The sequence below is a fragment of the Rhizobium sp. C104 genome (genome assembly GCF_022354505.1).
GTDB lineage: Bacteria > Pseudomonadota > Alphaproteobacteria > Rhizobiales > Rhizobiaceae > Rhizobium > Rhizobium redzepovicii.
Genome location: NZ_CP092348.1, coordinates 4,040,878 through 4,094,817, shown reverse-complemented (window position 1 = coordinate 4,094,817; position 53,940 = coordinate 4,040,878). Strand labels below are relative to the sequence as shown.

Below are 53,940 nucleotides of genomic sequence, written 5' to 3'. Positions count from 1 at the left end.
GGCAAGGCCGGCAAAACCCGGTTCACGCAGCCGCAGCGGCACAGGCCCGGCATCCGCCGCGATCGGCACAAGGCGCGGATCGAGGCGAAGCAGCGCTTCGAGCCCTTGCCTGACGTCGTCTTCGTTGCGGATGATCTGCACATCGCCTCGCAGTGGTTCGAAACCTAAATCCATGGCAGAAGAAAGCATGACCACGAGCGAGCGTCAAAAACCTGTCTTTCGTTTTGCGCCGAGCCCCAACGGTGAGCTGCATCTCGGTCATGCCCTCTCGGCCCTCTTGAATCACGACATGGCGGAGGCCGAACATGGCCGCCTGCTGCTGCGCATCGAGGATATCGACCAGACGCGCTGCACGCCCGAGTTCGAGGCCGGCATCCTCAGGGAGCTCGACTGGCTTGGGGTCGGCTGGGAAAGCCCGGTGCGGCGGCAGTCGGAACATTTCCCCGAATATCGGGCGGCACTGCACGCACTGATCGAACGCGGCCTGGTCTATCCGGCCTTCCTGACGCGCGGCGAGGTGAAGACGCGCGTCACCGCCTATGAGGCCGCTGGCAAGTCCTGGCCGCGCGATCCCGACGGCACGCCACTTTACCCCGCAACCGATCGCGAGCGCCCGGAAGACGAACGGCAGGAGATGCTGACCTCGGGGAAGAAACATGCCTGGCGGCTCGATATGCGCAAGGCACTCGACCTGATCGGCGAGCTGCTGTTCTGGACGGAAACCGGCGACGGCAGATCGGGCGAGATCGCCGCCGAGCCGGAAGTCTGGGGCGATGTCATCCTGTCGCGCTCGGACGCTCCGTCGAGCTATCATCTTTCGGTGGTGGTCGACGATGCGCTCCAGGGTGTCACCCATGTGGTGCGCGGGCTCGACCTCTTCCCGGCCACCTCGGTGCACCGGCTGCTGCAGGTGCTGCTCGGCCTGCCGCAGCCGGTTTATCACCATCATCGTCTCATTCTCGACAATGCCGGCCGCAAGCTTTCGAAAAGCCAGGGCGACAGCGGGATTGGCGAGTTGCGCGCCAGCGGCATGTCAGGGGCCGACATTCGCCGCCTTGTCGGGCTCTGATGGCCTTTCGACACGCTCCCTGCCGACAATCGAAAGGGTGTGGGAGAACATCCGGAAGACGCGGAATTTGATCAGCGCCGCATTGATCTCGGCGCCGATGATGAAAATGACGCCGACCATATAGAGGAAGATCAGCACGATCATGACCGAGGCGAGACCGGCATAGGTTGCGGTGTAGTTGGCGAAGGTCGCGAGGTAATAGGCAAAGATCAGCGCTCCGGCAAGCCAGAGCAGCAGCGTCAGCAGCACGCCCGGAATGACGTCGAAGACCCGCCGTTTGCCGGCCGGCAGCCAGAGATGCATGACCAGCAGCCCGACGGTCAGCACGACAAGCGTGCCGTAAATGCGCCAGCTGAAGACGATGTCGAGCGTATCGGCAAACAGCGGAAACCAATTCCTGGCATAGTCGAGCGCCAGCGGTACGGCGACCAGCAGGATGCTGATCGCCGCAAAGATGATCACCGCGATCAGCACATAGCCGAGGCTGGCGAGGCGGGTGAAATACCACGGCCGCGTTTCCTGCACCCGGTAGGCGCGGTTGAGCGAGATGCGCAGCGCCTCGACGCCGTTCGAAGCAAAATAGGCAGCCGCCAGCACCGAGATCGTCAGCAGCCCGCCGCGCGGAATGGTCAGTACTTGCAGCACCTGGTCGGCGAGCGGCTTGGCGATCGCCTCGGGCCAGGTGTCGAAGATCAGATGGATGGCGGTCGAGGAAAACTGATCGGCGCCGAGGAAGCTTGCGAGCGCCGTGCCAAAGATCAGGAAGGGGAAAACCGCAAGCAGGCTCGACAGCGCCACATGGCTTGCCATGGCGAAGCCGTCATCCTCGACCATGTGACAGATCGCGTCGTAGACCACGTCGTAGATCGTGCGCAGCGCCTTCGGCATTCCGTCTCCGGCTTTCCAGATTGTATCCTCTGGCCGAATATGGGAAACGAGTCCCATTTTGTACAGGAATCATTCCATGGCGGCAGAGCGCAGCATCGTCGTGACTGGATGCTCGTCCGGTATAGGCGCTCATTGCGCGCGGGCGCTGAAAGCCGATGGCTGGCGCGTCTTCGCGACGGTGCGCAAACCGGAAGATCTGCCGGGCTTGGAAACCGACGGCATCGAAGCCTTCCTGATGGATTATGCCAGGCCCGAGACGATTTCCGAGCTGGTCGACACCGTCTTGCAACGTAGCGGCGGCCGCATCGACGCGCTCTTCAACAATGGCGCCTATGGCCAGCCGGGCGCCGTCGAGGATCTTTCGACGGCAGCGCTGCGCGCCCAGTTCGAGGCGAATTTCTTCGGCTGGCACGAATTGACGCGGCAGGTGATCCCGGCGATGCGCAAATGCGGTCAGGGTCGGATCGTGCAATGCTCGTCCATTCTCGGTGTCGTGCCCTATCGCTATCGCGGCGCCTATACCGCCTCCAAATTTGCGCTCGAAGGCCTCAGCATCACCCTGCGCATGGAACTGCAGGGCAGCGGCATCCATGTAAGTCTGATCGAGCCCGGCCCGATTGCCACCCGTTTCACCACCAACGCGCTCGCCAAGATCCACGAACATATCGACGTCGAGAACTCGCCGCACGCAGCCGACTATGTCAGGCAACTGGCAAGACTCGACGGATCCGGCCCGGTCAACCGCCACAAGCTTGGCCCGGAGGCGGTCTATTCCGTGTTGAAACACGCATTGAACTCGAAAAATCCGAGGCCACATTATCCTGTAACGACACCGGCCAAGCAGGGCATGTTCCTGAAGCGGCTGCTTCCGGCAGACCTCTTCTACCGCCTGATGCGCTGGACGGACTGAGAAAGCTGAATGCCATGTCCACCGTCACCTATATCCTCGCGATCATCGTCATGGGCTGCGTCGCCCTCGTCTTGATCCGCGGCCTCTTCAACATGATGAAGGGCGGCGACGCCAATCGCTCCAACAAGCTGATGCAGCTGCGCGTCCTCTTGCAGGCCATCGCCGTCTTCCTGATCATGCTAACACTCTGGTTCACCGGCGGCGGCCGGCCGACGTGAGAAGACCGTGGGGGCATTTTTGATGATGAACGCCGAAACATCCTCCCTCATTCCTGTGCTCGTAACAGGAATGAGGGAGGTGAGGTAAGCGGCTTGAGGAAACACCCCAACGCGGTGTGTGTCAGTATGACTGCGCGAGTTTGGCAACAATGCCAACCCCACTCTCCGTCATCCTCGGGCTTGACCCGAGGATCCATCCCCCTAGCCGCTGCTGGATGCGGTCTGGATGCCCGGGTCGAGCCCGAGCATGACGGAGGGTGGGGTGGTTCAACCCTCCCCCTATCAGGCGGTGCAACATGGTGAAACTCAACAAGATCTACACCAAAACCGGCGACGACGGCACGACCGGGCTGGTGTCCGGCCCGCGCCGGGCAAAGGACGATCTGCGCGTCGAGGCCTATGGCACGATCGACGAGGCCAATTCCGCGATCGGGCTGGCGCGGCTGCACACATCAGGCCTGCCCGAACTCGACGCTATGTTGATGTCGATCCAGAACGATCTCTTCGATCTCGGCGCCGATCTCGCCACCCCCGATACCGGCGAGCCACCGGCCTATGAGCCGCTGCGGATCGTCGAGGCGCAGGTCGCCCGCGTGGAGCGCGACATCGACCAGTTGAACGCCGGCCTGGAGCCCCTGACGTCCTTCGTCCTGCCGGGCGGCAGCCCGGCCGCCGCGCAGTTGCATCTGGCCCGCACGATCGCGCGCCGCGCCGAGCGTTTGATGGTGGCGCTTGCCCGCACCGACGGCGAGATCGTCAGCGAGCCGGCGAGGAAATATGTCAACCGGCTCTCCGATTTCCTCTTCGTCGCCGCACGTCATGCAAATGACCGCGGCCATGCGGATGTGCTTTGGGTTCCGGGAAAAAACAGATAGGCTTGCCGCGATCACGATTGCCGGGGGGCTTGATGTTCATACCTTTTCATGACGCCAACACGCTGAAATATATCAAGGTCCAGTGGGTGACGCTCTTACTGATCGCATTGAATGTCGCCGTCTGGCTTTTCACCAGCCTGGAGAGCGAGCAGGCAGCGCAGGCAACGACCGTCGGGCTCGGCTATATCCCGGCGATCGCCTTTGGCGACGCGGTGCTGGCCCAGGGGCTGGAAATCGTGCCGGAGCCGCTGACTTACCTCACCTATGCCTTCGTCCATTCCGGCTTCTGGCATCTGGCCTCCAACATGATCTTCCTCTGGGTCTTCGGCGACAATGTCGAGGATGCCATGGGACATCTGCGTTTCCTGATTTTCTATCTGCTGTGCGCGGCCGCCGGCGCGCTCTGCCACGGTCTGCTGAGCATGACGTCGCAAGCGCCGCTGGTCGGCGCCTCGGGGGCGATTTCCGGTGTGATTGCCGCCTATGTCTTGCTGCATCCGCGCGTCAAGGTCTGGGTTCTGGTCTTCTTCCGCGTGCCGCTGCCGCTGCCGGCCTTCGTGCCGCTGCTTTTGTGGATCGGCCAGCAATTCTTCATGCTGGCGGTCGCACCCGACGGCGACGTTTCCTGGGGCGCGCATGTCGGCGGCATTCTTGCCGGTGCCCTTTCGATCCTGGTGTTGCGCCGGCCGGGTGTGCCGCTCTTCGACCGAGAGATCGTCACGCCCCGGGCTGTGAGAAGCGATCCCGGCACCGGTCCGGCCATCACTGTCGACGCGGCCGGGCGCAAGGTTCAACGCCTTCCTTGGGGTCGACGCCGACAAGAATATTGACGTGAACGTAAACGTCCATATATTGCCCGGCAAATCGCCCGCCGCTAGCATGGAAGCGTTGTAATTGGAGGAAAAGCGCGTATCCATGTCGCCATTCGACAATCGAAATGGCGCGCGAGCGCGCATTTTCGCTGAAGCCAATTTCCCCTGAAGGAAGGACACCATGAAGATTCTCGTGCCCGTCAAGCGCGTCGTCGACTACAACGTGAAGATCCGAGTGAAGCCGGATGGTTCCGGTGTCGAGCTTGCCAATGTGAAGATGTCGATGAACCCGTTCGACGAGATCTCGGTGGAAGAGGCGCTGCGGCTGAAAGAAGCCGGCAAGGCCGGGGAAGTGGTGGTGGTGTCGATCGGCCCTGCCAAGGCCGAGGAGACGCTGCGCACGGCACTCGCCATGGGTGCCGACCGGGCGATCCTGGTCGAGACCGATGATGCGGTCGAACCACTGGCGGTCGCCAAGATCCTCAAGGGTGTCGCCGATGCCGAACAGCCGGGTCTGATCATCGTCGGCAAGCAGGCGATCGACGATGATAGCAACCAGACCGGCCAGATGCTGGCGGCACTGCTCGGTTCGGCCCAGGCGACCTTCGCCTCGAAGATCGAGATCGGCGACGGCAAGGCTGAGGTCACCCGCGAGGTCGACGGCGGCCTGCAGACGATCGAGATCAAGCTGCCGGCGGTGGTCACATCGGATCTGCGTCTCAACGAACCGCGTTATGCCTCGCTGCCGAACATCATGAAGGCGAAGAAGAAGCCGCTCGACAAGAAGAGCCCTGATGATTTCGGCGTCTCCACCACGCCGCGGCTGAAGGTGCTGAAGACCGAGGAACCCAGTGGCCGCAAGGCCGGCGTCAAGGTCAAGTCGGTCGCCGAACTGGTCGACAGACTGAAGAACGAAGCCGGCGTGCTTTAAGGCAGGAAGAGAGAACACCATCATGACCATTCTTCTTCTGGCCGACCATGACAATGTCAGCCTTTCCGACCAGACCGCCAAGGCGCTGACGGCAGCAAGCCAGATCGGCTCCGATATCCACATCCTCGTTGCCGGCAAGGGCGCCAAGGCTGCGGCCGATGCGGCTGCCAAACTCGCCGGCGTCTCCAAGGTGCTGCTGGCCGAAAGCGACGCGCTTGCCAACAATCTGGCCGAACCGCTTGCCGACCTGATCGTCTCGCTGGCCGGCTCCTATGACACCATCGTCTCTGCCGCCACCTCGGTCGGCAAGAACGTGCTGCCGCGCGTCGCTGCCCTGCTCGATGTCGCCCAGGTCTCGGAGATCATCGAGGTTGTCAGCCCCGACACCTTCAAGCGGCCGATCTATGCCGGCAATGCCATCCAGACGGTGCAGGCAAGCGATACCAGGAAGGTGATCACCGTGCGCACCGCCTCGTTTGCTTCCGCCACGGAAGGCGGGTCTGCCTCTGTCGAGGCGATCGCGGCGGTCTCCGATCCGGGTCTGTCGCGTTTCGTGAAGGATGCGCTGTCGGCCTCCGACCGTCCGGAGCTGACCTCGGCGAAGATCATCCTCTCCGGCGGCCGGGCACTTGGCTCTGCGGAAAAATTCAAGGAAGTCATCCTGCCGCTTGCCGACAAGCTCGGGGCTGCCGTCGGTGCATCCCGCGCGGCCGTCGATGCCGGTTATGCGCCGAACGACTGGCAGGTCGGCCAGACCGGCAAGGTCGTCGCCCCGCAGCTCTATATCGCCGCCGGCATCTCCGGGGCCATCCAGCATCTGGCCGGCATGAAGGACAGCAAGGTGATCGTCGCCATCAACAAGGACGAGGAGGCGCCGATCTTCCAGGTCGCCGACTACGGCCTCGTCGCCGATCTGTTCGAAGCCCTGCCGGAACTGGAAAAGGCGCTCTAATGCAGGTCGCGCAAAGACCGAAAGCGCGAGAAGCGAATCCGAAAGATCACGACGCGCTTCAAACGCCTCAAATGCTTTTCTTTCGCACTTGCGAATGACTGGAAAATTATCTTTTATCGGGCTACTACTGCTGCCGGGCGATCCTTCGTCCGGCAGCATTGCTAAAAAATGCGGCAGCGCGGGGGCAGATGCCGTGCGGGGGTTTGGAGATGAATGCGGTGTTGAAGAATATTGGTATTATCGGTGCCGGCCAGATGGGCTGCGGCATCGCGCATGTTTCGGCCGCCGCAGGTTACAGGGTTCACATCTACGATCTCTCACAGGATCGCATCGAGTCTGGCCTTGCCACCATCAACGGCAACCTGGCTCGTCTGGTGACGAACAGCAAGATGACCGAAGAGGAGCGCAAGTCGACCCTGTCGCTCATCACGGGCTCGTCCGATGTCAATGATCTCGCACCCTCCGATCTCGTCATCGAGGCCGCCACCGAGGATGAAACGGTCAAGCGCAAGATCTATGCGCAGGTTTGTCCAGTCCTGAAGCCGGAAGCGCTGCTTGCCACCAACACCTCTTCCCTTTCAATCACCCGGCTTGCTGCCGCCACCGACCGCCCCGAACGCTTCATGGGCATTCATTTCATGAACCCGGTGCCGGTGATGAAGCTGGTCGAACTGGTGCGCGGCATCGCCACCGATGAGAAGACCTTCTCGGCCGCCAAGGAATTCGTCGGCACGCTGGAAAAGACCATCACTGTCGCCGAGGATTTCCCGGCCTTCATCGTCAACCGCATCCTGCTGCCGATGATCAACGAGGCGATCTACACGCTCTATGAAGGCGTCGGCACGGTCGACGCCATCGACACGGCGATGAAACTCGGCGCCAACCATCCGATGGGACCGCTGCAGCTTGCCGATTTCATCGGCCTCGACACCTGCCTTTCGATTATGCAGGTGCTGCATGACGGCCTGGCGAACTCGAAATACCGCCCCTGCCCGCTACTGGTGAAATATGTCGAGGCCGGCTGGCTCGGGCGCAAGTCCGGCCGCGGCTTCTACGACTATCGCGGCGAAGTGCCGGTCCCGACACGGTAAGTAAGCAGGCATTATCAGAACGGGCGAATAGACCGGACGCCCGTGAAATGCTTTCCTTGCCGTGAATGGGAGGAAACGCCATGTCGACCGAAACACCGATGTTCCTGCTGCAATGCTGCGTCCTTATCGGAATTGCCGGCGTTTTCCTGATCAGAGGCGATGGCAACTCCTGACTGATATCCTTACGATCCGATCGCACCCTTGATGAGAGTCTTGGCGTCCTCGCTGTCCCAGGCGGCGGGTCCGTTCATGGCGGAGATCAGGCAGCCCTTGTCGTCGATCAGCAGCGTCACCGGCAGCCCCATGGCGAGCCCCTCTTTCTTCAGGCTGTTGAACACCGCAATCGTTTTGTCGCGATAGAGCTGCAGCGCATCGACGCCGGTCTCGGCCAGGAAGGTCTTCGGCTTGTCGTCGTCGCCGCTGTCGATATTGACGGGCACGACCTGGAACTTGTCGCTGCCCATCTCCTTTTCGAGCGCGTTCAGCGCCGGCATCTCCTCGCGGCAGGGAACGCACCATGTCGCCCAGAGATTGAGGAGCACGGTCTTGCCGGCAAAATGATCGAGCGTCAGCGGCTTGCCGTCCGGCCCGTTGAAGGAGACCGCCGTCAGCTTGCGCGGCTCATAGGCGGCGACCATGGCGGCCACCTGCCCCTTCATCAGCGGTGTAACGCTGGCGATGCGATCCCGGGCCAGCTTGCATTCGACAGACGCCGTCTCACCGCCGCCATTGCCAATCCCCGTCTCCTTCACGTATACCGCAGCCGCACCGGCAACGACGCCCGCGACGGCGGCTATCGCGATCCATTTCACGGATGGCAGCCCGAGGGATTTCTTTGTCGTCATTTCATTCTCCAGGACATGCATTCAAGGCGGGCACCTTCATGGCCGACACCACGGATACCAAATCTTCAAACCAGATGTGGGGCGGGCGTTTCGCCTCCGGCCCGGACGCGATCATGGAGGAGATAAATGCCTCGATCGGTTTCGACAAGAAGCTTTTCGCGCAGGACATCCGCGGTTCGATCGCCCACGCGACCATGCTCGCCCATCAGGGGATCATATCGGCCGAGGATAAGGACAAGATCGTTCACGGGCTAAACACGATCCTGTCAGAAATCGAGAGCGGCAATTTCGAATTTTCGCGCCGGCTCGAAGACATCCATATGAATATCGAAGCGCGTCTGGCGACGCTGATCGGACCGCCAGCCGGCCGGCTGCATACCGCCCGCTCGCGCAACGACCAGGTCGCGCTCGACTTCCGCCTCTGGGTGAAGGAAGAACTCGAGAAGACCGAGAAGATGCTGACCGGCCTGATCGCCGCCTTTCTCGACCGCGCCGAAGAGCATGCCGAAAGCGTCATGCCGGGCTTCACCCATCTGCAGGCCGCCCAGCCCGTGACCTTCGGCCATCACTGCATGGCCTACGTCGAAATGTTCGGCCGCGACCGCTCACGCGTGCGCCACGCCATCGAGCATCTGGACGAAAGCCCGATCGGCGCGGCGGCCCTTGCAGGCACCGGTTATCCGATCGACCGCCATATGACTGCCAAGGCGCTGGGCTTCCGCGAGCCGACCCGCAACTCCATCGATACGGTCTCCGACCGCGACTTCGCCATCGAGTTCCTGTCGATCGCCGCGATATCCGGCATGCACCTGTCGCGTCTCGCCGAAGAGATCGTCATCTGGTCGACCCCGCAATTCGGTTTCGTGCGCCTCTCCGATGCCTTCTCGACTGGCTCCTCGATCATGCCGCAGAAGAAGAACCCGGATGCGGCTGAGCTGGTGCGCGCCAAGACCGGCCGCATCAACGGTTCGCTGGTGGCGCTGCTGACGATCATGAAGGGCCTGCCGCTCGCCTATTCCAAGGACATGCAGGAAGACAAGGAACAGGTCTTCGACGCGGCCGAGAGCTTGGAACTGGCGATCGCCGCCATGACCGGTATGGTGCGCGACATGACCGTCAACACCGCGCGCATGAAGGCTGCGGCCGGCTCAGGCTTCTCGACGGCAACCGACCTTGCCGACTGGCTGGTGCGCGAAGCGGGCCTACCCTTCCGCGATGCCCATCACGTCACCGGCCGGGCCGTGGCGCTTGCCGAAAGCAAGGGCTGCGATCTTGCCGAACTGCCGCTCGCCGACCTGCAGGCGATCCATTCCGCGATCACCGACAAGGTCTACGACGTGCTGACTGTCGAAGCCTCGGTCGCCAGCCGCAAGAGCTTCGGCGGTACCGCACCCTCTGAGGTGCGCAAGCAGATCGCTTTCTGGCGCGCCCGCAACTGAGGAATATCACGCGGCGCAAGCCGCCGCGGCCTTGGCGCACAGGCGGAAAGACCGTCCAACAATCAGGGTGCACAAGGCGGATAAACTTCGCTATGACAATGTCCATCAGAATGCCGCCGAAGAGGATATCCATGCAGAAGAGCTTGCCGCATCTCATCCGCCTGACGGCGGTTCTCGCCGTCATCGGCCTTGCCGTTGCCGGATGCGGGCGCAAGGGCGATCTCGATCCGCCGAGTGCTGCGGCAACCAAGGAAGGTGACGTTTCCAAGCCGACAAAACAGCCGGGAACCGTCGATAAGCCCTTCCTTCTCGATCCCCTTCTTTAAGGCATAAGCCCGTGAACCATTTCGAGTACCGCGACGGCGTCCTGCATGCCGAAAACGTCCCCGTTCCCGAGATCGCCAAGGCGGTCGGCACGCCCTTCTACGTCTATTCCACCGCGACGCTGGAGCGCCATTACCGGGTCTTCTCCGAGGCCTTCGCCGATATGGACTCCATGGTCTGTTACGCGATGAAGGCGAATTCGAACCAGGCCGTGCTGAAGACACTTGGCCGCCTCGGCGCCGGCATCGACGTCGTCTCCGAAGGCGAGCTGCGCCGCGCGCTCGCCGCCGGCATCTCGGCCAGCCGCATCATGTTTTCAGGTGTCGGCAAGACGCCGCAGGAAATGGATTTCGCTCTCGAGGCAGGCATCTACTGCTTCAATGTCGAATCCGAGCCTGAGCTCGAAATCCTCAACCAGCGTGCCGTCAGCGCGGGCAAGAAAGCGCCGGTCTCCTTCCGCATCAATCCCGATGTCGATGCAAAAACACATTCGAAGATCTCGACCGGCAAGAAGGAAAACAAGTTCGGCATCTCCTGGGAGCGTGCCCGCGCCATCTATGCCCATGCCGCCAAGCTGCCGGGCATCGAGGTCACCGGCATCGACATGCATATCGGCAGCCAGATCACCGAGCTGCAGCCCTTCGACGACGCCTTCAAGCTGCTGCACGACCTTGTCGCGACGCTGCGCGCCGACGGCCACACGATCGACCATGTCGATATCGGCGGCGGCCTCGGAATTCCCTATAAGGACGACAACAATCCGCCGCCGCTGCCGGACGCTTATGCGGCGATCGTCAAGAACCAGCTGCGCGGCCTCAACTGCAAGATCATCACCGAGCCCGGCCGCCTGATCGTCGGCAATGCCGGCATCCTGGTGACCGAAGTCCTCTATGTGAAGGATGGCGGCGAGAAGACCTTCGTCATCGTCGACGGCGCGATGAACGATCTGATCCGCCCGACCCTCTACGAGGCCTATCATGAGATCCGCCCGGTGACGATTTCGGCGGCGAACGCCCCGCGCATCCGCGCCGACGTGGTCGGCCCCGTCTGCGAGACCGGCGATTACCTGGCACTCGACCGCGAGATGGCGACGCCGAAGCCCGGCGACCTGATCGCCGTCAGCACGGCCGGCGCCTATGGCGCGGTGCAGGCCGGCACCTATAACAGCCGGCTGCTGGTGCCCGAGGTTCTGGTCAAAGGCAGCGATTTCCATACGATTCGCCCGCGCAGAACCTATGCCGAACTGATCGGCCTCGACTCCGTTCCTGCCTGGCTCGACTGAAGCAGCCATCACTTTTGGCGAATAAACGTGAAAAGCCGGTATTGCCGGCCGCTCGCCCTCGCCTTCGCCACAAAGAGTGTTATCCTTGTCAGTCATGAGCGTATTGCCCTGCAATCGCCGGAAGCGCCCTCTGTTCCAGAACGCCAGATCGCGGAGACCGGACCGATGACAAGCCCCTCAAGGCAGAGGAAAGGTGCGTTTGCGCTCCGCCCCTCGCTTGCCCGGCTGGTGACGACAAAACGCCTGCTGGCGCGCGTGGTGCTGTTTTTCGAGCAGTTGCTTCCGCCCTTGATGTCGGTCCTGGCAGTCATCGCCTTTTACCTCGCAGCCTCTTGGTTCGGCCTCTTCCGCAGTGTGCCGGACTGGCTGCGCATCCTGCTGCTGATCGCCTTTGCCGCTGCTTTTCTCGTCTCACTGCTGCCCTTGCGCAATCTGCGCTGGCCGGGGGTCGCCGAAGCCGACCGCATGCTGGAAGAGCGCAACGGCCTGCCGCACCAGCCGGTGACCGTCCAGGAAGACGAGCCGGCCTTCGATACGCCCTTCGCCCGCGCGCTCTGGCGCGAGCACCAGACCCGCATGGCCGAAAAGATCGCAGCCCTCGATGCTGGACTGCCGCGGCCGGATATCGCCGCGCATGACCGTTTTGCCCTGCGCGCCGTGCCTGCGCTGCTGCTGGTCACCGCTTTCGCCTATTCGCTGTCGATCAACGGCGGCTCGCTCGGCGACGCGTTTCAGGCCGCGCCCGAACAGGTGGTCGTCGATCCGGCGGTGCGCATCGACGCCTGGGTGACCCCGCCCTCCTATACCGGCCGCGCCCCGGTCTACTTGACCGCTGACGGCAGCGAGCAGGCGCCGATTGGCATTCCGCAGTTCTCAGGCCTCACCGTTCGTGTCAGCGGCGGAAAGACCACCGAAAAGGTCGTGTTCCGCAAGGCGAACGGCCAGGCGCAGGATATCGCCGTGCAGGCGGATACCAAGCCGCGGCAGGCGGCGGCAGGCAGCGAACCGCCGAAGACGACGCCGGCCGGTGAAGCGCCCACCAGCCAGGCACTGGTCGCTCAGACGCATGTGATGAAGCTGGAAGAAAATGGCGCCCTCGAAGTCAACGGCCGCCGCTGGAGCTTCGATGTCCTCCCCGACAAGGCGCCGGAGATCGCCTTCGACGGGCTGCCGAAGCCCAGCGTCAACGGCGCGCTTGAAATCGGCTTTACCGTCAAGGACGATTACGGCGTTCAGGAAGCGCATGCGGAGATCGTCCCGGTCGACACCGATCCGACTGCGACGCCGCTCTATCCTTTGCCGGAATACCGGCTGGATATTCCCCGCCGCAACGCCCGCGACGCCAAGGGCGTGACCAGCCGCAACCTGACCGAACATCCGCTCGCCGGCAAGCGCGTGCGCGTGACGCTCGTCGCCAAGGATGGCGCCGGTCAGACCGGCCGCAGCCCGCCGCATGAGATGGTCCTGCCGTCGCGGCCCTTCAACGAGCCGCTTGCTGCGGCCGTCGCCGAGGAGCGGCAGGTTTTCGCGCTCGACACCCGCAAGATGCCGCAGGCAATCGCGCTGAACGAGGCGCTGACCATCCGTCCCGAGGAGACCATCCCCAAGCTCACCAATTATCTGCTGCTGGAATCCGCCTTGACGCGCATGAAGCTTGCAAGGGGCGAGGAGGCGCTGAAGGATACGGCTCAGTATCTCTGGGAGATCGCTCTCGGCATGGAGGACGGCGATCTTTCGCTTGCCGAGCGCAAGCTGCGCGAGGCCCAACAGAAACTTGCCGACGCATTGGACCGCAACGCGCCGGACGAGGAAATCAAGAAGCTGATGGATGAGCTGCGCAAGGCAATGCAGGACTACATGACCGAGCTTGCCCAACGCATGCAGAACGCGCCGATGCAGCCGAACCAGAACGCCCAGAACATCCTGCGCCAGCAGGATCTGGAACGGATGATGGACCAGATCGAAAATCTCGCCCGCTCTGGCAATCGCGACGCAGCCCAGCAGATGCTGTCGGAATTGCAGCGCATGATGAACAATCTGCAGGCCGGCAGGCCGCAGCGCGGCCAGCAGAGCCAGGAAAACAGCGAAGCCCGCAAGCAGATCGACAAGCTCGGCGAGATCCTGCGCGACCAGCAGAAGCTGATGGAACAGACCTTCCGTCTCGATCAGCAGCTCCGGGACCGCATGCAGCGCGGCGAACCCGACATGGGCGAAAACGATCCGCTGCTCGATGAGATGAACCCTGGCGAGAACGGCGAGCCGCAGGATCAGCAACAGGGCCAGCAAGGCAAGGACGGCCAGCAGCCCTCCGACCAGATGACCGCCGAGCAGTTGCGTGAGGCGCTGAAACAGCTGCGCGCCCAGCAGGATGCGCTCGGCAAGCAGCTCGGCGAATTGCAGAAGAGCCTCGGCGAGTTGGGCATGAAGCCCGGCCCCGGTTTCGGCCAGGCGCAACGCGAGATGGAGGGTGCAGGCCGTGAGCTTGGCCAGGGCCGCGGCCAGCCGGCCATCGAGGGCCAGGGCCGCGCGCTCGAAGCGCTTCGCCAGGGCGCCCGCGACATGATGAACCAGATGATGCAGGCCCAGCAGGGCCAGCAGGGCCAAGGTCCGAACGGTCAGGTCGGTCAGGGGGATCAGAACGGCCGTGATCCGCTCGGCCGTCCGCGTCGCGTCCAGGGGCCGGATTTCGGCGACGACGTGAAGGTGCCCGACGAGATCGACGTTCAGCGCGCCCGGGAAATCCTCGACGCGATCCGCGAAAAGCTCGGCAATAATCCGCCGCAGGAAATGGAACGGCGGTATCTCGAACGGTTGCTGGATATTCAGTAGGCCTTACGCCGCCGTATAATCGATCGGCGGCGTGTTAAACCTGTGTCACGTAAAAAATATGCATGACGCCGCCCGAAACCCATTCAGGCGTTTCGGCGGTATGCTTCTCAGGCGACGAGCGCCCGGGCGACTGCTTTGCGAATATCGGGAAGCGCGAAAGGTTTCGCGACGACGTCGATGATCTTTTCGGCAAGATCGTCGGCCCGTTCGCGCTGCTCGGCATAGCCGGTCATCAACAGGATCTTCAGGCCGGGAAAGGCGTCTTTTGCCTGGTGGGCGAGTTCGATGCCGTCCATTACGGGCATGCGGATATCTGAAAGCAGCAGATCGTAGGCCCCGTCCCTCAGCTTCTCCAGTCCCTCGGCGCCATCAGCCGCTTCATCGGTCTCGTGACCGTCGAGCCTGAGCGCCCGGGCTACGAAAGACCGCAGGGAGTCCTCGTCTTCCGTAATCAGAATTCTTGCCATATGTGCATTGCTCCGTCTTCAGCCCACGACGGAAATCACCAGACTTTCCTTTTCGATCGGTAAAGATGTCGAAGCGATGGACGGAATGGTTAACAACCCGTCTCGACAGCGCCAGCTCAGGCGTCGCCGGTGACCACGCCGACGAAGGGCAGTTCGCGAAAGGCGTAAGCCACATCCATGCCGTAGCCGACGACGAAATAGTCGGGGCATTCGAAGCCGACATAATCGGCCTCCAGCTTTTCCTTGCGCTTGACACGCTTGTCGAGCAGCACGGCAATGGTGACGTTGCGCGCACCGCGCTCGAACAGCAGTTCCTTGGCAAAAAGTAGGGTGCGGCCGGATTCGAGGATATCGTCGATCAGCAGGACGTCGCGGCCATGGACGTCGCTGTCGATATCCTTGACGATGCGCACGCCCTGCGAGACCGTGCCAATGCCATAGCTCGACAGGGTGATGAACTCGACCTCCGGGGCAAGCCCGCTATCATGCAGGGCGCGGATCAGGTCGGCGGCGAAGATGAACGAACCCTTGAGCACGGCGATGACGAGCAGGTCCTTGGTCGGCCCGTTGGCGATCTCCCGCGCCATCGAATGATTGCGCTCGGCGATCTGCTCGGCAGTGAAGAGCGGCTCGATATTTTTTCCGCGCACGACAGGCATAAGGGCTTGCTCCATGAAAAGAAGGGTAAGCCGTTAGCACATATGCGAGCTTGAAACAGCCTCGTCAGCCATGAAATTAACGGTATTGGCGTGACTTGCGGGGGAAAGCCAGCCATTCCGTGTCAAGTCGCTCTCTACGGCAGGAACGACAGCCTGACTTCCGGCAGTTTTCCACCGGCATGCTGGACGCGTGCCGAGAAGCCCCGGCTCTGGCCGCCATAGATGACATCGGAGGGCGGATTGATGACAATGCTTGCGGTCAGTCGCTCGTCGGTCACAAGATCGGCGCGGATCGGATGCACCGTCTGCGTCGTGCCGCTGTCGTTTTCGATGATGCCGTTGATCACGAGCACCCGCATGCCGTTCGCGTCACGCGGCGCCACCGTCACATGGGTGAAGTGTAGCGGCGCTCCGGAATAGGCCGGCTCGGCGGAAAAGCCGGAGAAGCCGCCCGCAAGCCCGAAGACGAGTACGGCGAGCGCCAGCACCAAGCCTGCGAAGCTCCGAATCGACGCCCGCTGCAGGAAAACTTCCACGTCGCGCAGAACAGTTGCCATCGCCGGTGTCTGCGGCGGCTGTGCTGCCTGTGCTTGCGCCGCGCGCCGGCGGTTGTCGTTATAGGTCCTCGCAGTGAATTCCTTCGGGCGGACTTTGCCGAGCGTGACGAATTCCGCGTCGGAAATATCGGCGGGACGCGCGGCCCGGTACTTTCGGGCTGCAGGTTCCGGCGGCAGGAAATCATAGGCCTGGCCTGGCGCCCGGCGGCTGAAGGAGGATGCTTCCATGGTGGCTGCCTCGCAGATGTCCACATGGTTTCGCTGCCGGGGACAATCTTGGCATTGAAACGAATCCTGCTCAGTCGTAAATTTTAATGGTTAATGCTTCGCAAAGATCGCCATCAAACGGGCGTCTTTCCGGCAAAATTTACCGGCTGTTAACGGTGTTGGTTAACAAGTCACGCGGTGAAACCCACAACAGACTGAGCTGCCCGTTGATCCACTTCGAGAATGTCGGTTTGCGCTATGGCATGGGCCCGGAAATCCTCCGGGACCTGACCTTCGACATTCCGAAGAAATCCTTTCAGTTCCTGACGGGCCCATCGGGCGCCGGCAAGACGTCGCTGCTGCGGCTGCTCTTCATGTCGCTGCAGCCGACGCGCGGCCTGATCCGCATGTTCGGGCGCGACATTTCCGAAATCCCCCGCCCCGAACTGCCACTGCTGCGCCGCCGCGTCGGCATCGTCTTCCAGGATTTCCGTCTGCTCGATCATCTCACCACCTATGAGAATGTGGCTTTGCCCTTACGGGTGCGCGGCAAGGATGAGAGTTCCTACAAGACCGACGTCCTGGAACTGTTGAAATGGGTGGGCCTCGGCGAACGCATCAACGTGCTGCCGCCGGTGCTCTCCGGCGGCGAGAAACAGCGCGCCGCAATCGCCCGGGCGCTGATGGACCGGCCGGAAGTGCTGCTTGCCGACGAACCCACAGGCAATGTCGACCCGCCGATGGCCAAGCGCCTGCTCAATCTTTTCCTTGAGCTGAACCGCCTCGGCACAGCCGTTGTGATCGCCACGCATGACCTGGCGCTGATGGAACAGGTGGAAGCCCGCCGTATGATCCTCTCGGGGGGCATCTCGATATCTATGACTGAGCCTCCATCCAGAAACCCGGACAAGGCGCCGGCCAAGACTGAGCAGAAGCGGCCGGAAATGCGCGTGCGCCCGACGGCGCCGATCCTGCCGCCGTCCAACATCCAGGGCAGCGCCTTGATGGTGGTGATATCGATCATGGCCTTTCTCGCCTGCCTGACGCTCGGCGGCGTCAGCATGGTCCGCTCGACGGCGGCGAGCTGGGAGAGCCAGATCTCCCGCGAGATCACCATCCAGATCAAGCCGGACGACAATCTCGACATGGAAAAGGCGCTGACTCAGGCGCGTGACCTGGCGCTGACCTTCGTCGGCACCAAGAGCGGCCAGATCGTCGACGAGGCGGCCACCGCCCGCCTGCTCGAACCCTGGCTCGGCCCCGGTCTCGATCTCAAGGACCTGCCCGTTCCCCGCCTCGTCATCATCACCATCGACGAGAGCAATCCGCCGGATTTCGATTCCATGCGGGCGCTGCTGAAAGACAGTATTCCGCAGGCCACCCTCGACGATCACCGCACCTGGGTCGACCGGCTGGTGTCCATGGCCCATACGACCGTGATGATCGGCACCGGCATCCTGCTCCTGGTCTTCTCGGCGATGGTGCTGACCGTCGTCTTCGCCACGCGCGGCGCGCTGTCGGGCAACCGCCACATCGTCGAAGTTCTGCACTTCGTCGGCGCCGAAAGCTCCTTCGTCGCCACCGAATTTCAGAAGCATTTCCTGAAGATCAGCCTCAAGGGCTCGGCGATCGGCAGCGCCCTTGCCGCTCTCTTCTTCGCCACCGCCGGCTTTTGGCAGAGCCGCACGCTGGCCACCCCGGAAACCGATCAGGCGACGGCACTGTTCGGCACCTTCTCCGTCGGCGTGCTCGGTTATGCCGGCATCTTCGCAACGATGATCGTCATTGCCCTTCTGACGACCTTCACCGCGCGCCTGACCGTCATGCGGACGATCTATGAAATCGATACATTGCGCTCGGACCCGACACGCACCGACGGCATTGCGAGTTGATCGTGACCATGCCGTTTTGTGATGAAAGCGTCTGTTCCGCGCCGCAATCAGCGTATAGTCACGATTCATGACGATGGGAGATACGACACCCAACCCGATTCATCAGGACCCGGGGCTTGACCGCCCGGTGGCGTTGCCGCCGCGGCGCGGGCTGATCCGGCGCCTGTTGCGCTGGGGCGGTTTTGCCTGCGTGCTGGCGATCGCGCTGGTGTTCGGCGGTTTCCTGCGTTTTGCCGATTCGGTCACGACGCTGAAGCCGCCGGCCGAGCCGAAGGCCGATGCGATCGTCGTGCTGACGGGCGGCTACCAGCGCATCGACCAGGCCGTGGAACTGCTGCAGAAAGGCGCCGGCAAGCGCTTGCTCATCTCCGGCGTCCACCCGACGACGACCCCGGCGCAAATCCGCAGGATGACGCAGGGTTCGGCCGATCTTTTCTCCTGCTGTGTCGATATCGGCTACGATGCGATCGACACGATTGGCAATGCCGAAGAAGCTTCGAACTGGATCCACGCCAAGGGATATCGCAGCGTTCTGATCGTCACCAACAACTACCACATGCCGCGCAGCCTTGCCGAACTCTCCTATGTCGACCCCGATATCGAGTTCATCGCTTACCCTGTGGTCAATTCGGATTTGAAGAGCCGAAACTGGTTCACCGACCCGAATGCAATGCGCGTCATGCTGGCCGAATATGCCAAAGTGCTGTTGACCGGCGCCCGCAACATCACCGGCTTCGGCCGCCACACAGGGCTGCGCTCGGCCAGCGCTACCGCCCAGCAATAGAGCGCCGCGTCCGACTCGCTTCCGGCTTTTGCATCAAGGCGGAATCAAACGCTTTTTATGACGGGCAATATCGTGTAGGCCGGTCGCGTGAGCATGCCTCGGGAAAGTTTCATGATCGCCCTGCGTTCCGTCCTCTTCAACATGATCTTCTACGCCAACCTCATCATCAGGATGATCGTGCTCTCGCCCTATTATTTCCTGGCGCCGCGCCTGACCGCCTATGCGATCCCGAAAAACTGGGCGCGCTCCAACCATTGGCTGATGCGGGTGATCGTCGGCACCACCTTCGAGATCGAAGGCTTGGAGAACCTGCCGGAAGGCAGCTATATCCTGGCGCCGAAGCACCAGTCCTTCTGGGATACCTATGCCCTGCTGCCCTGGCTGAAAGACCCGGTCTACATTCTCAAGCGCGAACTGATGTGGATTCCGCTGTTCGGCTGGTATGCCAAGAAGCAGCGGGTAATCCCGGTCGATCGCGGAGCCCGCGGCAAGGTGATGGTGGAGGTGCTGAAGCGCACGAAGGAAGAGCTTTCGACCGGCCGCCAGCTGATCATCTATCCCGAGGGCACCCGCCGTCCGCCGGGCGCCGAGCCGGTCTATAAATACGGCATCGCTCGCATGTATCGCGATCTCGCCATCCCCGTGGTGCCGATCGTCATGCATCCCGGACTGTTCTGGCCGCGCCGGAGCATTCGTCGTTATCCCGGCCATTTCAAGGTGAGAATCCTGCCGCCGATCATGCCGGGAATGGATCCGGACGCGTTTTTCGCCCATCTGATCGAGGTATCGGAGCGGGCAAGCGACGAGCTTCTGCTCGAAACCGTCGAGGCTAACCCGCATGTGCCGCTGCCGCCGACTGCGGTCGAAAGGGTAGCGGAGCTTCGTAAGCTGAAGGCGGCGACCGCCTGAAGTCACACGGCGCGCAGCCGCTCCACTTCGCCGACGACCTGTTCAAGCCAATGGTCGCGAATGCCCATCTGCCGCAGATGCGCCAGCGTGTTGAAGACATAGGCGTCGTTGGGGCCTGACTGACCCTTGGCCTCGTTCACCACCCGCGCCGCCGCAAGCGCGTCGAGCGTGCCGGCATATTGCTCGTGGTCGCGATCAGCGATGTAAGTCACCGCCTCCATCCGGCGCCGGCCGGCAAGCTGCAGCTGCACCCGGCGCTCCAGGTAGACATTGGTCACCAGCTCGCGGGCGCGGAGATAATCGATCACCTCATCCCATTTTTCCGGGGAAATGCGGAACGCCATGCCGCGGCAGGCGCCGCCCCTGTCGAGGCCGAGAACCAGGCCCGGATTGTCGCGCGTGCCGCGATGGACGAAGGAGCGGACGCAGAGCGAGCGCCTGTAGCCGTAGATCAGAGCCTCTGCCCGCTCCGTGAATTCGAAGCCCGGATTCCACATCAGCGAACCGTAGCCAAATACCCAAAATTCGTCCATATCGCACGCCAGACCGGAATCACATTTGCGATTCACCATTGGAGAACATCATGGCAGCGTCAAGCCAATCCGGTAGCAGCCAATCCGGCAGCGGTAAGAAATTCTGGCTGCTGGGCGGCGGCATCCTCCTGGTGATCGCGCTTTATACCGGCGGCTGGTTCTATGCGGCCTCGGCGTTGAAGACCACGGTGCTGAAGGCGATCGCGCCGCGCGATCAGGCAGGCGTCAGCGGCGAATGCTCCGATATCGAATTCCGCGGCTATCCTTTCCGTATTGGGCTGTTCTGCTCGAAGATCGATGTCGACGACACTGCCAACGGCGTCTCCGCCACCTTTGGCGCGTTGCGTTCGGCAGCCCAGGTCTATGCGCCCGGCAATATCGTCTGGGAGCTCGATTCGCCGGCTGAAATCCGCACCAGCAACGGCCTTTCGATCTCGGCCCAATGGGCAAATCTGCAGGCGAGTCTGGCGACCAAACTGCAGGGCATCAATCGCAGCTCGACCGTGATCGAGGGCCTGAAGGCGACCGCGGTTTCCTCCTATACTGGCCAGACCATCAGCTTCGATGCGGCTCGCACCGAGATCCATCTGCGCCAGAACGGGGCCGATCTGGACGGCGCAATCTCCGTGCAGGATGCGAATACGGCGATCAAGGACTGGCCGCAGATCTTCCCGAAATTCTCTGCCAGCGTCGATCTGACCATCGCCGGCAAGGCCGGCCTGATCGACGGCAGCGACCCGAGCGGCCTCAATGGTGCCGCCGGCGAACTGCGCCGCATCGTCGCCGACATCGGCGACGGCAAGGTGATGACGCTTACCGGTCCCTTCTCCGTCGACGAGCACGGTCTGCTCTCGGGAAAATTCAAGCTGGAGATCGAACAGCTCGGCCCCTGGGGCGACAGCCTGAAACAGGCCTTCCCGGATATCGCCCCGACGGTCAAGACGGCGACGAAGCTACTGCAGTCGCTGGCCGGCGGCAAGGACAAGGTCTCCGTCGATCTCGTTGTCGATCGCGGCAACGCCACCGTCAGCGGCTTCATCCCGCTCGGCCGGATTCCGCCGATCTAATGCATGTCGCCCGGAAGCGTGCAGCGGTCCCGGACAACGACATGCAATACAAAGGGCTAAAGCGCATCGCATGAATCAAATTTGATGCGACGCTCTTTAGTCAAGTTTCTTGAGGAAGAAGATTTCCGGCACCGTCTGGATGCCGGGCAGCTCGATCGATCCGGTTTCGGAAAAACCGTTGCGGCGATGCCAGTCCTGTGGACGGCTTTCGTCGCATTCACTCGATGTCATCAGCAGACGCGCGCCGCTCTCACGCATCTCACCTTCCCAGGCGCGATAAAGCGCCGTACCGACACCGGACCGGCGATGGCCTTCCTGCACACGGATCATTTCCAGATAGGGAATCCTGCCCCAGAAGCGGGAAAACCGCAGGAAGCCGACAATCTCACCTTGTTCGCGGGCGACGAAGTATTCGCCGAGATCGATACAGCGCAAGACCCACTGTTTGCCCACATGATCGTCCTCGCGAAACAGCCAGTCCTTGTCGGTTAGGCCGGGCTTCGCGATTTCCACCATCGCTATTTCTTTTCCAGTGGATGCGGCCGGCCGAAATCGGGTGCATCCACATCCTGGCCTGCCTGAACGATCGAGCGACGGATGGCGCGGGTACGGGTGAAGAGTTCGAAAATCTTGTCGCCTTCGCCCCAGCGGATCGCGCGCTGCAAATAGGCGAGATCTTCCGAGAAACGCGCCAGCATTTCCAGGATCGCATCGCGATTGTGCAGGCAGACATCGCGCCACATGGTCGGGTCGGAGGCCGCAAGGCGGGTGAAATCGCGAAATCCGGACGCAGAATACTTGATGACTTCCGATTCCGTCACGGTCTCCAGATCGTCGGCCGTGCCGACGATATTGTAGGCTATCAGATGCGGCAGATGAGAGACGATCGCCAGCACCTTGTCGTGATGCTGCGCATCCATTTCATCGACTTTGGAGCCGAGCGTCTCCCAGAAGCCACGCAGCCGTTTCAGTGCTGTTTCATCGGTGCCTGCGACCGGCGTGAAGATGCACCAGCGGCTTTCGAAAAGACCGGGAAAGCCGGCATCCGGGCCGGATTTTTCGGTGCCGGCCAGTGGATGGCCGGGAATGAAATGCACACCGGCCGGAATATGCGGCTGCATCTGCGCGATGACCGAGGCCTTGGTGGAGCCGACATCGGTGACGATCGCTCCGGGCTTCAAGCTTGCCGCGATCTCTTTCGCCACACTTTCCGAAGCGCCGACCGGCACCGAGACAATCACCAGATCGGCACCCTCGACCGCATCCGCCGAAGAGGTCGTGTAGCGGTCACCGAGGCCAAGCTCTTCGGCACGCTTCAGCGTTTCGGGGCTGCGAGTGGCGACGACGATCTCTCTGGCGAGGCCGAGCCGCCGGATATCGTGGGCGAGCGAAGAGCCGATCAGGCCGATGCCGATCAGCGCGATACGATCGAACTGCACGTTCATGCCTTGTGTCCCATGAATTCGGTGAGTGCGGCGATGACGCCGCGGTTGGCCTCTTCGGGGCCGATGCTCATGCGCAGCGCATTGGAAAAGCCGTAGCTGCGCACGGCGCGCAGAATGTAACCGCGGCTAGTCAGCAGATCGTCGGCATCGGCGGCGCGCTTGCCTTCGATCTCGGGGAAATGAATGAGGACGAAATTGGCGACCGACGGCGTCACCTTCAGACCGATCTTTTCGAGTGCCTGGGTAAGCGTTTCCACCCACATCTGGTTGAAAGAGATGGCCTGCTGGACGAAGGCCTGGTCGCGGATGGCCGCGGCCCCGGCGGCGATTGCCGGCGCGTTCAGATTGAAGGGCCCGCGCACGCGGTTCACCGCGTCGACGATCTCGGCCGGCGCATACATCCAGCCGACGCGCAGCGCCGCCAGTCCGTAGGCCTTCGAGAAGGTGCGGGTCATCACCACGTTGGCATTGGAAGACACGACCTCGATGCCGGCTTCATAATCGTTGCGGCGCACATATTCGGCGTAAGCCGCATCGAGCACCAGGACGACATGTTTCGGCAGCCCGGCCTGCAGGCGGCGGATCTCGCTGACCGGAACATAGGTGCCTGTCGGATTGCCGGGATTGGCGATGAAGACGATCTTCGTCTTCCCCGTCACCGCGGCAAGGATCGCATCGACATCGACGGTGTGATCCTTTTCCCTGACGACGACAGGCGTGGCCCCGGCGCCCTGGATCTGGATCTTGTAGACGAGGAAACCGTGCTCGGTGATGATGCCCTCGTCGCCAGCGCCGAGATAGACATGGCAGAGCAGGCCGAGCAGCTCGTCGGAACCGTTGCCGCAGAGGATGTTTGCCGGGTTGAGGCCGTGCACGGCGGCGATCGCCTCGCGCAATTCCACCGCCTGCCCGTCGGGATAACGCCCCAGATGGTTGGCAGCCGCCTTGCAGGCTTCGATCGCCTTCGGGCTGGCGCCGAGCGGCGTTTCGTTGGACGAAAGCTTGTAGACCCGGGCAACTCCCGGCGCATGTTCCTTGCCCGGCACATAGGATGCGATATCGAGAATACCGGGACGCGGAACGGGCTTGCTCATCTCAACGCTCATGGGTCGACCTTGGAATTGCCGGAAATGACCACGTGGCATTAAAGCGGAATGCCGTTCTTGTCGAGAGCCGGGAGGGCGTCAGCGATTGCGTGTGGTCGGCACGCCATGGGGTGCCAGAACCGGCACGAAGACGCGGCGTGAGGCGCGTGCGGCAACCGGCAGCCCCTGATAGAGCCGCTTCTGCGCCTCGACGATGATGACGCCCGAGAAGGCCGGCCACAGGGTCCGCCCGATCCGCTCGAAGGCGCGTCGAAGCCGCAGGATGGTCCTGAGCTTCGAGGGCGGGAAGAACAGCGCTTCGGCCGTCGCGCCGGGGGTGAAATTCGTCTCGCGCAGCAGAGCCGTCAACTGCCCGCGGGAATAGGGCCGGCCCGAGCCAAACGGCGTATGTTCCATCCGCGCCCAGACGCCGCGCCGGTTCGGCACGACGATGACAAGCCGTCCGCCCGGCGCCAGCACCCGCCAGAGTTCCTTCAGCGTCTCGCGCGGGCTTTCGGCAAATTCCAGCGAATGCACCATCAGCACCCGATCGATCGAGGAATCCGGCAGCGGCAATTCCTCGTCGAAGACCAGTGTTGTCGACGAGAGCGAGCCCATCGGCCAGTTTACCGCGCCCTGCCCGGCCGGCATGAAGGCGAAGGTCCGCTCGGTGTCGGCCTGGAAGCGGTCGAGGAAGGGCACGGCGTAGCCGAGGCCGACCAGCCGCTCCTGCGGCAGCCGCACCCAGAGCGACGACAACGCCATGGCGATCGACTGCTCGGCAAGACGCCCGAGCTCGGAGTGGTAGAACTGGCGTAGGTCGACGATATCGGCGTGCATTGCGACAAATGTTATCAGCGGGCGGTTGGACTTCAAGGCCGGACCCTCTACATTTCCGCGAGACTCGCATGACAAGGGACTATTGCACGATGAAACCTTTGGAATTGGACGTTTTTCTCTGCCGCACCGACAATTTCGGCGTTCTCGTCCACGACCCGGAAACAGGATTTACCGCAGCGATCGACGCGCCGGAGGAGGCGCCGATGCTGGAAGCGGCGACACGCCGCGGCTGGAAGATTACCCATATCTTCACCACCCACCACCACACCGACCATGTCGCTGCCAATCTGGCGCTGAAGGAGCAGTTCGGCTGCGAGATTATCGGCCCGATCAACGAAGCCATTGCCATTCCCGGCCTCGACCGGACGATGGCCGATGGCGACAGCTTCCTTTTCGGCGATCACACGATCAACGTCATCGAGACACCCGGCCACACCGCCGGCCATATCTGCTATCACTTCGTCGACGACAAGCTGCTCTTTGCCGCCGACACGCTGTTTGCCCTCGGCTGCGGCCGGCTGTTCGAACGTCCCGCCGCCGACATGTGGCATTCGCTGCAGAAGCTTGCCGTGCTGCCCGATGAGACCGCCATCTATTTCGGCCACGAATACACTTTGTCCAACGCCCGCTTCGCACTGACAGTCGACCCCAGCAACGAACGGCTGAAGGGCCGTGCCGCCGAGATCGAGGCCTTGCGCGCCGACGGCAAATTCACCATTCCGACGACGCTGGGCCTGGAAAAGGAAACCAACCCGTTCCTGCGCGCCGCCGATCCGGCGATCCGCCGCAATCTGCTGATGGAAGGCAAGACCAATGAGGAAGTCTTTGCCGAAATTCGCAAGCGCAAGGACAATTTCTGATGTCGCCTGACGACATCATCCGCGAACTCGGCATGCAGCCGCATCCGGAAGGCGGCTGGTACGCTGAGACCTTCCGCGATACGGCGGGCGGAGAACGCGGCCATTCGACGGCGATCTATTACCTCCTGACCGAAGGGCAGCGCTCGCACTGGCATCGCGTCCACGACGCGGTGGAGGTCTGGCATTATTACGCCGGCGCGCCGCTCTCGCTGCACCGCTCTGCAGACGGAACGACAAGCGAGACCCTGACGCTCGGAACAAACCTGGCGGCCGGCGAACGGCCGCAGGCGATCGTTCCCGCTAATTGGTGGCAAGCGGCCGAAAGCCTCGGCGATTTTACCCTGGTGGGATGCACCGTCTCACCCGGCTTCGAATTTTCGAGCTTCGAGATGGCGCCAGCAGGCTGGACGCCCGGCGGCTGAGCTCATTCCGCCGCCGCAGGCTGCACTTGAGTTTTGCGGCGGAACATATCCCGAGCAGCCAGCGCCGCGCCGCCGGTGACGAGCAGGCAGGCAAGCGCGATGCGCCAGCTCGGCTCGGCAAAGCCGAACAGCGTCAGGATCAGCGTCGACAGCAGCGGTGCGGCATAACTGGCCGCGCCGAGGATCTGGATATCACCGTTCTTGACGCCGTGGTCCCAGGCGTAGAAGGCGGCACCGACCGGTAGGAGCCCGAGCTCGGCGACGGCGAGCCATTCAAAAGGCGTGGCCGGCCAGACGGTCGTCTCCAGGCCGAGATGGCAGATGAGCGACAGGATCGAGGTTGCCAGGCAGAAGCCGGTGACGACATCGGTGGAGACGGCGTCGAAGCGCCGGGTCAGCAGCGAATAACCGGACCAGGTGAAGGCGCAGAGGAAAGCGGCGGCGTAACCGACGGAATAGGCGCCGTTGAAATCGATGCCGTTGCGGCCGACGATCAGGAAGGTGCCGCAAAGCCCGGCAAGGGCGCCGGCTACATGATACCAGCGCAGCCGCTCGCCCGGCAGCAGCGCCGAGCCGACGACGATCAGCAGCGGCCAGAGATAGGCGATCAGCCCCGCCTCCACCGCCGGTGCGTTCCTGAGCGCGGTAAAATAGAGGAAATGATAGCCGAACAACCCTGAGATGCCGATGATCCAGGCCTTGGCCGGCTGCTTCAGCAGTGCCAGCCGCGCCGGGTTGGCGACAAGCACGGCGAGGCCGGGAAGGCTGCCGATCGCAAAGCAGACGGCCGAAAGCTGGAACGGCGGCATCTTGCCGGAAGCGGCCGTAAACAGCGCCAGGAACGACCACATCAGGATCGCGGTAAAACCGATCAATGTCGCGCGAAGTTTCACCCGTCCCCCTTTGACGGAGGCATGAACTCCGTCAGCTGCTGCCGTATTTGACGGCCGTGATCGTCACCATCCCATATTCGGTGGGAATGCGCACATAGACGGGAGCGTATACATTTGCCGCGTCCGACTTGGCAAACCAGATTTCCATCCGGTCGCTCTTGCTGAGATAGACGATGTCCTTGCGGCCCTTCTTGTAGCCCGAGCGCGGCACGAAGCGTACGCCGCAGACGACCGCCTTGCCCTTGAAGCCGTTGGTCGAAAAGTCCTCGTCGCCCTTCGGCGACAGCACCAGATCCATGCGCGTCTCGCCGTCGAAGATCGGCAGCGTCTGCGAGCAGACCTTGGTGTCGCCGGTGAAGACCAGGCCGGAGATCGGATCGAGCACCGAGCGCATATCGCGCGGCGTCACGTCGATCCAGTTCTTCGGACGCTTCGGCGGCGGTGTCGTCGTCGCCGAGACGATGTTGCCGTCGCGGTAGCTGACCTCGTAGACGCGGGCTTTTTTACCGCTCTTGTAGTAGAGCGAATAATTTTGCGCCTGCAGCCTGTCGTTGCGCACGACGCCGGTGACGCTGGTTTTGGCCGAAATCGTCGTTACCAGATCGGCAAGACCGGCCGAGTTGATGCTGCCGGCAATGTTATAGCTGTGATCGTCCTCGATCTTTGTCAGAAACGCGGCGCGCGCGATCGGCAGGCCGGCAAGCGTCACCCGGTATTCCGTCCGATGCTGGATTTCGGCCGCCGATGCCGGTATGGCAAGCAGCGCTGCGATGGCCGAAATGAAAATCCGTCTGCCCGAATGAGCCATGAGTGAAGCCTTGTCTTGCCGCGCGCCGGCAGCCTTTGCCAGAGCGCTCTATACTCCTGCCTTGATGGGAAGAAAACAGCAGCTTTTTGACAGAATTGCGGGAAAGCCCAAGGTTTGGCTTGACGCGGCCAGCCTGTCTGACTATAGAACCGCAACTTTCCAATCATGCCCGTTGGATTGCGCGCCTGGTTTTGCCGGGAATGGCAATTCGATGGCCCGAGAAAAACAAGAATAGGTGTTCCATGTCCCGCGTGTGCGAATTGACCGGCAAGGCCGTCCTGACTGGTAACAATGTCAGCCATGCCAACAACAAGACCAAGCGCCGGTTCCTGCCGAACCTGTGCCAGGTCACGCTGATTTCCGACGCTCTCAACCAGCGTTACCGTCTTCGCGTTTCGGCCGCTGCCCTTCGTTCGGTCGAGCATCGTGGCGGCCTCGATGCCTTCCTGCTGAAGGCCAGCGAAACCGAGCTGTCGATGCGCGCACGCCTGCTGCGCCGCCAGATCGTCAAGAAGACCGCCGAAGCGGCTGTTGCTGCCTAAGCTTCCGCCTTCTTTCATACGGCTTCGAAAGGCTTGCACGGATGACCTCCGCTCAAGCCTTTTGTTTTGCTGGTCCATCTCTCCAACTGGTGGCATCACCCAGGATAAAAAAATGCTGAAGACCCGCTATACCATCGCCTATGTCGCGCTGATGACGCTCGTCGTCGTCGCCTCCAACTTCCTCGTCCAGTTTCCGCTGAACGCCGAAGTCGCCGGCATCAACCTTGCCGATATCCTGACCTGGGGCGCCTTTTCCTATCCGGTCGCCTTCCTGATCACCGATCTGACCAACCGCCAGTTCGGCCCGCAAGCAGCCCGCAAGGTCGTCTTTGCCGGCTTCGTCGTCGGCGTGACGCTGTCCTTCTTCACCTCGGCGCCGCGTATCGCCATTGCCTCCGGTTCGGCCTATCTCGCCGGCCAGCTGCTCGATATCGCCGTCTTCAACCGCCTCCGCCGCCAAGCCTGGTGGCGCGCGCCGCTCGTCGGCTCGCTGATCGGTTCGGCACTCGATACGGTGATGTTCTTCTCGCTGTCCTTCGCCGCGTTTTTCGTCTTCCTCGGCCCGAACGAGCCCTTCGCGCTTGAGGCAGCTCCCGTCCTCGGCGTCTTCGCCACCGAAGCGCCGCGCTGGATCTCCTGGGCGATCGGCGATTTCGCCGTCAAGATGATCGTCGGCCTCGTCATGCTCCTGCCCTATGGCGCGCTGATGAACGTGCTGCGGCCGATGCAGGCTGCCCGCGCCAGCTGATTCAACTCACGAACGCCGCCGGACCGCTCCGGCGGCGATGGCCGGATGCAGAAGAACCTGCGCAGCCAGGTTGTCGACCTCATGCGATGAATCGAGCCGCAGCACCGGCGCCGTCTGCGTTTCCAGCCATTGCTCATGCGCGCAAAGACTGCGGCGTTCGGGCCCGGCCGTGTCGTAACTTGCCGCCCATTCGAGGAATTGCCCGCTTTTTACCTCCATGTCGCCGCCCGGCCCGATTCTGTCTCCGTACCGGGCGACCTCCCGGGCGCGAATCCGCGCCATCCGAAGCTCCGGCGCGATCCTGAGGAAGACGATCAGATCGTAGAGCGGCTCGAGCGGCACGCCCCATTTCAGCGCCGATCCGGAAAGCACCCAGCCACCCGGCCGGCCCGTCTCCTCGAGCAGCAGCCGGATGCGCTGGTCGGCATCCCTCGGCGTCGTGAACGGCGGATCGGTCGGCAGCCAGAAGAAATCGTCGGTGTCGAGATGGGCGATATCGAGCCTCTCGGCGAGCACAAGGCCGAGCGATGTCGTGCCGGAACCGGACGCGCCCATGACGTGAATATGCACCATGATTTCCTCCGCAAGCCAGCTCCGATGCCGCGGGCGGAATAGCCGAGACCTGTGACATCAGTTTGACGCTTTGTGTTCGGCCGGTTCGGAAAGCCGGAACTCCAGCATCAGATTGCGCTGCAGGATCGAATGATTGTCGTCCGACACCAGGATGATATGGGTCGTGCCGTCGGCGGCCTGGAAGGCGTCGAGCCCTTCCATATTGTCGATCTGCGAGTTGAAATTGCCTTCGAGCAAAAGTTCGCCGTCGACGACGGCTCCGGGCTTGATATCGGCGCCCTTGACGCGTCGAAGGCGCATGCCTATGCCTTCGGCCATGTTGAAGCGGCGCTCCAGCAGCAGCAGGTCGCCGTTCGGCAGAAAGGCGCCATCGGTGACGTCGAAGCTGCCGTCGCGCGCGACCGCAAACCGCCCCTTCAGCGGCCCACTCAGAATGGCCGCCAGCCGGTTGCCGTCGCTGTCGAGACCACGTTCGGAGACGATGACCACGCCGCCCTTGAGCGGGCTCGATGCCGGCGCTACCGTGATGGTCTCGATACCGCGGTTGTCGCTCAGCATCTTGCGCGGAATGAGAATCGGCAAAGTGGCGATTGCGCCGGATTGGGCAAAACCCGGATCGGGATAGACATCGACGCGGTGATCCTGCTCGAAGGAGACCAGGACCCTGCCGCCATCAAACGCCAGGCCCTCGGCATCCATATGCCCCTTGCCCTCGAAGCTGCGCCCGGCGCTGTTTTTCATCGCGGTGATCTCGACATTGGAAAGGCCGGAAAGCCTGCCCTTGATGTCGCGCTCGATGCTGCCGGTCAGCCATTGGCCGGTATCGAGGACCACGACGAAATGTTTCTGGTCCGGCCGGAAGCGGATGGAGGAGAGCGAGCCGAACAGCGCTTTGCTGGACACCATCTCCAGCCCGCCGAGAAATTCCAGCGGACCGAAGCGCGTCTCCGAAGAGCCGATCCTGAAATCGGAGATTTGCCGGCTAATGACCGGCACGTCACCCGCCCATGCGGGGTAAGCGCCTGCGGCGGCGATGCTGAGGACGATCGCCGCCAGGCGGCCGAGGCGCCTGGCGGTCATTCCGGGCGATTCCTTCCAGCGGCGTCAGCCGGCACGACGGAGCCGGCCGCCACGCGGCTGGGTGGATTGGTCTTCGAACAGCGAGGCGAGCTGTTCGGTCATCGCGCCGGCAAGTTCGTCGGCATCGACGATCGTCACGGCGCGGCGATAGTAGCGCGTCACGTCGTGACCGATGCCGATGGCCAGCAATTCTACCGGCGAGCGTGTCTCGATCTGTTCGATGACGGCGCGCAGGTGCCGCTCGAGATAATTGCCCGGATTGACCGACAGCGTCGAATCGTCGACCGGCGCCCCGTCCGAGATCATCATCAGGATGCGGCGCTGTTCGCGGCGTGCGAGCAGGCGGTTATGCGCCCAGATCAGCGCTTCACCGTCGATATTTTCCTTGAGCAGGCCCTCGCGCATCATCAGCCCGAGATTGGCGCGTGCCCGCCGCCACGGCGCATCGGCCGATTTGTAGATGATGTGGCGCAGGTCGTTGAGACGGCCCGGCGTCTGGGGTTTGCCGCCGGCAAGCCAGCTTTCCCGCGCCTGCCCGCCCTTCCAGGCCTTGGTGGTGAAGCCGAGGATCTCGACCTTGACGCCGCAGCGCTCCAGCGTGCGGGCGAGAATATCGGCGCAGGTGGCGGCAACCGTGATCGGCCGGCCGCGCATCGAGCCGGAATTGTCGATCAGCAGGGTGACGACCGTGTCACGGAACTGCGTGTCGCGCTCCATCTTGAAGGACAGCGCCTGCATCGGATCGATGATGATGCGCTGCAGCCGGGCCGGATCGAGATAACCCTCTTCCAGGTCGAAATCCCAGGAGCGGTTCTGCTGCGCCATCAGGCGGCGCTGCAGCCGGTTGGCGAGACGGCCGACCGCGCCCTGCAGATGCGCCAGCTGCTTGTCGAGGAAGGCGCGCAGGCGCTCGAGTTCGGCGGCATCGCAGAGTTCCTCGGCGGTGATGATCTCGTCGAACTCTTCGGTAAAGACGTGATAATCGACCTTCTCGTTGAAATCGGCAAAGGGGGTGTTCGGACGGCGGGTCTCGCCCGGCGTTTCCGAATCGTCCTCGCCCTCTTCCATCATGTCGTCGTCGGAGATTTCGGCGCCTTCGGTCTCACCGTCTTCAATCTGCTCGTCGGCGACTTCGCTGTCTTCGACCGGGGCGGCATCGGTGCCGGCATCCTCGTCGACCTCGTCCTGATCCTGCTCGTCGCCGCTCGGCTGGTCTTCCTGATCCGACTGGTCGTCATTGTCGGCGTCTTTGTCATCGTCGCCGTATTCCTCGGCCATTTCCATGGCCGACAGCATGTTGCGGATGACCTTGGCGAAGGCCTGCTGGTCATTGATCGCGCCCGACAGATTGTCGAGTTCGGCCCCCGCCTTTTCCTCGATGAAGCCGCGCCAGAGGTCGAGCACCTTGCCGGCGGAGGCCGGCGGACGCTGGCCGGTCAGCTTCTCGCGCACCATCATCGCAACGGCTTCGCCGACCGGTGCGTCTTCCTGACGCTCGATGCCGGTGAAGTTCGCCTTGGAATATTTCTCTTCGGTCATGGAGCGCAGGTTGGTCGCCATGCCCTCCATACGCAGCGCGCCGATCGATTCGACGCGCGCCTGCTCGACGACATCGAAGATCGCCCGGGCATCCGAGCCCTGCGGCGCCATCGTCGCGTGCATCTTCTCGTCATGGCAGGCAAGGCGGAGCGCCATGGAATCGCCGAGCCCGCGGGTGACCGCCAGCTCATGCGCCGTCGGCCGCTTGGAAAGCTCCGGCAGCCGGATGCGCTCGCCGGTCATGCCAGGACGTTCGTTGGCGAAGGTCACCTCGACATCGCCGTCGCCGGCGACCGAGCGCACGCAGCCGGATATCGCCCGGCGCAATGGCTCGACGTCGACGGGAGCGCCGGGCTTTGCTTTCGAATTGTCACCGCGAGCTGCCATGATCGGTCGGTCTCAGGCTCCGAGAACGATATTGGCGGCACTTTCCTTCAGCTCGACGCCGAAGGCCCGCTGATAGTGCTCGGCGACCAGAGGCCGCTCCAGCTCGTCGCACTTGTTGAGGAAGGTGACGCGGAAGGCGAAGGCGAGATCCCCGAAGATCTCGGCATTCTCGGCCCAGGTGATGACGGTACGTGGGCTCATGACGGTGGAGAGATCACCGTTCATGAAGGCAGCGCGCGTCAGATCGGCGACACGAACCATCTTCGAAACGGTGTCGCGGCCTTCCCTGTCCTTGCCGAAGCTCTTCACCTTGGCGGCGACGATATTCACTTCGTGATCATGCGGCAGATAGTTCAGCGTCGTGACGATCGACCAGCGGTCCATCTGCGCCTGGTTGATCTGCTGCGTGCCGTGATAGAGGCCCGTGGTGTCGCCGAGACCGATCGTATTGGCGGTCGCAAACAGGCGGAAGGCCGGGTGCGGCCGGATGACGCGGCTCTGGTCGAGCAATGTCAGGCGGCCGGAAGATTCCAGCACGCGCTGGATAACGAACATCACATCGGGGCGGCCGGCATCATATTCGTCGAAGACCAGCGCCACATTGTGCTGATAGGCCCAAGGCAGGATGCCGTCCTTGAATTCGGTGACCTGCAGCCCATCCTTGACGACGATGGCATCCTTGCCGACGAGATCGATACGGCTGACATGGCTGTCGAGGTTGATGCGCACGCAGGGCCAGTTGAGCCGCGCCGCGACCTGCTCGATATGCGAGGACTTGCCGGTGCCGTGATAGCCGGAGATCATCACGCGGCGGTTATGGGCGAAGCCTGCAAGAATGGCGAGCGTCGTGTCGCGGTCGAAGAGGTAATCGGTGTCGAGGTCCGGCACATAGGCGTCGCCCTTGCTGTAGGCGGGAACGCGGATGTCGGAATCGATGCCGAAGGCCTCGCGGACCGAAACGGTGGTATCGGGCAGTTCAGATATATCGAGGTCGATCTTGCTCATCATGTCTCCAAGGCGGGTGATGCCACCCGGCCATACTGTCTCAGGCCATGTCGCAACCGTGACGCCGCGATTTTATTCCGCGCCCGTCCAGGTCGGAACGTCGGCGATGCTTCTCCGGGACTGAAACGAAACCTCGGCGGGATAATGACCGCGTGCGAGCATTCTTGAAAGAGTCCCGGACAAGAAACGCCGCGTCCGGAAGGTCGGCGGAGGCGATGTCGGGAAAACGCACAAATATGAGCCGCGTTTGCCTGCGGCCTCAGCCGATTTGGACCATACCCGATTGAAGCCCAAGAGCAAGGACGGGAACTAACAAAAACCGTTCTGCTTCAACAATTGATAGGCCTGGATGACGGCGCGGAAACGCTCCTCCGAGCCGCGGTCGCCGCCATTGGCGTCAGGATGGTGCTTCTTGACCAGCTCCTTGTAGCGGCTCTTGATCTCCGCCGAGGTCGCATTGCCATCGAGACCCATCGTATCGAAGGCCTTGGTTTCCAGCGATTTCAGCTTGCGCGCCTGGGGAAACCGCGGCCCGCTGCCCTTGCCGCCTTCCTTGACGAAGCCGAAGGGATCGCGAACGCGGCTATAGGCGCCGGAGCGGACCTCCGAATGCAGCGGACTGTCCTTCGCCGACTTGTTGACGCCGACGGTCCAGGTCGGCCGGTGGCCGGTGATCGCTTCTTTCTGGTAGCGGGCGATCTCGCCGTCCGACAGACCGGAGAAATAATTGTAGCCCTTGTTGTAGTCCTTGACGTGCTCGAAGCAGAACAAAAAGAACTGGCCTTCCGCATTGCGTCCGACAGGAGCGCGATGCGAGCCTTTTTTGTCGCAGCCATCCCATTGACAGGTAGGCGGCGCCTGCTCTGTCTCCTGCTCGCGTTTGCGGCGTGTTCGGATGCGATCGAAATATTTGGAATCAAGTCTCATGGTGGTGCTAATTATGAGGCTGTCGCGAGGCGACAACAAGAATTGACAAACGGGTTTGTTGCTGGCTTGGTGGGAACCTTTTTCGCGAAGCAAGACCGGACGATGACCCTGCGAACCCGCATCGAAGAAAAACTAGTCGAAGCCTTCGCGCCGGAGCGCCTGAGCGTCGTCGACGAAAGCCATCTGCATGCCGGCCATCAGCCCGACATCACCGGCACCGGCGAAACCCATATGCGGGTGAGGATCGTCTCTGCCAAATTCGCCGGCATGTCGCGACTGGCGCGTCACCGGGCGATCACCGACCTCTTGAAACCGGAACTCGATGCCGGCCTGCATGCGCTGGCCGTCGAACCGGCAGCACCGAATGAGCCGACCCGCTGGTAACAAAGCCTATATGGAGACTGATCGCCGATAGTCCAAGCCGGGTCAGACCGGTTTTGCGCCGTCTTCCCCGGCGGGGCGGATGCGCAGCTTGGTGATGCGGTTCTTCTCACGCTTCATGACGATGAAACGCTTGCCGTAAAAGGTGAAGGCCTGGCGCTCTTCCGGAATGGTCATCGATTCATGGATGACCAGGCCGGCAATCGTCGTCGCCTCCTCGTCGGGCAGGTTCCAGTCGAGCGCGCGGTTCAAGTCGCGGATCGGCACGCCGCCGTCGACGACGACCGAACCGTCGGCCTCCTGGCGCACACCCTGGATCTCGATATCGTGCTCGTCGGAAATGTCACCGACGATTTCCTCGAGAATATCCTCGAGCGTGACGATGCCCTGCACCTCGCCATATTCGTCGACGACGACGGCGAAATGCTGCTTGCGGCGCAGGAAGGCGTTGAGCTTGGTCTTCGAGGTTGGTGCTGTCGGGCACGAACCATGGCTTCTGCGCGATCTTCACGATATCGAGGTTCTGCGGTTCCATGTTCGGTTCGGCCAGCGCCCGCAGCAGATCCTTGGCATGAACGACGCCGATGATGTTGTCGATCGTGCCCCGCCACAAAGGCATGCGCGTATAGGGACTTTCGAGAATGGCGCGCACCACCGCCTCAGGCGGATCGTCGGCGTTGATCGCCCGCATTGCCGTGCGGTGGACCATGATGTCGGAGAGTTCGAGCTCGCCGAGATCGAGCACGCCGCCCAGCCGGTCGCGGTCGGCCTTCACCACCGATCCCTCGCGGTGCAGGAGGTCGACGGCACCGCGCAGCTCCTCATGCGCCGTCAGCATCGATACCTCCCGCGAGAGGTTGATGCCGAACAGCGCCAGGATCCGCCGGACGATCGCATTGACGAAGGAAGAGATCGGACCGACGACGAGAACGAAGAGCCTAGCCGGTACGGCGATGGCAAGCGCGAAACGGTCGGGTGTCGAAATCGCCCAGCTCTTCGGCAGCACTTCGGCGAAGATGACCAGGATGACGGTCATGGCGAGCGTCGCCAGCGCCACGCCGGAACTGCCGAACAGCCCGAGGAACAGGCTGGTAGCAATCGAGGAGGAGAGGATATTGGCGAGATTGTTGCCGATCAACAGCGCGCCGATCAGCCGGTCGCGCCGCTCGATCAGCTGCCGGACGATGCCGGCGCGTTCGTCGCCGTTGACTTCAAGCGTATGGATACGGCTGCGCGAAACCGCGGTCAGCGCGGTTTCCGAGCCGGAAAAGAAGGCGGACATCAGCACGAGCGCCGTGATCGAAAGGATCTCCGGCCAATATGTCGCAAGAAATGCCAGAGCGCCTTCGACGGTCATTAGGGGTGTTTTTCCCTGAGAAAGCTGATCACCTCGGAGGCGGGAACGTCGTCGGCAACGAAGGATTGGCCGATGCCGCGCGTCAGGATGAAGGTGAGCCTGCCGCTCTTGACCTTCTTGTCCTGGGCGATTGCATCCATCAGCGTTTCAGGCGGCGGCAGCGCGCCCGGAATGTCGGACATCCGGGTCGGAAGGCCGACCTCTTGCAGATGCCGCTCGACGCGACGCGCATCGTCGGGGCTTGCAAGGTTCATCCGCGCGGAGAATTCATGCGCCAGCACCATGCCGATCGAGACGCCCTCGCCATGCACGAGACGGGAGCTGTCATAGGCGGTCGCCGCCTCCAGCGCATGGCCGAACGTATGGCCGAGATTGAGCAGCGCCCGCTGGCCGTTCTCGCGCTCGTCGGCAACGACGACATCGGCCTTCGCCTGGCAGCTGCCGGCAATCGCCTCGATGCGGGCGGAGCCGCCTGCAAAAACCGCCTTCCAGTTGGCTTCCAGCCAGGCGAAGAAATCCGGCTTGTCGATCAGCCCGTATTTGGCAACCTCGGCGTAACCGGCGCGGAATTCGCGCTCGCTCAGCGTATTCAGTACATCGGTATCGGCCAGAACCAGATCCGGCTGATGGAAGACGCCGATCAGGTTCTTGCCGTGGCGGGAATTGATGCCGGTCTTGCCGCCGACGGAGGAATCGACCTGCGCCAGAAGCGAGGTCGGCAGCTGCACGAAGCGCACGCCGCGCCGCACGATGCCGGCCGCAAATCCCGAGAGATCGCCGATGACGCCGCCACCGAGCGCGATGACGCAATCGTTACGCTCGACGCGGGCTTCGAGCACCTTGTCGCAGGCGGTCATCAGATGCTCGAAGCTTTTGGTCTTCTCGCCGGCCGGCAGGACGACCGCAGCCGAGGCGATGCCCGCTTCATCGAGACTGGCGACGAGCGCCTTGAGATAGAGCGGCGCGACATTTTCGTCGGTGACGACAGCCGCCTTGCGGCCCTTGAGGCGAGAGGCGATCTCGGCGCCGGCCCGCGCGATCAGCCCCGGCCCGATCAGGATGTCGTAGGCGCGCTCGCCGAGCGGCACGTGCACCGTCTGGATGGCGGAGGCGGAGGGTATCGCATTCATGACGCTGCATTTTCCTTTTGAGCTTCGATCATCGCCTTCAGCACCTCGTCGGCCATGATTTCCTTGCGCACGTCGCGCGAGAGCACGGTGAGGTCGGCCTGCGCATAGATCGGGTAGCGCGCATTCATCAGGCCTTCGAGCGTCTGCTTGGGGTTTTCGGTCTTGAGCAGGGGACGGTTGTCGCGTTTATTGACCCGCTCCCAGAGCACGTCGAGATCGGCCTTCAGCCAGACGGAGACGCCACCTTTCATGATATGCCTGCGCGTCCGCTCGTTGATGAAGGCGCCGCCGCCGGTGGAGACGACCCGCGGCCCGCCCTTTAACAGCCGCTTCATCACCCGCGTTTCCAGCGCCCGGAATTCATCCTCGCCATAGGCTGCGAAAAGTTCGGGGATCGTCATGCGCGACACGCGCTCTATTTCGTGGTCGCTGTCGATGAAGGGAATGCCGAGCTGGCTGGCGACGATGCGGCCGACGGCGGATTTCCCCGCACCCATCAGCCCGACGAGGATCAGATTGCGTGAACCGAGCGCGGCGCGAGCTCTGCCTTTCAAGCTGTCAGCAACGGTCAGCAGTGGTTCACTCATCGGTCCATTCACACTTTGTTTGCAAACCGTATCGACAAATGCAGCTGGAGCGTCAAGTCGCGGACAAGGGAATCATGGCTTGAATAGCGCTTCTTGCACTTGCAGATACGCTTCTTATAACAGAAGCAGAGCATGAAGGAGTTGCCGGATGCCGACCCTGTTCCGTTTTCTGTTCGTCTGCGCGATCCTCGCCGGGACGGTCTACGGAGCGATGTGGGCGCTTGTGACCTTTGTCGAGCCCGAGCCGCGCGACGTGACCATCCGTATTCCGTCCGAGCGGGTCAATCCGCCAGCGACGGGCACGATCAACACGACCAGGAAGTGACCGGCATATGGTGGATCTGAGCCGCGTCCATGTGGAATCCTTCCTGGAGATGATGAGCGCCGAGCGCGGTGCTGCCGTCAACACGCTGCAATCCTATGAGCGCGACCTCGACGACGTCCACGCCTTCTTGAACGGCCGCAGCGTGCGGCTGACCGAAGCCGCTTCCGCCGATCTGGCCGCCTATCTCGCCTCGCTCGCCCGAAAGGGCTTCAAAGCCTCTTCCCAGGCGCGCCGGCTTGCCGCCATGCGGCAGTTCTACAAGTTCCTTTATGCCGAGGGGCTGAGGACCGACGACCCCACCGGCATTCTCGACGCGCCGAAGAAAGGCCGTCCGCTGCCGAAGACGATGGGTGTCGAGGAGGTCGGCAAGCTGCTTTCCCAAGCTGAGGCCGAGGCAGGCGATGCAGCGCCTGGCCAGTTGCAGCGCCTGCGCATGCTGGCGCTGCTGGAGCTGCTCTATGCCACCGGCATGCGCGTCAGTGAACTGGTTTCGCTTCCTGCCCGCGTGCTCGATCAGGAAGGGCGTTTCCTGATGATCCGCGGCAAGGGCAACAAGGAACGGCTGGTGCCGCTGTCGCAATCGGCGATATCGGCGCTGAAATCCTACGGCCGCCTGCTGGCGGTGGAAAATGCCGCGGCCAAGGATCCGCAGGAAAGCCCCTGGCTGTTTCCCGCCGCCTCGAGGGAGGGCTATCTGCCCCGCCAGGTTTTCGCCCGCGACCTGAAAAACCTGGCGATCCGCGCCGGCCTGACACCGTCGATGATCTCGCCACATGTGATGCGACACGCCTTTGCCAGCCACCTGCTTGCCAACGGCGCCGACCTGCGCGTCGTGCAGGAACTCCTCGGCCATTCGGACATTTCGACCACACAGATTTACACGCATGTCCTCGAAGAGAGGCTGCAGCAGCTCGTCCAGACGCATCACCCCCTTGCCAAACAGGCGAAAAAGCACGAATAGGACCGGCGACAAGGGGCGGAGCCAGGAAAACGCCCCGGGCACAAGGAACGGAAACGCACCTCATGCACAATTATCTCGACTTCGAAAAGCCGATCTCCGACCTCGAAGGCAAGATCATCGAGCTGAAGAAGCTCGCAACGGAAGACGAGAGCATCGACACCACCGATGAAATCGGCAGGCTGGAGGTTCGCGTCCGCGAGGCGATCGTCGAAATCTATTCCAAGCTCAATCCCTGGCAGAAGACCCAGGTCGCCCGCCATCCACAGCGCCCGCATTTCGTCGACTACGCCAAGACGCTGTTCCAGGAATTCACGCCGCTCGCCGGGGACCGCAAATTTTCCGAGGATGCCGCGATCCAGGCGGGTCTTGCCCGCTTCCGCGGCCAGCCGGTCGCCGTCGTCGGCCAGGAAAAGGGCAACGACACCAAGACCCGCCTGAAGCATAATTTCGGCAGCCCGCGGCCGGAAGGCTACCGCAAGGCGATCCGCATCCTCGAAATGGCCGATCGTTTCGGCCTGCCGGTGATTTCGCTGGTGGATACGGCAGGCGCCTATCCCGGTGTCGGCGCCGAAGAGCGCGGCCAGGCCGAGGCGATCGCCCGCTCGACGGAAATGTGTCTCGGCGTCAAGGTTCCGCTCGTTTCCGTCGTCATCGGCGAAGGCGGCTCGGGCGGCGCCATCGCGATTGCCACCGGCAACAAGGTCTATATGCTAGAGCATTCGATCTACAGCGTCATCTCGCCGGAAGGCGCCGCCTCCATCCTCTGGCGCGATTCCACCCGCGCTCGGGAAGCGGCGACCAATATGAAGATTACCGCCGAAGACCTGAAATCGCTCGGCGTCATCGACGGCATCATTTCCGAGCCGCTCGGCGGCGCGCATCGCGATCCCGACAGCGTCATCGCCGCAACCGGCGACATGATCGCCAATGCGCTCGGCGAAATGGCGTCCCGTTCCGGCGAACAGCTACGCAACGAGCGCCGCCAGAAATTCCTCAATATCGGCCGCAATCTCTAAAGCCTGTCGCGCAAAAGTGTGCAGCGGTTTTGCGGCAACGACATGCGCAAAAACAAAGAGCTGAAGCGCGGGAAGCGAATCTGAAAGATCGCGACGCGCTTTCGGAAATCGCTGAGACTTTTCGGCATCATGTCCGAGACAAGTTTTGCTTTCACCGATTGGGGCCAAATCTTGGCCACATTGATATTATCTGTAGCAATCGCGCTTGCGGGGATGTTCAGGGCACGTCATAGGCTGGTAAGGATTTGTAAAGTATAAGCCGCCTATGATTCCGTCTGATGCCCGAACTCCATAGGCGGACCGGGTCGCATTATCTTTATGGGCTAGTTTGGATGCGCATACGTTATTTTGCCTATGTTTCCCTCATGGCGCTGGCTCTGACCGGCTGCAATGACGCGTTGGAAACCGCGCAGGTCGATCTCTCCAAGGTCAAGAACAAGGTCGAGCAACCGCTTCCGCCACATATCCTTGCCGCCATGTCGGCCAAGGGCATGGACCGCAATTCGCCGATCATGATTCGCATCTTCAAGGAAGAAGGTGCCATGGAGATCTGGAAGGCGAAGACCGACAACCGTTTCGACAAGATCGCCGACTACAAGATCTGCGCCTGGTCGGGCCGTCTCGGCCCGAAGGTAAAGACCGGCGACCGGCAGGCGCCGGAAGGTTTTTACGATCTGACGCGCGCCAACCTGAACCCCAACTCGAAATATTATCTGGCGATCAACACCGGCTTCCCGAACCGCTACGACGCGGCGAACGGCCGCACCGGCTCCGATCTGATGATCCATGGCGCCTGCTCGTCCTCCGGCTGCTATTCGATGACCGACCAGCAGGTGCTGGAAATTTACGCCTTTGCCCGCGACGCCTTCAAGGGCGGCCAAGCGACCGTGCAACTGCAGGCCTTCCCCTTCCGCATGACGGCGGAAAACATGGTCAAGCATCGCCTCGACCCAAGCTACGACTTCTGGAAGATGCTGAAGGTCGGCTACGACAATTTCGAAGTGACGAAGCGCCCGCCCGAGGTGGCCGTCTGCGAGAAGAAATATGTCTTCAACCAGCAGGCAACCGATGGCGGCGCCTTCAATGCCTCAGGCAAATGCCCTGCCATGTCGACGCCGCCGGCCTTGACGGCCGCCCTTGCCTCCTACGGCAAGACCTATGATGCCGATTATGCCAAGGCGATGAGCAAATTCGACGGCATGGCCTGGTACGACCCCTCCGAAGCCGAGCGCAAGGCCGTGGTCGCCAAGACGCGCAAGGGCCGCGAACTCGCTTATGCCCCCACCGGCACCTCGCTGGAGGCCGGCCGCATGGTCAAGGTCGCCGAACTCGAAGACATGATGGCCAAGCGCACCGCCCAGGGCCTCGCCGCCAAATCCGCGCCGGGCGCCACGCCTGTTGCCCCTGCCCAGCCGCAGGCGCAGCCAATGGCCGTCGCCGCCGCCACCCCTGCGGTCGTGCCGGTGCCGACGCAGAACCCGCTGGCCTTTACGGCGCCCGAACCGCAGGAAACCGCGGAAGCTGCGGCAAAGAAGCCGTTCTGGAAATTCTGGGCGCGGAACTGAACGGCTTGAACCCCGTTCTCTACGATCTCCGCGGCCTGAAATGCCCCTTCCCCGTGATCAAGACACGCAAGAAGCTTGCCGCCATGGCAAGCGGCACGCTCATCCGCGTCGACACCACCGATCCACTGGCGGTGATTGACATGCCGCATTTCTGCAATGAGGACGGCCACGAGCTGGTCGAGACCGAAAAGACCGAAACCGGCCACCGCTTCCTGATTAAAAAGGGTTAAATCCTCATACCTGGAATGGCCAGCGGATTGTCGGATAGCGCCGCGCGATCCGGCATGTCGATGCGCGGCTTGCCGAGGAAGGCGTCGAACAGATCCTTGACGAAGGCTTCCGGCAGATCCTTGGTGATCAGAACCATGCGCGTACGCCGGTCGCCGGGATCCGGCCAGGCGGCAAGCCGCACCGGCGGATGGAAGATACTCTGCACGCCATGCAGCACCAGCGGCCGATCCGGCCGGTCGGAGACGGAAACGATCGCCTTCATTCTGAGCAGCTTCTCGCCATGGGCCGAGCGCAGCAGATCGATGAACATGTCGAGCGCCATCGGATCGATCGGCTTTTCCTCGATGATCGAGAAAGAGCGGATCGAGGCATCGTGACGGTTGACGTCGTGCGGGTCCTGGTGCGCGTGATCGCCATCATGATCATGATGGTGGTGGCCGTGGTGATCCTCGCCATGGTTGTGCGCGTGGCCGTGGTCGTGATGCGCCTCGTGCGCATCCTCGTCCTGCAGCCAGCGGCCGACATCGGCGATCTTCGTCGCCGGATCGTAGAGCCCGTTGACGAGCACTGCGGCGCTGCCGGCCTCAGTGCTGTCGGCATCCATCATCGCGGCGCGCGGATTGAGCGCGCGCAGGCGCTGTTCCAGCTTGTCCGTTGCCTCAGCCATCGCCTTCTTCGAGACGATCAGCCGGTCGGCGACCGCCGCCTGCTTGCGGGCTTCCTCGTGATTGTCGAGCGTCTGCAGCCCGTTCACTGCATCCACCACGGTCACGACGCCGTCGAGTTCGAAATTTTGGGCGATGACCGGATTGCCCATGATCGCCTGCATGACCGGAGCGGGATCGGCAAGGCCCGTCGTCTCGATGATGACACGCTTCACCGGCTTGACCCGGCCCGTCTGCACGGCATCCATCAAGTTTGCCAGCGTGTCGACCAACTCGCCGCGCACGGTGCAGCAGAGGCAGCCGTCTGACAGTTCGATGATCGAATCGCCGGAGCTTTCGACCAGGAGATGATCGATCCCGACATCGCCGAATTCATTGATGATGACGGCCGCATCCTTCATCGCGGGATCTTTGAGGATGCGGTTGAGCAGCGTCGATTTGCCGGCACCGAGAAAGCCGGTCAGGATGGTGACCGGAATCCTGTCGTTGAGCGCGCTCATGTCGTTTGACCCTAGAAGCTGATCTTAGAAAGATGTCGGGCGCGGCATCGGCACCGGCACGTTGGCGATGCCTCCCGCCGTATCGCCGGTCGCCACCTTTTCCGGCTGCTGAGCCGGCTGCGGATCCTGACCGGGAATGAGGCCGGCAAAGACGAAGCGCGGATCGTGGTCCATTTCCAGGATATAGGGCGACTGCACCCGCATGCGACCGACTTCGTCGCGCGTTTCGCTGCGTATCTTGGCGCCCTTGGCGCTGCAGATGTCGGCGGAGATATCGGTTACCTGGTCCTGTCCCTGCCCGTAGGGCCGCAGCGAACCGAGCGTTTCATTGCCGGGGAACTGGGTGGTGAAACCCTTTTGCAAGAGGTTCGCCGTCGCATCGGCGCGCGCCGCAAGGCTGTCGGTGCCGAGCACGACCGAGACGATGGTGCGGCCGTTGCGGGTCGCCGAACCGATCTGGTTGAAGCCCGAGGCGCAGATGAAGCCGGTCTTCATGCCGTCGGCGCCGGCGAAGCGGCCGATCAGCATGTTGAGGCTCGGCACGTTCTGCTGGCCGTTGGTGAAACCCTCAAGCGCGAAATAGCTAGCATATTGCGGAAAATCGCGGCGCAGCGCCACGGTCAGCACCGCAAGATCGCGCGCCGTCGTATATTGCCCCTTGCCCGGCAGGCCGTTCGGATTGACGAAATGCGAATCCGTCATGCCGAGCTTCAGCGCCTCGCCGTTCATCCGCGTCACGAAGCCTTCCTGCGTGCCGCCGATGGCTTCGGCGACCGCAACGGCGATGTCGTTGGCCGATTTCACCATCAGGATCTTCAGCGCGCTGTCGAGCGTCAGCTTCTGGCCCGGCTTGAAATACATCTTGGCGGCCGGTTGCGCGGCGGCGCGCTTGCTCATGACGACAGGCGTATCGAGGCTGATCTGCCCGGCCCGGATCGCATCGAACACGGTATAGACGGTCATCAGCTTGGTGAGCGAGGCCGGATACCATTTGCGGAAAGCTTCTTCATGCTCGAGCACGCGGCCGGTCTGCACATCGACGAGAATATGCGGATTGGCCGCAGCGAGCGGAACGGAGGCAAGAAAACCAGCCGTCGCGGCGACCGCGAAACTCAGCGGCCGCAAGGCGGCAAACAAACGGAAGTGGCTCGTCGACACGCTTTGTCCTTCGGATATCAGGAAAATCTCGAAACCTTCCCCTATTTAGCCTATATGGCTATGACATGGCAAAGGTCATTGACTAAGTAATTTCCACAGGCTCACGCCTCAGCCGCCTCACGCCCCCCGCCTCACGTCCTTGTGATGCGATGAACGATTGCCGGGATTTCATAACAGGAACGCCAACATGCCGATTTTGAACAGAGCCGCCGAATTGCAGGACGAGGTCGCCGAATGGCGCCGTCATATTCACGCCCGGCCCGAGCTGCTCTTCGCGGTTGAGAATACGGCCGCCTTCGTCGCTGAAAAGCTCAAGGAATTCGGCGTCGACGAGATCGTCACCGGCATCGGCCGCACCGGCGTCGTCGGCCTGATCAAGGGCAAGGGCGAAGGCCGCCGCACCGTCGGCCTGCGCGCCGACATGGACGCCCTGCCGCTGACCGAAATATCAGGCAAGCCCTGGGCCTCGAAGACGCCGGGCAAGATGCATGCTTGCGGCCATGACGGCCACACGGCCATGCTGCTCGGCGCGGCGAAATACCTGGCCGAAACCCGCAACTTCAACGGCAATATCGCCGTCATCTTCCAGCCCGCCGAAGAGGGCGGCGGCGGCGGCAACCTGATGGTCAAGGACGGCATGATGGAGCGCTTCGGCATCGAAGAGGTCTACGGCATGCACAATCTGCCGGGCCTGCCTGTCGGCCAGTTCGCCACCCGCAAGGGCGCGATCATGGCGGCGACCGACGAATTCACCGTCACCATCAAGGGCCGCGGCGGCCACGCCGCCCAGCCGCACCGGACGATCGACCCGATCGCCATCGGCGCCCAGATCGTCGCCAACCTGCAGATGATCGCCTCGCGCACCGCCGATCCGATCAGCTCGGTCGTCGTCTCGGTGACCAAGTTCAATGCCGGTTTCGCCCATAACGTCATCCCGAATGATGCGACTTTCGCCGGCACGGTGCGCACCCTCGATCCCGAAGTGCGCACGCTGGCCGAGACGCGGTTCCGGCAGATCGTCGAGGGCATCTCCGCCGCTCACGGCGCCGAGGCCGAGATCGGCTTCAACCGCAACTACCCCGTCACCATCAACCACCCCGACGAGACCGAGCATGCGGTCGCCACCGCCAGCGCCATTGCCGGCGAGGGCAACGTCAATGCCGAGATCGACCCGATGATGGGCGGCGAGGATTTCTCCTACATGCTGAACGCCCGCCCCGGCGCCTTCATCTTCATCGGCAACGGCGACAGCGCCGGCCTGCACAACCCGGCCTATGACTTCAACGACGAAGCCATCGCCCACGGCATCTCCTACTGGGTCCGCCTCGCCGAACAACGCCTGGGCGTCTGACAAGAATTAAGGCTTGGCTTCGCGCCAAGCCTTTTGTATGCATGGCATCCAGTGGTCCCGTAGCTCAGCAGGATAGAGCACCAGATTCCTAATCTGGGGGTCACGCGTTCGAATCGCGTCGGGATCACCAGTTTTTCAATGACTTAGGTGCCGCATAAAGGCAGCCCTGCGAGGGAAGAAAACGGCTTGGGCTAACGGATCGTGCTCAATGGTGACGATTCGCCCCCGCTGTGGCATTCTCCCGGCATGCCCGCGCCATCCAAGAAATTAAAGCTTCCCCCCTCATTGAGAATCAGTACTTCTCCCGCGCCCATCCGGCGGATGCCGGCCGCACCGCGCGGCCTAAGCGCAGCGCGGCGGTTTTTTATCCTCCCTGCCCCTCAGTCAAAAGCTGGCTCGATTAGCAGGTCCGCGTCAATCTTGAGCGGATCCAAGTACACTGGATGCTCAAGCAAGATGTCGATGATGAATCGCAACATGTCCGCCGCCGTCGCACGCTCAGCAACATATGGTTCCGCCTCGGGCTCGAGGAGGCGTTTTTTCGGTTTCTTGGTTTTCAGTCCGTGGACTATCGCTGACCGCGCTTCATAGATTTTTTTTACGCTCGCAACGACGTCTGACGGTTTTCGCGTCCCACTGAGCTTTGCTAGCGCTCCCGCACGTAAGCGGAGCTTGTAAGAGAGCGCTTGATTCTCCTGGTCGCCGAGGAGCACTTCAAGGCCTATCGTCGCGTCGAGGATCGCGTCTACGGCGTCGTCGCGCGTCATGCAGCTGTTCAGTCGCTTGAGCGCTATAGCAACCCTCTCTTCCCGCCGTCCGTGGATGAGATTGTAGAGCCTCCGAACGTCTTCCAATTCCCGCGCTGTAACCACACTCTGACCGCTGCCCGCCCAGCCATAATTGTCGAAACTGTTTGGATAGCGGCGGTAGGTCGCGCCGAAAACCGGCGGAAGATCTACGAAGTAACCGACAGACCACCGCCTCGGCACCATGCAGACCTGAGCGTAACCCGTAATTGCACCGGTGGCGGCGCGAAGGGCCGCGAAAAAAACGTCGATCTCTTCTAGGACGTTCTGGGATGGGTCGTTGAGTCCATCTCGCACTCCTCGAATGGTTGACGCCGGCATGCTCCAGTCCGTCGAAACGTATGCATGGGTCGCCGCGCTGACGACGCCAGCCACGGCTCCGGAACCGCGACGGTCGATACGGGAACGAGCCAACTGCAGGCCCTTGGGAATGCGGGCGACATAGGCGTTTCTGCTGAGCCGAAAGCGGTCAGCCGCGAAGTGGGTTAGCGCGATAGGCACCATCACCGTCACGGGGTAATCGTCGCGGATTACGCCCATCAAGATAGGGCGAAGCACTTTCCCGCGATTATCAGGATTGAGCGGGCCTGTGCCATAGGCGTGCAGGTACCGCTCGACCGCTGTAGCTACCATCCGATCGACATCATGCCCCGAATACGGCTCGTATAGCTGGAACCGCTCACCCAACTTACTTCCTTTGAGCAGTGAGATGAGCTTTGCGCCTTCGGGGAATTCCCTCTCGGGGTGGCGGTGCGTGAGTGCGCCGAGGAGTGACAACGGCCGAAACACTCCGACGTAATTTCTCGGCGCATTATCCGAATAGAAGCCATGCTCGCGGGAAATAGGGAACCCGCTGTCCATGAGCGACAAAGTTGGATAGTCGTTATGCGGGCTGAAATATTGGCCCGGGTTCCCAATTTCTCTAGGACCGCCGCATGCAGTTCGTCGAAGGCAGCTTCGAAAGCCCGGTATAGCGACCTCGCTCGCTCGACTGCCACCTCGTCAATCACGACTCACCTCGCCTATTCTTCAGGCGGAAGTATTCTTTTCTTGAGACAATTTACAAAGTCGTTTTCCCTCTCCCGCTATCTTTTCCCCGGCCTAAAGCCCTACCCGCGCTGTCTGTGCCCGCAGGCGGCAAAGCGCGGCCTTAAAGCCGACGTCGTGGAGATCGAGGCTGATCGCTGAGCGCGCCGAGGCCGGGAAAATCCTCACCGCCGCAGATCCCCGCTACCTCCTCCGCCATAACGAAGCGATGACCCATTCCGTGATGAGCGGCGCGAGCCGACAACATTTCAAGTCAGACCTTCTCCGGCCGGAGGTGAGGCAGAGATTGCCGCGCTCATCACCAGCGAGAATTCCACACGCCGTAACCTCACACGTGCAGACGAGCAAATCGGACCCATCTCTTGACTGATGCGTGCGCCATGCCATTCTTCGCGCTGGGGATGTGGGAGAATTCATGAGATCGATGACCGTAGCGCTGCTGGCGTTGTCGGTGCCATCCGGCTGCAGTTTCTTCGATTCCAACCTGGTAAGCGCTTGCGAGAAGGTATTGAAGGAGCGGTTGGTATCGCGATCCGGATATCGGCGCGTGGAGATTAGTCAGTTATCCGACAAAGTGATGACGCGAGAGGAGTACGGGGATTATCTTAACAAGACAGAGAATGACGCCAATGCGCGGACATTGTATATGCGGCTCTTCGATGAGCTTAAGCCCACAATTTTCTCTCTGATCATCACGTATGACGCTCCGAATACCTATGGAACGCTCATTCGAGGCATGGCCGCGTGTGATTATTTCGACAACGAGGGAGATGCATCAACCGCGGCTTATTATTCCGTCGAAGTCGATGGAAAGAGCAGTTCAGATTGGTCGCTCGACAGGGTGAAAGAATTGATCAAGTGACGGATCGGCTCCGATTCCTCACCCACATCGTATAGGGGGCAGCTATGGTGACACGATACCTTTTTCTTGATGGGGGATGTCTGCGCGCTCGCCTAAACGACATTTCTCACCGCTACTGCGAAGGACCGCCATTCAAAATAAACTGGTGGAGCCTCTCAGCCGGGTACGAGAAAATCTTCTACTACGACGCGCTCCCGGCCCGAAAGCCGAGCCAGTCTGACGAGGATTTTGAGGTTGAACGCCAGGAGGTTGAACAGCTTCACGCGAAACTCGCCACCTTTGATCGGTTTCGCGTCAACGAAGGCGACACCCGTTATCGGAAGGGGCGCGGTTTAGAGCAAAAGAAGGTCGATGTAATGATCGCTGTGGACATGATGATCCACACGATCCGCCGCAATATGACAGCCGCTAGTCTACTTGCGGGAGACGCTGACTTCACCCCCCTGCTCAACGCACTCTCGAACGAAGGGATGTTTGTCACCCTTATCCATCCGCCGAAAGCCTCCAAAGAACTGCTTGCGGCCGCTGACGCTCGACGCCCGATAACTGTGAAGCAAGTGTACGATTGGTTAGACGCATCATTTCAGGCGCGCTTCGGATCATTTCCAATCCCATCGTATGCTGATGCTTCGCATGATGGAAACTGTCAGCACATCTGGTCCGATGATTTATTGGGTATCGAGGTATGGTGCCATCTAATCGATAACACCATTTGGGCATCTTGGCCGGCACCGGAGCGCAGCGATAGACTGAATCTGAAGGGGCGGCAATTGGAAGAACACTCGGCTCATCGCGTGTGATGATTACGGGGTCGAGTTACCGGCCGAGTTACAATCAGAATTTAAGCACCTCTAGGTGCGGCGGTCGCCTTCAGCCACGCGCCGGCAGATACACCCGAACAATGCTCGGAGCAAGAAAGTGTCGCCCGCAAGGACGAAAGGAGCATGATCCGATGATTATCAAAGCCCGGAAAACGACGCAGTTCCAGCCTGGCCGCGGCTACTCCAAGGAAGATTGGGATGCCGTCTCCGACAATCCCCCTCTGTCCAAGGAAGAGATGGCAAGCGCCAAGCCCTTCAAGGAGGCATTTCCTGAGGTTGCCGAGAAGATGGAAAGGGCCATTGCGGCCCGCGGTCGACCCAAGCTGGACAATCCGAAGCAACCCCTGAACATTCGTCTCGATGCCGATATCATCCAGTTTTACAAGGCCACTGGCAAAGGCTGGCAGTCAAGGATGAACGATGCGTTGCGCAAGGCGGCTGGCTTATAGCGCCCTTCGAAGATCCGCTGCAAAAACCGGCGGCCGTCGGCTTCCAAAGCTTGGCTAGCCTCATCATCACATTGCTGTGCCGTCGGCTCGCCGTGTCCTCACCGCGCGTCGCGCCCCCAATCCCAACAGCGCCGCCGCAACCCACCCACCGACAAAACCAATCGCACCCCAGACAAGACCTGCGAAGCTGACCGGCACACCCGGCACAAAATCCCGCCAGGTGTTGGCGAATACGACATCGTCCGGCTCGCGGAGCAGCACGAAGGGCTTGGCCACGGGTGCCGCGGTGCCGAGTTTCACTTGCTGCGCCAGCAGCGTTTCGTAGCGCGAGATCGTGCCTTGCATCGAGACGCCGCGGTCGCGGAGGAAATCGTCGGGGGATTGCGCATAGGTGTTCAGCGCCTGCTGGCGATCGAGGTGGTGGTCGGCGGCCTGTCTGTTGAAATCCTCGACGATGACGCGCAATTCGTCGATCGCGCCGCCGATCCGCTGGCGGTATTGCTGGGCAAATTCAGGCGCCTGTGAAAACACCGTGCCGCCGGCAAGCCCGGCGACGATGGCGATGATCCTTGCAATCGGTCCCATTCTCTCGATGCCTCCGGCGATCTCCAGCAGTAACGATCCGTGGCCGCAAAGGTTGCCGATGACACAATCGGTAACGCTATGTGATTGAACCGACAGCGCTTCCGGCGAGTTGCTCCCCTGACCAATGAGTTGCTCCTATGAGCAACTGAGAAAGAGAGGCTTGTCATGAAACAGATTATCCTTGCCTGCACACTCGCTGCCGCATCCATCTTTTCCGCAATGCCATCTAAGGCGGCCAGTGTGACGATCACCACGGGTGATGAGCGCCCCTACTACCGTGATTCGGAACGTCCCTATTACCGCCATCACAGCCCCTATTACCGCCACGACATGCGTCGGCGTTACGTTTCCAGCGACTGCTTTACCAAGACGGAAAAAATCCGCCGCCACGGCCATACGGTCATCAAGGAAACCAGGGTCTGCCGATAGGCGATCCACGCACGAAGCCCGGCTGATCCGCCGGGCTTTTCATCCGATTTCGTCACGCGGAACTTCGCCATATCGGCCGCGTTATTCGCGAAAGGAGTAAGCGTCATGCGTATCAAGATGACTCTTCTGGCAATCGCTTATGTCGCCGTCAGCGCCGTGCTGCTTGCCATCGCCTATCAGCCGCACGGGCCGGTGGCCCTGCAGAAGACGGATCGCATGGCCGGTTCGTCCTTCCTCGTCGAGCGCTTCGCCGGTTGATCGGCTGAGCGCTGAGTGAGAGACGACGACGCATCAATGCCGCTCATTGATCGGAGGCCCGCCGAGCAGGATCCGGTTCTGCACCGCATGCACGCCTTCGACGGCCCTGGCAACCGCGGTCGCCCGTTCGATCTCGCCGACGGTGCCGACCGTACCGGTCAGCACGATGTGCTCGTTTTCCATCGTCACTTCGACATCTGATGCATCGATGCCGCCGGCAATCGCCAGCGCGTTGGCGACGGCGGCTTCGACCGATGCGCGATTGGCAATTTCCGCTTCCATCTCGGGCTCGAGCCCGTGGAATGTCTGCTCCTTGAAAACCATGATCCGTTTCTCCTCAATATCCGAGCGTCAAACCTGCGGAGGAAACGCCCGTCGGCCGGTTTTGGTTGCAGGGCGGCTACCAGTTGAGGCGATAGCGCAGATTGACGATGCCGGCCTCATCTGCCGAAAACGGATTGCTGACCGATGCATCGAGATTGAGGTTGGGCAGGATTGCCTGGTTGACGGCAACCGAACTCGAAAAATCGCCGCTGGCATTGCTGATGCCGGCGCCTGCCGAAAGGGAAGTGCCTGTCCAGGGATGGATCAGCTTCAGCGCCTGCGACGCCGTCACCGAGGCCTGTTTGATATCGACCGCATCATATTGCACGCTGATCGACCGGCTCGATTGCATGTCGAGCGAATCCGACAGGATCCAGCTGCGGGAGCGGCTGAGCGTCAGCGCGCCGCTGCCGCGCAGCGTATCGACACTGATCCTTGCGCCCCGCTGCGATTGGCCTGCCGGCGTGACGTTTGTCCTGACGATCCTGCCCCACAGCATTGCCTGTTCGGAATCGGGCAGCGGCGCTCCGCCCTTGGTCGAGGCGAGCGCAATATCGGCGCCGGCGCTGGTTTCCCATTCCGCCGGCAGGCGGAAACCCATCGTCGCCTTGTAGGACCGGTCGGAGAGTTTGGCCGGCGCCCAGATTAGCAGATCATCGGCCCTCGCCGCCGAGGCGAGCGAGAAGAGGAGGGCGAAGAGAAGACAGGCTGTTTTGACTATCGTCATGAAATCCAACATTTCCACGGACACGGGGGCTGCCACGCACATAGATGCACAGCGAACGTGAGGGGGATTGCGGCCAAGCCGCCCATCCCGATTTCATCCTCGGTTTTAATGTTTGCCGGAAAGCCGTCGGCGCCTCAGCGCCTGTTTCCGAAAGACGCCGTAGCGCCCCGAATTGCCATGCGACCGTGAACGGCGCGACGAATTTCGAATCCGCTGGCAATGTCACAAGGATCACATCCAGCCGCGGCTCTGTAAACCCCTTGAGGGATGAAATCTGCTGCACCGCACACTTGCCGCCCCCTGCAAAGCCTAGTAGAGCCTGAGCCTACGAGAGAAATTTTCGCGAAATTGCAGATAATGACCGGCAAAACCGCGCCGCGGCGCCTCAGCATCTTCGGCTCGACCGGCTCGATCGGCCAGAACACCCTCAATGTCGTCGATCACCTGGGCGGACGGGAGAATTTCGAAATCTCCGTGCTGACCGGCAACGGCAATGTCGAATTGCTGGCCCGGCAGGCGAAAGCCTCAGGCGCTGGGATGGCGGTGACGGCAAGCGACCGGCATTACCAATCGCTGAAAAGCGCGCTTTCCGGCAGCGGCATCGAAGTCGCATCCGGAAAATCCGGCCTGATGGAAGCGGCCGACCGGGAAACCGACTGGGTGATGGCGGCAATCGTCGGCACCGCGGGCCTAGCGCCGACGCTGGCCGCAGCAAAGCGCGGCGCCGATATCGCCCTTGCCAACAAGGAATGCCTGGTCTCGGCCGGCGATCTGTTCATCGGCGCCATCCGCAAGGGCGGCGGCAGGCTGCTTCCCGTCGACAGCGAGCACAATGCGATTTTCCAGGTGCTGGAGGAAAACCAGCGCCATGCCATCGAGCGTGTGGTGCTGACGGCCTCGGGCGGGCCCTTCCGCACCGCCTCACTGAAGGAGATGGCCGGCGTGACGGCGGAGACCGCGCGCGCCCACCCGAACTGGTCGATGGGCCTGAAGATCTCGATCGACAGCGCCTCGATGTTCAACAAGGCGCTGGAGATGATCGAAGCCCGGCATCTGTTCGGCCTGACGCCCGAACAGATCGAGGTCATCATCCATCCGCAATCGATCATCCATTCGATGGTCGGCTATAGCGACGGCTCGGTGCTGGCCCAGCTCGGCGCCCCCGATATGCGCACCGCCATCGGTTACGCCCTGTCCTTTCCGCGCCGGCCGAACCTGCCGATCGAGCGGCTGGATTTCGCCAGGCTCGCCCGGCTGGATTTCGAGGCGCCGGATGAGCTGCGGTTTCCGGCCTTGCGGCTGGCGCGCCTGGCGATGACGCGCGGCGGCGTTCAGGGTGCCGTGCTGAACGGCGCCAAGGAAGTGGCGCTCGAAGCCTTCATCGAAGGGCGGCTGCCCTTCCTCGCCATGGCCGAGATCACCGAGAGGGTTATGGACGATCTGGCCGGCCTGCCGCCGGCCGCCGAGATGGACGATGTCTTCGCCGCCGACAGGCAGGCCCGGCAGAGGGCTGCAGACCTTATGAAACTGGAGATCGCCGGCTGAAGCTTACCGCAGCCGGTTGCCGGCCTCATCGAACAACCGGCAATCCGAGGGTTCGAACAGCAGGCCGACCTGCTCGCCCGCCGCGATGCTGATCGGTGAGCGGTGCTCGACGGTCAGGGACTGGCCGTCGGCGAGCTGGCAGTAGAGATATTGCGTTCCCCCGAGA

General features: G+C 62.1%; 61 protein-coding genes, 1 tRNA gene and 2 pseudogenes (2 of these 64 cut by a window edge). 36 read left to right on the top strand and 28 right to left on the bottom strand.

Going from position 1 to position 53,940, the window contains the following annotated elements; translation table 11 throughout:
* A protein-coding gene (locus MF410_RS21315; protein WP_097629814.1) for a DNA-3-methyladenine glycosylase crosses the window boundary here: on the bottom strand, window positions 1–189 show its 5' portion. The gene continues 504 nt to the left of window position 1, outside the view; 189 of the gene's 693 nt are visible here — the first part of the coding sequence; its start codon is at window positions 187–189; its stop codon lies beyond the left edge, outside the window.
* Between MF410_RS21315 and gluQRS the strand changes: the two genes are divergently transcribed.
* The gene (gluQRS, locus tag MF410_RS21310) at window positions 188–1,069 is read left to right on the top strand and encodes a tRNA glutamyl-Q(34) synthetase GluQRS (protein WP_097629815.1); all 882 of its coding nucleotides are present in this window, start codon (window positions 188–190) and stop codon (window positions 1,067–1,069) included. The two genes, MF410_RS21315 and gluQRS, sit on opposite strands and share 2 nt — an antisense overlap.
* Here the strand turns inward: gluQRS and MF410_RS21305 are convergent.
* Window positions 1,034–1,957, bottom strand: coding sequence for a YihY/virulence factor BrkB family protein (locus tag MF410_RS21305; RefSeq protein ID WP_097629816.1), 924 nt, complete (start codon window positions 1,955–1,957; stop codon window positions 1,034–1,036). The genes gluQRS and MF410_RS21305 overlap by 36 nt on opposite strands.
* Before the next feature lie 76 nt (window positions 1,958–2,033).
* On the opposite strand from MF410_RS21305, the gene MF410_RS21300 reads away from it, so the two are divergent.
* The 7 genes from MF410_RS21300 (at window position 2,034) to MF410_RS21270 (ending at window position 7,746) form a co-directional block, all read left to right on the top strand.
* Window positions 2,034–2,867 carry an SDR family oxidoreductase gene (locus tag MF410_RS21300; RefSeq protein WP_097629817.1) on the top strand — a complete coding sequence of 278 codons (834 nt, stop codon included), beginning with the start codon at window positions 2,034–2,036 and terminating at the stop codon, window positions 2,865–2,867.
* 14 nt (window positions 2,868–2,881) lie between these two features.
* Window positions 2,882–3,085, top strand: a complete 204-nt coding sequence (locus MF410_RS21295) for a twin transmembrane helix small protein (RefSeq protein WP_097629818.1) — start codon at window positions 2,882–2,884, stop codon at window positions 3,083–3,085.
* Window positions 3,086–3,381: 296 nt separating this feature from the next.
* Window positions 3,382–3,960, top strand: coding sequence for a cob(I)yrinic acid a,c-diamide adenosyltransferase (locus MF410_RS21290; protein WP_097629819.1), 579 nt, complete (start codon window positions 3,382–3,384; stop codon window positions 3,958–3,960).
* Between the two features lie 32 nt (window positions 3,961–3,992).
* Window positions 3,993–4,790, top strand: a complete 798-nt coding sequence (locus MF410_RS21285) for a rhomboid family intramembrane serine protease (protein ID WP_097629823.1) — start codon at window positions 3,993–3,995, stop codon at window positions 4,788–4,790.
* Window positions 4,791–4,953: 163 nt separating this feature from the next.
* Window positions 4,954–5,703, top strand: a complete 750-nt coding sequence (locus MF410_RS21280) for an electron transfer flavoprotein subunit beta/FixA family protein (protein ID WP_131711807.1) — start codon at window positions 4,954–4,956, stop codon at window positions 5,701–5,703.
* 22 nt (window positions 5,704–5,725) lie between these two features.
* Window positions 5,726–6,655, top strand: a complete 930-nt coding sequence (locus MF410_RS21275) for an electron transfer flavoprotein subunit alpha/FixB family protein (protein WP_239620027.1) — start codon at window positions 5,726–5,728, stop codon at window positions 6,653–6,655.
* Between the two features lie 209 nt (window positions 6,656–6,864).
* Window positions 6,865–7,746 (top strand): 3-hydroxybutyryl-CoA dehydrogenase, encoded by an 882-nt coding sequence (locus tag MF410_RS21270; RefSeq protein WP_239620024.1) that lies wholly within the window; start codon window positions 6,865–6,867, stop codon window positions 7,744–7,746.
* Window positions 7,747–7,928: 182 nt separating this feature from the next.
* Here MF410_RS21270 and MF410_RS21265 read toward each other — a convergent pair whose 3' ends face one another.
* Window positions 7,929–8,591 (bottom strand): TlpA disulfide reductase family protein, encoded by a 663-nt coding sequence (locus tag MF410_RS21265; protein WP_097629652.1) that lies wholly within the window; start codon window positions 8,589–8,591, stop codon window positions 7,929–7,931.
* Window positions 8,592–8,629: 38 nt separating this feature from the next.
* On the opposite strand from MF410_RS21265, the gene argH reads away from it, so the two are divergent.
* The 4 genes from argH (at window position 8,630) to MF410_RS21245 (ending at window position 14,465) form a co-directional block, all read left to right on the top strand.
* Window positions 8,630–10,030, top strand: coding sequence for an argininosuccinate lyase (argH, locus tag MF410_RS21260; RefSeq protein ID WP_097629651.1), 1,401 nt, complete (start codon window positions 8,630–8,632; stop codon window positions 10,028–10,030).
* Between the two features lie 131 nt (window positions 10,031–10,161).
* Entirely contained in the window at window positions 10,162–10,356 is a 195-nt protein-coding gene (locus MF410_RS21255; protein ID WP_003582619.1) for a lipoprotein, read from the top strand.
* Window positions 10,357–10,367: 11 nt separating this feature from the next.
* Window positions 10,368–11,636, top strand: a complete 1,269-nt coding sequence (lysA, locus tag MF410_RS21250; protein ID WP_097629650.1) for a diaminopimelate decarboxylase — start codon at window positions 10,368–10,370, stop codon at window positions 11,634–11,636.
* 165 nt (window positions 11,637–11,801) lie between these two features.
* Window positions 11,802–14,465 carry a TIGR02302 family protein gene (locus tag MF410_RS21245; RefSeq protein WP_097629649.1) on the top strand — a complete coding sequence of 888 codons (2,664 nt, stop codon included), beginning with the start codon at window positions 11,802–11,804 and terminating at the stop codon, window positions 14,463–14,465.
* A gap of 107 nt (window positions 14,466–14,572) precedes the next feature.
* On the opposite strand, the gene MF410_RS21240 is transcribed toward MF410_RS21245, so the two are convergent.
* The 3 genes from MF410_RS21240 to MF410_RS21230 form a co-directional block, all read right to left on the bottom strand.
* Window positions 14,573–14,932 carry a response regulator gene (locus tag MF410_RS21240; protein ID WP_003567048.1) on the bottom strand — a complete coding sequence of 120 codons (360 nt, stop codon included), beginning with the start codon at window positions 14,930–14,932 and terminating at the stop codon, window positions 14,573–14,575.
* Between the two features lie 116 nt (window positions 14,933–15,048).
* The gene (gene hpt, locus MF410_RS21235) at window positions 15,049–15,591 is read right to left on the bottom strand and encodes a hypoxanthine phosphoribosyltransferase (RefSeq protein ID WP_003567049.1); all 543 of its coding nucleotides are present in this window, start codon (window positions 15,589–15,591) and stop codon (window positions 15,049–15,051) included.
* 134 nt (window positions 15,592–15,725) lie between these two features.
* A complete protein-coding gene (locus MF410_RS21230) occupies window positions 15,726–16,376 on the bottom strand; it encodes a hypothetical protein (protein WP_131711806.1) in 651 nt (216 codons plus the stop codon).
* A 206-nt stretch (window positions 16,377–16,582) separates the two neighbouring features.
* Between MF410_RS21230 and ftsE the strand changes: the two are divergent.
* The 4 genes and pseudogenes from ftsE (at window position 16,583) to MF410_RS21210 (ending at window position 19,940) form a co-directional block, all read left to right on the top strand.
* Window positions 16,583–17,241, top strand: a pseudogene (ftsE, locus tag MF410_RS21225) (cell division ATP-binding protein FtsE).
* Window positions 17,234–18,247 (top strand): ABC transporter permease, encoded by a 1,014-nt coding sequence (locus MF410_RS21220; protein ID WP_097629648.1) that lies wholly within the window; start codon window positions 17,234–17,236, stop codon window positions 18,245–18,247. Before ftsE ends, MF410_RS21220 begins: the two are co-directional and overlap by 8 nt.
* Window positions 18,248–18,314: 67 nt before the next feature.
* Window positions 18,315–19,031, top strand: a complete 717-nt coding sequence (locus MF410_RS21215) for a YdcF family protein (protein WP_097629647.1) — start codon at window positions 18,315–18,317, stop codon at window positions 19,029–19,031.
* 111 nt (window positions 19,032–19,142) lie between these two features.
* Window positions 19,143–19,940: a 1-acyl-sn-glycerol-3-phosphate acyltransferase gene (locus MF410_RS21210; protein WP_097629646.1), complete on the top strand. Its 798-nt coding sequence runs from the start codon at window positions 19,143–19,145 to the stop codon at window positions 19,938–19,940.
* 2 nt (window positions 19,941–19,942) lie between these two features.
* Here the strand turns inward: MF410_RS21210 and MF410_RS21205 are convergent, their stop codons facing one another.
* Window positions 19,943–20,473 carry a gamma-glutamylcyclotransferase gene (locus tag MF410_RS21205; protein WP_097629645.1) on the bottom strand — a complete coding sequence of 177 codons (531 nt, stop codon included), beginning with the start codon at window positions 20,471–20,473 and terminating at the stop codon, window positions 19,943–19,945.
* 50 nt (window positions 20,474–20,523) lie between these two features.
* Here MF410_RS21205 and MF410_RS21200 point away from each other — a divergent pair, with 50 nt between their 5' ends.
* The gene (locus tag MF410_RS21200) at window positions 20,524–21,540 is read left to right on the top strand and encodes a DUF2125 domain-containing protein (RefSeq protein WP_097629644.1); all 1,017 of its coding nucleotides are present in this window, start codon (window positions 20,524–20,526) and stop codon (window positions 21,538–21,540) included.
* A gap of 96 nt (window positions 21,541–21,636) precedes the next feature.
* On the opposite strand, the gene MF410_RS21195 is transcribed toward MF410_RS21200, so the two are convergent.
* The 4 genes from MF410_RS21195 to MF410_RS21180 form a co-directional block, all read right to left on the bottom strand.
* On the bottom strand, window positions 21,637–22,056 hold the full coding sequence (locus tag MF410_RS21195) for a GNAT family N-acetyltransferase (RefSeq protein WP_097629643.1): 420 nt from the start codon (window positions 22,054–22,056) through the stop codon (window positions 21,637–21,639).
* 2 nt (window positions 22,057–22,058) lie between these two features.
* Complete coding sequence (locus MF410_RS21190; protein ID WP_097629642.1) at window positions 22,059–22,985, bottom strand: prephenate/arogenate dehydrogenase family protein; 927 nt, start codon at window positions 22,983–22,985, stop codon at window positions 22,059–22,061.
* Window positions 22,982–24,079, bottom strand: a complete 1,098-nt coding sequence (hisC, locus tag MF410_RS21185; protein ID WP_179867196.1) for a histidinol-phosphate transaminase — start codon at window positions 24,077–24,079, stop codon at window positions 22,982–22,984. The genes MF410_RS21190 and hisC overlap by 4 nt, the downstream gene beginning before the upstream one ends.
* A 90-nt stretch (window positions 24,080–24,169) precedes the next feature.
* Complete coding sequence (locus tag MF410_RS21180) at window positions 24,170–24,946, bottom strand: class I SAM-dependent methyltransferase (RefSeq protein WP_003589943.1); 777 nt, start codon at window positions 24,944–24,946, stop codon at window positions 24,170–24,172.
* A gap of 53 nt (window positions 24,947–24,999) precedes the next feature.
* Here MF410_RS21180 and gloB point away from each other — a divergent pair, with 53 nt between their 5' ends.
* A complete protein-coding gene (gene gloB, locus MF410_RS21175) occupies window positions 25,000–25,770 on the top strand; it encodes a hydroxyacylglutathione hydrolase (protein ID WP_097629655.1) in 771 nt (256 codons plus the stop codon).
* Entirely contained in the window at window positions 25,770–26,192 is a 423-nt protein-coding gene (locus tag MF410_RS21170; RefSeq protein WP_097629640.1) for a cupin domain-containing protein, read from the top strand. Before gloB ends, MF410_RS21170 begins: the two co-directional genes overlap by 1 nt.
* Before the next feature lie 2 nt (window positions 26,193–26,194).
* Here the strand turns inward: MF410_RS21170 and MF410_RS21165 are convergent, their stop codons facing one another.
* Entirely contained in the window at window positions 26,195–27,085 is an 891-nt protein-coding gene (locus MF410_RS21165; RefSeq protein WP_097629639.1) for an EamA family transporter, read from the bottom strand.
* Window positions 27,086–27,116: 31 nt separating this feature from the next.
* Window positions 27,117–27,893 (bottom strand): DUF3108 domain-containing protein, encoded by a 777-nt coding sequence (locus MF410_RS21160; RefSeq protein WP_097629638.1) that lies wholly within the window; start codon window positions 27,891–27,893, stop codon window positions 27,117–27,119.
* Between MF410_RS21160 and MF410_RS21155 the strand changes: the two genes are divergently transcribed.
* The 3 genes from MF410_RS21155 (at window position 27,892) to MF410_RS21145 (ending at window position 29,183) form a co-directional block, all read left to right on the top strand.
* The gene (locus tag MF410_RS21155; protein WP_131711804.1) at window positions 27,892–28,128 is read left to right on the top strand and encodes a hypothetical protein; all 237 of its coding nucleotides are present in this window, start codon (window positions 27,892–27,894) and stop codon (window positions 28,126–28,128) included. The genes MF410_RS21160 and MF410_RS21155 overlap by 2 nt on opposite strands.
* A gap of 7 nt (window positions 28,129–28,135) precedes the next feature.
* The gene (rpmB, locus tag MF410_RS21150; protein ID WP_003589938.1) at window positions 28,136–28,435 is read left to right on the top strand and encodes a 50S ribosomal protein L28; all 300 of its coding nucleotides are present in this window, start codon (window positions 28,136–28,138) and stop codon (window positions 28,433–28,435) included.
* A 112-nt stretch (window positions 28,436–28,547) separates the two neighbouring features.
* Window positions 28,548–29,183 (top strand): VUT family protein, encoded by a 636-nt coding sequence (locus tag MF410_RS21145; RefSeq protein WP_012559138.1) that lies wholly within the window; start codon window positions 28,548–28,550, stop codon window positions 29,181–29,183.
* A gap of 6 nt (window positions 29,184–29,189) precedes the next feature.
* Here MF410_RS21145 and MF410_RS21140 read toward each other — a convergent pair whose 3' ends face one another.
* From MF410_RS21140 to MF410_RS21120, 5 genes are all read right to left on the bottom strand, one after another.
* Window positions 29,190–29,756 (bottom strand): AAA family ATPase, encoded by a 567-nt coding sequence (locus tag MF410_RS21140; protein ID WP_097629637.1) that lies wholly within the window; start codon window positions 29,754–29,756, stop codon window positions 29,190–29,192.
* 57 nt (window positions 29,757–29,813) lie between these two features.
* Window positions 29,814–30,836, bottom strand: coding sequence for an esterase-like activity of phytase family protein (locus MF410_RS21135; RefSeq protein ID WP_097629636.1), 1,023 nt, complete (start codon window positions 30,834–30,836; stop codon window positions 29,814–29,816).
* Window positions 30,837–30,860: 24 nt separating this feature from the next.
* A complete protein-coding gene (cobT, locus tag MF410_RS21130) occupies window positions 30,861–32,762 on the bottom strand; it encodes a cobaltochelatase subunit CobT (protein WP_097629635.1) in 1,902 nt (633 codons plus the stop codon).
* A gap of 12 nt (window positions 32,763–32,774) precedes the next feature.
* A complete protein-coding gene (gene cobS / locus MF410_RS21125) occupies window positions 32,775–33,767 on the bottom strand; it encodes a cobaltochelatase subunit CobS (protein WP_003589933.1) in 993 nt (330 codons plus the stop codon).
* Between the two features lie 309 nt (window positions 33,768–34,076).
* The gene (locus MF410_RS21120; protein WP_097629634.1) at window positions 34,077–34,694 is read right to left on the bottom strand and encodes a J domain-containing protein; all 618 of its coding nucleotides are present in this window, start codon (window positions 34,692–34,694) and stop codon (window positions 34,077–34,079) included.
* A gap of 102 nt (window positions 34,695–34,796) precedes the next feature.
* Between MF410_RS21120 and MF410_RS21115 the strand changes: the two genes are divergently transcribed.
* Entirely contained in the window at window positions 34,797–35,078 is a 282-nt protein-coding gene (locus tag MF410_RS21115) for a BolA family transcriptional regulator (RefSeq protein WP_097629633.1), read from the top strand.
* Between the two features lie 42 nt (window positions 35,079–35,120).
* Here MF410_RS21115 and MF410_RS21110 read toward each other — a convergent pair.
* From MF410_RS21110 to MF410_RS21100, 3 genes and pseudogenes are all read right to left on the bottom strand, one after another.
* Window positions 35,121–36,432 (bottom strand): annotated as a pseudogene (locus MF410_RS21110) (HlyC/CorC family transporter).
* Window positions 36,432–37,562: a 3-dehydroquinate synthase gene (gene aroB, locus MF410_RS21105; protein ID WP_097629631.1), complete on the bottom strand. Its 1,131-nt coding sequence runs from the start codon at window positions 37,560–37,562 to the stop codon at window positions 36,432–36,434. Before aroB ends, MF410_RS21110 begins: the two are co-directional and overlap by 1 nt.
* On the bottom strand, window positions 37,559–38,149 hold the full coding sequence (locus tag MF410_RS21100; RefSeq protein WP_097629630.1) for a shikimate kinase: 591 nt from the start codon (window positions 38,147–38,149) through the stop codon (window positions 37,559–37,561). Before MF410_RS21100 ends, aroB begins: the two co-directional genes overlap by 4 nt.
* A gap of 148 nt (window positions 38,150–38,297) precedes the next feature.
* On the opposite strand from MF410_RS21100, the gene MF410_RS21095 reads away from it, so the two are divergent.
* From MF410_RS21095 to MF410_RS21075, 5 genes are all read left to right on the top strand, one after another.
* Window positions 38,298–38,474: a hypothetical protein gene (locus MF410_RS21095; RefSeq protein WP_003589926.1), complete on the top strand. Its 177-nt coding sequence runs from the start codon at window positions 38,298–38,300 to the stop codon at window positions 38,472–38,474.
* A gap of 7 nt (window positions 38,475–38,481) precedes the next feature.
* Complete coding sequence (gene xerD / locus MF410_RS21090; RefSeq protein WP_131711803.1) at window positions 38,482–39,435, top strand: site-specific tyrosine recombinase XerD; 954 nt, start codon at window positions 38,482–38,484, stop codon at window positions 39,433–39,435.
* A 62-nt stretch (window positions 39,436–39,497) separates the two neighbouring features.
* Window positions 39,498–40,451: an acetyl-CoA carboxylase carboxyltransferase subunit alpha gene (locus MF410_RS21085; protein ID WP_097629628.1), complete on the top strand. Its 954-nt coding sequence runs from the start codon at window positions 39,498–39,500 to the stop codon at window positions 40,449–40,451.
* 332 nt (window positions 40,452–40,783) lie between these two features.
* Window positions 40,784–42,016 carry a murein L,D-transpeptidase family protein gene (locus MF410_RS21080; protein ID WP_097629626.1) on the top strand — a complete coding sequence of 411 codons (1,233 nt, stop codon included), beginning with the start codon at window positions 40,784–40,786 and terminating at the stop codon, window positions 42,014–42,016.
* 5 nt (window positions 42,017–42,021) lie between these two features.
* Entirely contained in the window at window positions 42,022–42,246 is a 225-nt protein-coding gene (locus MF410_RS21075) for a sulfurtransferase TusA family protein (RefSeq protein WP_012559148.1), read from the top strand.
* On the opposite strand, the gene MF410_RS21070 is transcribed toward MF410_RS21075, so the two are convergent.
* Together MF410_RS21070 and MF410_RS21065 are read right to left on the bottom strand one after the other, a co-directional pair.
* Window positions 42,243–43,412, bottom strand: a complete 1,170-nt coding sequence (locus MF410_RS21070) for a GTP-binding protein (RefSeq protein WP_097629625.1) — start codon at window positions 43,410–43,412, stop codon at window positions 42,243–42,245. The two genes, MF410_RS21075 and MF410_RS21070, sit on opposite strands and share 4 nt — an antisense overlap.
* A 24-nt stretch (window positions 43,413–43,436) precedes the next feature.
* Window positions 43,437–44,570: a D-alanyl-D-alanine carboxypeptidase family protein gene (locus tag MF410_RS21065; RefSeq protein WP_097629624.1), complete on the bottom strand. Its 1,134-nt coding sequence runs from the start codon at window positions 44,568–44,570 to the stop codon at window positions 43,437–43,439.
* A gap of 187 nt (window positions 44,571–44,757) precedes the next feature.
* Here MF410_RS21065 and MF410_RS21060 point away from each other — a divergent pair, with 187 nt between their 5' ends.
* Window positions 44,758–45,921 carry a M20 aminoacylase family protein gene (locus tag MF410_RS21060; protein ID WP_097629623.1) on the top strand — a complete coding sequence of 388 codons (1,164 nt, stop codon included), beginning with the start codon at window positions 44,758–44,760 and terminating at the stop codon, window positions 45,919–45,921.
* A 53-nt stretch (window positions 45,922–45,974) separates the two neighbouring features.
* Window positions 45,975–46,051 (top strand) — tRNA-Arg (locus MF410_RS21055).
* 250 nt (window positions 46,052–46,301) lie between these two features.
* Here MF410_RS21055 and MF410_RS21050 read toward each other — a convergent pair.
* Window positions 46,302–47,597: a hypothetical protein gene (locus MF410_RS21050; protein WP_345774726.1), complete on the bottom strand. Its 1,296-nt coding sequence runs from the start codon at window positions 47,595–47,597 to the stop codon at window positions 46,302–46,304.
* Between the two features lie 592 nt (window positions 47,598–48,189).
* On the opposite strand from MF410_RS21050, the gene MF410_RS21045 reads away from it, so the two are divergent.
* The 3 genes from MF410_RS21045 (at window position 48,190) to MF410_RS21035 (ending at window position 49,906) form a co-directional block, all read left to right on the top strand.
* The gene (locus MF410_RS21045) at window positions 48,190–48,636 is read left to right on the top strand and encodes a hypothetical protein (protein ID WP_097629621.1); all 447 of its coding nucleotides are present in this window, start codon (window positions 48,190–48,192) and stop codon (window positions 48,634–48,636) included.
* Window positions 48,637–48,680: 44 nt separating this feature from the next.
* A complete protein-coding gene (locus MF410_RS21040; RefSeq protein WP_239620021.1) occupies window positions 48,681–49,436 on the top strand; it encodes an NYN domain-containing protein in 756 nt (251 codons plus the stop codon).
* A gap of 152 nt (window positions 49,437–49,588) precedes the next feature.
* Window positions 49,589–49,906 (top strand): BrnA antitoxin family protein, encoded by a 318-nt coding sequence (locus MF410_RS21035; protein WP_054182468.1) that lies wholly within the window; start codon window positions 49,589–49,591, stop codon window positions 49,904–49,906.
* Window positions 49,907–49,972: 66 nt separating this feature from the next.
* On the opposite strand, the gene MF410_RS21030 is transcribed toward MF410_RS21035, so the two are convergent.
* Window positions 49,973–50,491 carry a DUF2937 family protein gene (locus MF410_RS21030; RefSeq protein ID WP_097629619.1) on the bottom strand — a complete coding sequence of 173 codons (519 nt, stop codon included), beginning with the start codon at window positions 50,489–50,491 and terminating at the stop codon, window positions 49,973–49,975.
* Window positions 50,492–50,656: 165 nt separating this feature from the next.
* Here MF410_RS21030 and MF410_RS21025 point away from each other — a divergent pair, with 165 nt between their 5' ends.
* Both MF410_RS21025 and MF410_RS21020 read left to right on the top strand, forming a co-directional pair.
* Window positions 50,657–50,920 carry a hypothetical protein gene (locus MF410_RS21025; RefSeq protein ID WP_097629618.1) on the top strand — a complete coding sequence of 88 codons (264 nt, stop codon included), beginning with the start codon at window positions 50,657–50,659 and terminating at the stop codon, window positions 50,918–50,920.
* 105 nt (window positions 50,921–51,025) lie between these two features.
* Window positions 51,026–51,178 carry a hypothetical protein gene (locus tag MF410_RS21020; RefSeq protein ID WP_165503973.1) on the top strand — a complete coding sequence of 51 codons (153 nt, stop codon included), beginning with the start codon at window positions 51,026–51,028 and terminating at the stop codon, window positions 51,176–51,178.
* Between the two features lie 33 nt (window positions 51,179–51,211).
* Here MF410_RS21020 and MF410_RS21015 read toward each other — a convergent pair whose 3' ends face one another.
* Both MF410_RS21015 and MF410_RS21010 read right to left on the bottom strand, forming a co-directional pair.
* Window positions 51,212–51,502 carry a BON domain-containing protein gene (locus MF410_RS21015; RefSeq protein WP_097629617.1) on the bottom strand — a complete coding sequence of 97 codons (291 nt, stop codon included), beginning with the start codon at window positions 51,500–51,502 and terminating at the stop codon, window positions 51,212–51,214.
* A gap of 76 nt (window positions 51,503–51,578) precedes the next feature.
* Window positions 51,579–52,229 (bottom strand): hypothetical protein, encoded by a 651-nt coding sequence (locus MF410_RS21010; protein ID WP_097629654.1) that lies wholly within the window; start codon window positions 52,227–52,229, stop codon window positions 51,579–51,581.
* Window positions 52,230–52,583: 354 nt separating this feature from the next.
* Between MF410_RS21010 and dxr the strand changes: the two genes are divergently transcribed.
* On the top strand, window positions 52,584–53,774 hold the full coding sequence (gene dxr / locus MF410_RS21005) for a 1-deoxy-D-xylulose-5-phosphate reductoisomerase (protein ID WP_097629653.1): 1,191 nt from the start codon (window positions 52,584–52,586) through the stop codon (window positions 53,772–53,774).
* Window positions 53,775–53,777: 3 nt separating this feature from the next.
* On the opposite strand, the gene ugpC is transcribed toward dxr, so the two are convergent.
* Window positions 53,778–53,940, bottom strand: the 3' portion of a protein-coding gene (ugpC, locus tag MF410_RS21000) for a sn-glycerol-3-phosphate ABC transporter ATP-binding protein UgpC (RefSeq protein WP_131711722.1). 923 nt of this gene lie beyond the right edge of the window; 163 of the gene's 1,086 nt are visible here — the last part of the coding sequence; its start codon lies off the right edge, out of view — the gene reads right to left on this strand; its stop codon occupies window positions 53,778–53,780.

Excerpts from the sequence above, each read along its gene's own strand:
- MF410_RS21085 (WP_097629628.1), top strand. The coding sequence starts at position 39,498 with ATGCACAATTATCTCGACTTCGAAAAGCCGATCTCCGACCTCGAAGGC.
- MF410_RS21285 (WP_097629823.1), top strand. The coding sequence starts at position 3,993 with ATGTTCATACCTTTTCATGACGCCAACACGCTGAAATATATCAAGGTC.
- MF410_RS21295 (WP_097629818.1), top strand. The coding sequence starts at position 2,882 with ATGTCCACCGTCACCTATATCCTCGCGATCATCGTCATGGGCTGCGTC.
- MF410_RS21210 (WP_097629646.1), top strand. The coding sequence starts at position 19,143 with ATGATCGCCCTGCGTTCCGTCCTCTTCAACATGATCTTCTACGCCAAC.
- MF410_RS21160 (WP_097629638.1), bottom strand. The coding sequence starts at position 27,893 with ATGGCTCATTCGGGCAGACGGATTTTCATTTCGGCCATCGCAGCGCTG.
- rpmB (WP_003589938.1), top strand. The coding sequence starts at position 28,136 with ATGTCCCGCGTGTGCGAATTGACCGGCAAGGCCGTCCTGACTGGTAAC.
- MF410_RS21245 (WP_097629649.1), top strand. The coding sequence starts at position 11,802 with ATGACAAGCCCCTCAAGGCAGAGGAAAGGTGCGTTTGCGCTCCGCCCC.
- MF410_RS21010 (WP_097629654.1), bottom strand. The coding sequence starts at position 52,229 with ATGACGATAGTCAAAACAGCCTGTCTTCTCTTCGCCCTCCTCTTCTCG.
- MF410_RS21305 (WP_097629816.1), bottom strand. The coding sequence starts at position 1,957 with ATGCCGAAGGCGCTGCGCACGATCTACGACGTGGTCTACGACGCGATC.
- MF410_RS21030 (WP_097629619.1), bottom strand. The coding sequence starts at position 50,491 with ATGGGACCGATTGCAAGGATCATCGCCATCGTCGCCGGGCTTGCCGGC.
- MF410_RS21280 (WP_131711807.1), top strand. The coding sequence starts at position 4,954 with ATGAAGATTCTCGTGCCCGTCAAGCGCGTCGTCGACTACAACGTGAAG.
- cobS (WP_003589933.1), bottom strand. The coding sequence starts at position 33,767 with ATGAGCAAGATCGACCTCGATATATCTGAACTGCCCGATACCACCGTT.
- MF410_RS21070 (WP_097629625.1), bottom strand. The coding sequence starts at position 43,412 with ATGAGCGCGCTCAACGACAGGATTCCGGTCACCATCCTGACCGGCTTT.
- gloB (WP_097629655.1), top strand. The coding sequence starts at position 25,000 with ATGAAACCTTTGGAATTGGACGTTTTTCTCTGCCGCACCGACAATTTC.
- MF410_RS21170 (WP_097629640.1), top strand. The coding sequence starts at position 25,770 with ATGTCGCCTGACGACATCATCCGCGAACTCGGCATGCAGCCGCATCCG.
- MF410_RS21060 (WP_097629623.1), top strand. The coding sequence starts at position 44,758 with ATGCCGATTTTGAACAGAGCCGCCGAATTGCAGGACGAGGTCGCCGAA.
- aroB (WP_097629631.1), bottom strand. The coding sequence starts at position 37,562 with ATGAATGCGATACCCTCCGCCTCCGCCATCCAGACGGTGCACGTGCCG.
- MF410_RS21290 (WP_097629819.1), top strand. The coding sequence starts at position 3,382 with ATGGTGAAACTCAACAAGATCTACACCAAAACCGGCGACGACGGCACG.
- MF410_RS21195 (WP_097629643.1), bottom strand. The coding sequence starts at position 22,056 with ATGGTGGAAATCGCGAAGCCCGGCCTAACCGACAAGGACTGGCTGTTT.
- argH (WP_097629651.1), top strand. The coding sequence starts at position 8,630 with ATGGCCGACACCACGGATACCAAATCTTCAAACCAGATGTGGGGCGGG.
- MF410_RS21025 (WP_097629618.1), top strand. The coding sequence starts at position 50,657 with ATGAAACAGATTATCCTTGCCTGCACACTCGCTGCCGCATCCATCTTT.
- MF410_RS21255 (WP_003582619.1), top strand. The coding sequence starts at position 10,162 with ATGCAGAAGAGCTTGCCGCATCTCATCCGCCTGACGGCGGTTCTCGCC.
- MF410_RS21080 (WP_097629626.1), top strand. The coding sequence starts at position 40,784 with ATGCGCATACGTTATTTTGCCTATGTTTCCCTCATGGCGCTGGCTCTG.
- MF410_RS21200 (WP_097629644.1), top strand. The coding sequence starts at position 20,524 with ATGGCAGCGTCAAGCCAATCCGGTAGCAGCCAATCCGGCAGCGGTAAG.
- MF410_RS21145 (WP_012559138.1), top strand. The coding sequence starts at position 28,548 with ATGCTGAAGACCCGCTATACCATCGCCTATGTCGCGCTGATGACGCTC.
- MF410_RS21155 (WP_131711804.1), top strand. The coding sequence starts at position 27,892 with ATGAGTGAAGCCTTGTCTTGCCGCGCGCCGGCAGCCTTTGCCAGAGCG.
- MF410_RS21020 (WP_165503973.1), top strand. The coding sequence starts at position 51,026 with ATGCGTATCAAGATGACTCTTCTGGCAATCGCTTATGTCGCCGTCAGC.
- MF410_RS21045 (WP_097629621.1), top strand. The coding sequence starts at position 48,190 with ATGAGATCGATGACCGTAGCGCTGCTGGCGTTGTCGGTGCCATCCGGC.
- MF410_RS21240 (WP_003567048.1), bottom strand. The coding sequence starts at position 14,932 with ATGGCAAGAATTCTGATTACGGAAGACGAGGACTCCCTGCGGTCTTTC.
- MF410_RS21040 (WP_239620021.1), top strand. The coding sequence starts at position 48,681 with ATGGTGACACGATACCTTTTTCTTGATGGGGGATGTCTGCGCGCTCGC.
- MF410_RS21220 (WP_097629648.1), top strand. The coding sequence starts at position 17,234 with ATGACTGAGCCTCCATCCAGAAACCCGGACAAGGCGCCGGCCAAGACT.
- hisC (WP_179867196.1), bottom strand. The coding sequence starts at position 24,079 with ATGAGCAAGCCCGTTCCGCGTCCCGGTATTCTCGATATCGCATCCTAT.
- MF410_RS21140 (WP_097629637.1), bottom strand. The coding sequence starts at position 29,756 with ATGGTGCATATTCACGTCATGGGCGCGTCCGGTTCCGGCACGACATCG.
- MF410_RS21205 (WP_097629645.1), bottom strand. The coding sequence starts at position 20,473 with ATGGACGAATTTTGGGTATTTGGCTACGGTTCGCTGATGTGGAATCCG.
- MF410_RS21265 (WP_097629652.1), bottom strand. The coding sequence starts at position 8,591 with ATGACGACAAAGAAATCCCTCGGGCTGCCATCCGTGAAATGGATCGCG.
- hpt (WP_003567049.1), bottom strand. The coding sequence starts at position 15,591 with ATGCCTGTCGTGCGCGGAAAAAATATCGAGCCGCTCTTCACTGCCGAG.
- MF410_RS21115 (WP_097629633.1), top strand. The coding sequence starts at position 34,797 with ATGACCCTGCGAACCCGCATCGAAGAAAAACTAGTCGAAGCCTTCGCG.
- MF410_RS21190 (WP_097629642.1), bottom strand. The coding sequence starts at position 22,985 with ATGAACGTGCAGTTCGATCGTATCGCGCTGATCGGCATCGGCCTGATC.
- MF410_RS21230 (WP_131711806.1), bottom strand. The coding sequence starts at position 16,376 with ATGGAAGCATCCTCCTTCAGCCGCCGGGCGCCAGGCCAGGCCTATGAT.
- MF410_RS21270 (WP_239620024.1), top strand. The coding sequence starts at position 6,865 with ATGAATGCGGTGTTGAAGAATATTGGTATTATCGGTGCCGGCCAGATG.
- MF410_RS21300 (WP_097629817.1), top strand. The coding sequence starts at position 2,034 with ATGGCGGCAGAGCGCAGCATCGTCGTGACTGGATGCTCGTCCGGTATA.
- MF410_RS21095 (WP_003589926.1), top strand. The coding sequence starts at position 38,298 with ATGCCGACCCTGTTCCGTTTTCTGTTCGTCTGCGCGATCCTCGCCGGG.
- cobT (WP_097629635.1), bottom strand. The coding sequence starts at position 32,762 with ATGGCAGCTCGCGGTGACAATTCGAAAGCAAAGCCCGGCGCTCCCGTC.
- MF410_RS21035 (WP_054182468.1), top strand. The coding sequence starts at position 49,589 with ATGATTATCAAAGCCCGGAAAACGACGCAGTTCCAGCCTGGCCGCGGC.
- MF410_RS21015 (WP_097629617.1), bottom strand. The coding sequence starts at position 51,502 with ATGGTTTTCAAGGAGCAGACATTCCACGGGCTCGAGCCCGAGATGGAA.
- gluQRS (WP_097629815.1), top strand. The coding sequence starts at position 188 with ATGACCACGAGCGAGCGTCAAAAACCTGTCTTTCGTTTTGCGCCGAGC.
- MF410_RS21215 (WP_097629647.1), top strand. The coding sequence starts at position 18,315 with ATGACGATGGGAGATACGACACCCAACCCGATTCATCAGGACCCGGGG.
- MF410_RS21135 (WP_097629636.1), bottom strand. The coding sequence starts at position 30,836 with ATGACCGCCAGGCGCCTCGGCCGCCTGGCGGCGATCGTCCTCAGCATC.
- MF410_RS21120 (WP_097629634.1), bottom strand. The coding sequence starts at position 34,694 with ATGAGACTTGATTCCAAATATTTCGATCGCATCCGAACACGCCGCAAA.
- MF410_RS21100 (WP_097629630.1), bottom strand. The coding sequence starts at position 38,149 with ATGAGTGAACCACTGCTGACCGTTGCTGACAGCTTGAAAGGCAGAGCT.
- MF410_RS21275 (WP_239620027.1), top strand. The coding sequence starts at position 5,726 with ATGACCATTCTTCTTCTGGCCGACCATGACAATGTCAGCCTTTCCGAC.
- xerD (WP_131711803.1), top strand. The coding sequence starts at position 38,482 with ATGGTGGATCTGAGCCGCGTCCATGTGGAATCCTTCCTGGAGATGATG.